Source organism: Actinomadura kijaniata NBRC 14229 (assembly GCF_001552175.1).
GTDB classification, from domain to species: Bacteria; Actinomycetota; Actinomycetes; order Streptosporangiales; family Streptosporangiaceae; genus Spirillospora; species Spirillospora kijaniata.
Genome location: NZ_BCQR01000069.1, coordinates 1 through 54,808, shown reverse-complemented (window position 1 = coordinate 54,808; position 54,808 = coordinate 1). Strand labels below are relative to the sequence as shown.

General features: G+C 72.8%; 54 protein-coding genes and 1 tRNA gene (1 of these 55 cut by a window edge). 24 read left to right on the top strand and 31 right to left on the bottom strand.

Annotation, left to right across the window (positions count from 1 at the left end):
• From AKI01S_RS22320 to upp, 5 genes are all read right to left on the bottom strand, one after another.
• Positions 1-1,129 carry part of the coding region annotated (locus AKI01S_RS22320) for a helix-turn-helix domain-containing protein (RefSeq protein ID WP_067821221.1) on the bottom strand (this coding region is incomplete at its 3' end). The annotated region extends 162 nt beyond the left edge of the window, so 1,129 of the 1,291 annotated nt are shown.
• Between the two features lie 203 nt (positions 1,130-1,332).
• A complete protein-coding gene (locus AKI01S_RS22315; protein WP_067821209.1) occupies positions 1,333-1,860 on the bottom strand; it encodes a PH domain-containing protein in 528 nt (175 codons plus the stop codon).
• Between the two features lie 6 nt (positions 1,861-1,866).
• Positions 1,867-2,025, bottom strand: a complete 159-nt coding sequence (locus tag AKI01S_RS50775; RefSeq protein ID WP_174567406.1) for a hypothetical protein — start codon at positions 2,023-2,025, stop codon at positions 1,867-1,869.
• A gap of 89 nt (positions 2,026-2,114) precedes the next feature.
• Complete coding sequence (locus AKI01S_RS22310; RefSeq protein ID WP_067821206.1) at positions 2,115-2,393, bottom strand: three-helix bundle dimerization domain-containing protein; 279 nt, start codon at positions 2,391-2,393, stop codon at positions 2,115-2,117.
• Positions 2,394-2,550: 157 nt separating this feature from the next.
• Positions 2,551-3,183: a uracil phosphoribosyltransferase gene (gene upp / locus AKI01S_RS22305; RefSeq protein WP_067821203.1), complete on the bottom strand. Its 633-nt coding sequence runs from the start codon at positions 3,181-3,183 to the stop codon at positions 2,551-2,553.
• Between the two features lie 96 nt (positions 3,184-3,279).
• Between upp and AKI01S_RS22300 the strand changes: the two genes are divergently transcribed.
• The 5 genes from AKI01S_RS22300 to AKI01S_RS22280 all read left to right on the top strand — a co-directional run bounded on the left by AKI01S_RS22300 (position 3,280) and on the right by AKI01S_RS22280 (position 5,287).
• Positions 3,280-3,567 (top strand): hypothetical protein, encoded by a 288-nt coding sequence (locus AKI01S_RS22300; RefSeq protein ID WP_084000051.1) that lies wholly within the window; start codon positions 3,280-3,282, stop codon positions 3,565-3,567.
• 153 nt (positions 3,568-3,720) lie between these two features.
• On the top strand, positions 3,721-4,206 hold the full coding sequence (locus AKI01S_RS22295) for a tRNA adenosine deaminase-associated protein (RefSeq protein WP_067821197.1): 486 nt from the start codon (positions 3,721-3,723) through the stop codon (positions 4,204-4,206).
• Between the two features lie 52 nt (positions 4,207-4,258).
• Positions 4,259-4,714 (top strand): tRNA adenosine deaminase-associated protein, encoded by a 456-nt coding sequence (locus AKI01S_RS22290; RefSeq protein ID WP_245681729.1) that lies wholly within the window; start codon positions 4,259-4,261, stop codon positions 4,712-4,714.
• A 37-nt stretch (positions 4,715-4,751) separates the two neighbouring features.
• Positions 4,752-5,189 carry a tRNA adenosine(34) deaminase TadA gene (gene tadA / locus AKI01S_RS22285; RefSeq protein ID WP_067821218.1) on the top strand — a complete coding sequence of 146 codons (438 nt, stop codon included), beginning with the start codon at positions 4,752-4,754 and terminating at the stop codon, positions 5,187-5,189.
• A 10-nt stretch (positions 5,190-5,199) separates the two neighbouring features.
• Positions 5,200-5,287: transfer RNA gene (locus tag AKI01S_RS22280), tRNA-Ser, on the top strand.
• Between the two features lie 755 nt (positions 5,288-6,042).
• On the opposite strand, the gene AKI01S_RS22270 is transcribed toward AKI01S_RS22280, so the two are convergent.
• The 4 genes from AKI01S_RS22270 to AKI01S_RS22255 all read right to left on the bottom strand — a co-directional run bounded on the left by AKI01S_RS22270 (position 6,043) and on the right by AKI01S_RS22255 (position 10,200).
• Positions 6,043-7,458, bottom strand: a complete 1,416-nt coding sequence (locus AKI01S_RS22270; protein WP_067821186.1) for a hypothetical protein — start codon at positions 7,456-7,458, stop codon at positions 6,043-6,045.
• A gap of 342 nt (positions 7,459-7,800) precedes the next feature.
• A complete protein-coding gene (locus AKI01S_RS22265) occupies positions 7,801-8,253 on the bottom strand; it encodes a beta/gamma crystallin domain-containing protein (RefSeq protein ID WP_067821183.1) in 453 nt (150 codons plus the stop codon).
• A gap of 196 nt (positions 8,254-8,449) precedes the next feature.
• Positions 8,450-8,821, bottom strand: coding sequence for a hypothetical protein (locus tag AKI01S_RS22260; protein ID WP_157420010.1), 372 nt, complete (start codon positions 8,819-8,821; stop codon positions 8,450-8,452).
• Positions 8,822-9,012: 191 nt separating this feature from the next.
• Positions 9,013-10,200 carry a cytochrome P450 gene (locus tag AKI01S_RS22255; RefSeq protein WP_067821177.1) on the bottom strand — a complete coding sequence of 396 codons (1,188 nt, stop codon included), beginning with the start codon at positions 10,198-10,200 and terminating at the stop codon, positions 9,013-9,015.
• Between the two features lie 148 nt (positions 10,201-10,348).
• Here AKI01S_RS22255 and AKI01S_RS22250 point away from each other — a divergent pair, with 148 nt between their 5' ends.
• Complete coding sequence (locus AKI01S_RS22250) at positions 10,349-11,164, top strand: SAM-dependent methyltransferase (protein WP_067821174.1); 816 nt, start codon at positions 10,349-10,351, stop codon at positions 11,162-11,164.
• Between the two features lie 15 nt (positions 11,165-11,179).
• Here AKI01S_RS22250 and AKI01S_RS22245 read toward each other — a convergent pair whose 3' ends face one another.
• Both AKI01S_RS22245 and AKI01S_RS22240 read right to left on the bottom strand, forming a co-directional pair.
• The gene (locus AKI01S_RS22245) at positions 11,180-12,049 is read right to left on the bottom strand and encodes an EamA family transporter (RefSeq protein ID WP_067821171.1); all 870 of its coding nucleotides are present in this window, start codon (positions 12,047-12,049) and stop codon (positions 11,180-11,182) included.
• Positions 12,043-12,714 carry a B3/B4 domain-containing protein gene (locus AKI01S_RS22240; RefSeq protein ID WP_067821168.1) on the bottom strand — a complete coding sequence of 224 codons (672 nt, stop codon included), beginning with the start codon at positions 12,712-12,714 and terminating at the stop codon, positions 12,043-12,045. Before AKI01S_RS22240 ends, AKI01S_RS22245 begins: the two co-directional genes overlap by 7 nt.
• A gap of 98 nt (positions 12,715-12,812) precedes the next feature.
• On the opposite strand from AKI01S_RS22240, the gene AKI01S_RS22235 reads away from it, so the two are divergent.
• Both AKI01S_RS22235 and AKI01S_RS22230 read left to right on the top strand, forming a co-directional pair.
• Positions 12,813-13,376, top strand: a complete 564-nt coding sequence (locus tag AKI01S_RS22235) for a helix-turn-helix domain-containing protein (protein WP_067821165.1) — start codon at positions 12,813-12,815, stop codon at positions 13,374-13,376.
• Positions 13,377-13,523: 147 nt separating this feature from the next.
• A complete protein-coding gene (locus AKI01S_RS22230; RefSeq protein WP_067821162.1) occupies positions 13,524-14,807 on the top strand; it encodes a WD40/YVTN/BNR-like repeat-containing protein in 1,284 nt (427 codons plus the stop codon).
• Positions 14,808-14,842: 35 nt separating this feature from the next.
• Here the strand turns inward: AKI01S_RS22230 and dnaN are convergent, their stop codons facing one another.
• Entirely contained in the window at positions 14,843-15,991 is a 1,149-nt protein-coding gene (dnaN, locus tag AKI01S_RS22225) for a DNA polymerase III subunit beta (RefSeq protein ID WP_067821159.1), read from the bottom strand.
• Positions 15,992-16,170: 179 nt separating this feature from the next.
• Between dnaN and AKI01S_RS22220 the strand changes: the two genes are divergently transcribed.
• Entirely contained in the window at positions 16,171-16,659 is a 489-nt protein-coding gene (locus AKI01S_RS22220; protein WP_067821157.1) for a DUF3995 domain-containing protein, read from the top strand.
• A gap of 138 nt (positions 16,660-16,797) precedes the next feature.
• Here the strand turns inward: AKI01S_RS22220 and AKI01S_RS22215 are convergent, their stop codons facing one another.
• The gene (locus AKI01S_RS22215) at positions 16,798-17,307 is read right to left on the bottom strand and encodes a methylated-DNA--[protein]-cysteine S-methyltransferase (protein ID WP_067821154.1); all 510 of its coding nucleotides are present in this window, start codon (positions 17,305-17,307) and stop codon (positions 16,798-16,800) included.
• Positions 17,308-17,317: 10 nt separating this feature from the next.
• Positions 17,318-18,790 carry an AlkA N-terminal domain-containing protein gene (locus AKI01S_RS22210; protein WP_067821151.1) on the bottom strand — a complete coding sequence of 491 codons (1,473 nt, stop codon included), beginning with the start codon at positions 18,788-18,790 and terminating at the stop codon, positions 17,318-17,320.
• Between the two features lie 157 nt (positions 18,791-18,947).
• Here AKI01S_RS22210 and AKI01S_RS22205 point away from each other — a divergent pair, with 157 nt between their 5' ends.
• Positions 18,948-19,310 (top strand): nuclear transport factor 2 family protein, encoded by a 363-nt coding sequence (locus AKI01S_RS22205; RefSeq protein ID WP_067821148.1) that lies wholly within the window; start codon positions 18,948-18,950, stop codon positions 19,308-19,310.
• Positions 19,311-19,332: 22 nt separating this feature from the next.
• Here AKI01S_RS22205 and AKI01S_RS22200 read toward each other — a convergent pair whose 3' ends face one another.
• Complete coding sequence (locus AKI01S_RS22200; RefSeq protein ID WP_067821145.1) at positions 19,333-20,112, bottom strand: SDR family NAD(P)-dependent oxidoreductase; 780 nt, start codon at positions 20,110-20,112, stop codon at positions 19,333-19,335.
• A gap of 84 nt (positions 20,113-20,196) precedes the next feature.
• On the opposite strand from AKI01S_RS22200, the gene AKI01S_RS22195 reads away from it, so the two are divergent.
• Both AKI01S_RS22195 and AKI01S_RS22190 read left to right on the top strand, forming a co-directional pair.
• Positions 20,197-21,033: a helix-turn-helix domain-containing protein gene (locus AKI01S_RS22195; RefSeq protein ID WP_067821142.1), complete on the top strand. Its 837-nt coding sequence runs from the start codon at positions 20,197-20,199 to the stop codon at positions 21,031-21,033.
• Between the two features lie 34 nt (positions 21,034-21,067).
• Complete coding sequence (locus tag AKI01S_RS22190; RefSeq protein WP_067821139.1) at positions 21,068-22,210, top strand: methyltransferase; 1,143 nt, start codon at positions 21,068-21,070, stop codon at positions 22,208-22,210.
• Here AKI01S_RS22190 and AKI01S_RS22185 read toward each other — a convergent pair.
• Positions 22,176-25,250: an AfsR/SARP family transcriptional regulator gene (locus tag AKI01S_RS22185; protein WP_067821136.1), complete on the bottom strand. Its 3,075-nt coding sequence runs from the start codon at positions 25,248-25,250 to the stop codon at positions 22,176-22,178. The two genes, AKI01S_RS22190 and AKI01S_RS22185, sit on opposite strands and share 35 nt — an antisense overlap.
• Before the next feature lie 70 nt (positions 25,251-25,320).
• On the opposite strand from AKI01S_RS22185, the gene AKI01S_RS22180 reads away from it, so the two are divergent.
• A complete protein-coding gene (locus AKI01S_RS22180; RefSeq protein WP_067821133.1) occupies positions 25,321-26,193 on the top strand; it encodes an NAD(P)-dependent oxidoreductase in 873 nt (290 codons plus the stop codon).
• Between the two features lie 7 nt (positions 26,194-26,200).
• Here the strand turns inward: AKI01S_RS22180 and AKI01S_RS22175 are convergent, their stop codons facing one another.
• Positions 26,201-27,097, bottom strand: coding sequence for a LysR family transcriptional regulator (locus tag AKI01S_RS22175; protein WP_067821130.1), 897 nt, complete (start codon positions 27,095-27,097; stop codon positions 26,201-26,203).
• Between the two features lie 139 nt (positions 27,098-27,236).
• Between AKI01S_RS22175 and AKI01S_RS22170 the strand changes: the two genes are divergently transcribed.
• Entirely contained in the window at positions 27,237-28,388 is a 1,152-nt protein-coding gene (locus tag AKI01S_RS22170; RefSeq protein ID WP_067821128.1) for an NAD(P)/FAD-dependent oxidoreductase, read from the top strand.
• A gap of 40 nt (positions 28,389-28,428) precedes the next feature.
• On the top strand, positions 28,429-29,316 hold the full coding sequence (locus AKI01S_RS22165) for an RNA polymerase sigma-70 factor (RefSeq protein ID WP_067821125.1): 888 nt from the start codon (positions 28,429-28,431) through the stop codon (positions 29,314-29,316).
• Between the two features lie 25 nt (positions 29,317-29,341).
• Here the strand turns inward: AKI01S_RS22165 and AKI01S_RS22160 are convergent, their stop codons facing one another.
• Entirely contained in the window at positions 29,342-30,337 is a 996-nt protein-coding gene (locus AKI01S_RS22160; protein ID WP_174567405.1) for an Lrp/AsnC family transcriptional regulator, read from the bottom strand.
• A gap of 111 nt (positions 30,338-30,448) precedes the next feature.
• Between AKI01S_RS22160 and AKI01S_RS22155 the strand changes: the two genes are divergently transcribed.
• Positions 30,449-31,921, top strand: coding sequence for an MFS transporter (locus AKI01S_RS22155; RefSeq protein WP_067821123.1), 1,473 nt, complete (start codon positions 30,449-30,451; stop codon positions 31,919-31,921).
• Positions 31,922-31,925: 4 nt separating this feature from the next.
• Complete coding sequence (locus tag AKI01S_RS22150; protein ID WP_067821120.1) at positions 31,926-32,531, top strand: AfsR/SARP family transcriptional regulator; 606 nt, start codon at positions 31,926-31,928, stop codon at positions 32,529-32,531.
• Here the strand turns inward: AKI01S_RS22150 and AKI01S_RS49365 are convergent.
• On the bottom strand, positions 32,479-36,381 hold the full coding sequence (locus tag AKI01S_RS49365; protein ID WP_084000042.1) for a replicative DNA helicase: 3,903 nt from the start codon (positions 36,379-36,381) through the stop codon (positions 32,479-32,481). The genes AKI01S_RS22150 and AKI01S_RS49365 overlap by 53 nt on opposite strands.
• A gap of 340 nt (positions 36,382-36,721) precedes the next feature.
• On the opposite strand from AKI01S_RS49365, the gene AKI01S_RS22140 reads away from it, so the two are divergent.
• Positions 36,722-38,041, top strand: a complete 1,320-nt coding sequence (locus AKI01S_RS22140) for an MATE family efflux transporter (protein WP_245681728.1) — start codon at positions 36,722-36,724, stop codon at positions 38,039-38,041.
• A gap of 129 nt (positions 38,042-38,170) precedes the next feature.
• The gene (locus AKI01S_RS22135; protein ID WP_067821115.1) at positions 38,171-38,359 is read left to right on the top strand and encodes a hypothetical protein; all 189 of its coding nucleotides are present in this window, start codon (positions 38,171-38,173) and stop codon (positions 38,357-38,359) included.
• A gap of 16 nt (positions 38,360-38,375) precedes the next feature.
• Here the strand turns inward: AKI01S_RS22135 and AKI01S_RS22130 are convergent, their stop codons facing one another.
• From AKI01S_RS22130 to AKI01S_RS51775, 6 genes are all read right to left on the bottom strand, one after another.
• Positions 38,376-39,059 (bottom strand): peptidoglycan recognition protein family protein, encoded by a 684-nt coding sequence (locus AKI01S_RS22130; protein WP_067821112.1) that lies wholly within the window; start codon positions 39,057-39,059, stop codon positions 38,376-38,378.
• A 221-nt stretch (positions 39,060-39,280) separates the two neighbouring features.
• Positions 39,281-39,727 (bottom strand): 50S ribosomal protein L9, encoded by a 447-nt coding sequence (gene rplI / locus AKI01S_RS22125; protein WP_067821109.1) that lies wholly within the window; start codon positions 39,725-39,727, stop codon positions 39,281-39,283.
• Between the two features lie 18 nt (positions 39,728-39,745).
• Positions 39,746-39,982 carry a 30S ribosomal protein S18 gene (gene rpsR / locus AKI01S_RS22120; protein ID WP_019631633.1) on the bottom strand — a complete coding sequence of 79 codons (237 nt, stop codon included), beginning with the start codon at positions 39,980-39,982 and terminating at the stop codon, positions 39,746-39,748.
• 68 nt (positions 39,983-40,050) lie between these two features.
• Positions 40,051-40,596 (bottom strand): single-stranded DNA-binding protein, encoded by a 546-nt coding sequence (locus AKI01S_RS22115; RefSeq protein ID WP_067821106.1) that lies wholly within the window; start codon positions 40,594-40,596, stop codon positions 40,051-40,053.
• Between the two features lie 37 nt (positions 40,597-40,633).
• Positions 40,634-40,924 carry a 30S ribosomal protein S6 gene (rpsF, locus tag AKI01S_RS22110; protein ID WP_067821103.1) on the bottom strand — a complete coding sequence of 97 codons (291 nt, stop codon included), beginning with the start codon at positions 40,922-40,924 and terminating at the stop codon, positions 40,634-40,636.
• A 162-nt stretch (positions 40,925-41,086) separates the two neighbouring features.
• Positions 41,087-41,251, bottom strand: a complete 165-nt coding sequence (locus tag AKI01S_RS51775; RefSeq protein ID WP_169813995.1) for a hypothetical protein — start codon at positions 41,249-41,251, stop codon at positions 41,087-41,089.
• Between the two features lie 249 nt (positions 41,252-41,500).
• Between AKI01S_RS51775 and AKI01S_RS22105 the strand changes: the two genes are divergently transcribed.
• The 3 genes from AKI01S_RS22105 (at position 41,501) to AKI01S_RS22095 (ending at position 43,223) form a co-directional block, all read left to right on the top strand.
• Positions 41,501-41,824, top strand: a complete 324-nt coding sequence (locus AKI01S_RS22105) for a hypothetical protein (RefSeq protein ID WP_067821100.1) — start codon at positions 41,501-41,503, stop codon at positions 41,822-41,824.
• A 41-nt stretch (positions 41,825-41,865) separates the two neighbouring features.
• Positions 41,866-42,636 (top strand): deoxyribonuclease IV, encoded by a 771-nt coding sequence (locus tag AKI01S_RS22100; protein WP_067821097.1) that lies wholly within the window; start codon positions 41,866-41,868, stop codon positions 42,634-42,636.
• A 218-nt stretch (positions 42,637-42,854) separates the two neighbouring features.
• Positions 42,855-43,223 carry a DUF4190 domain-containing protein gene (locus AKI01S_RS22095; RefSeq protein WP_067821094.1) on the top strand — a complete coding sequence of 123 codons (369 nt, stop codon included), beginning with the start codon at positions 42,855-42,857 and terminating at the stop codon, positions 43,221-43,223.
• Between the two features lie 14 nt (positions 43,224-43,237).
• Here the strand turns inward: AKI01S_RS22095 and AKI01S_RS22090 are convergent, their stop codons facing one another.
• Entirely contained in the window at positions 43,238-43,837 is a 600-nt protein-coding gene (locus AKI01S_RS22090; protein ID WP_067821091.1) for a barstar family protein, read from the bottom strand.
• Positions 43,827-44,330 carry a guanyl-specific ribonuclease gene (locus tag AKI01S_RS49360; protein ID WP_245681727.1) on the bottom strand — a complete coding sequence of 168 codons (504 nt, stop codon included), beginning with the start codon at positions 44,328-44,330 and terminating at the stop codon, positions 43,827-43,829. The genes AKI01S_RS22090 and AKI01S_RS49360 overlap by 11 nt, the downstream gene beginning before the upstream one ends.
• A 146-nt stretch (positions 44,331-44,476) precedes the next feature.
• Between AKI01S_RS49360 and AKI01S_RS22080 the strand changes: the two genes are divergently transcribed.
• Positions 44,477-45,427, top strand: a complete 951-nt coding sequence (locus AKI01S_RS22080; RefSeq protein WP_067821088.1) for a MerR family transcriptional regulator — start codon at positions 44,477-44,479, stop codon at positions 45,425-45,427.
• Positions 45,428-45,429: 2 nt separating this feature from the next.
• Here the strand turns inward: AKI01S_RS22080 and AKI01S_RS22075 are convergent, their stop codons facing one another.
• On the bottom strand, positions 45,430-46,275 hold the full coding sequence (locus AKI01S_RS22075) for a D-alanyl-D-alanine carboxypeptidase family protein (RefSeq protein ID WP_067821085.1): 846 nt from the start codon (positions 46,273-46,275) through the stop codon (positions 45,430-45,432).
• A gap of 83 nt (positions 46,276-46,358) precedes the next feature.
• On the bottom strand, positions 46,359-47,534 hold the full coding sequence (locus AKI01S_RS22070) for a putative hexosyltransferase (RefSeq protein WP_067821080.1): 1,176 nt from the start codon (positions 47,532-47,534) through the stop codon (positions 46,359-46,361).
• A 105-nt stretch (positions 47,535-47,639) separates the two neighbouring features.
• On the opposite strand from AKI01S_RS22070, the gene AKI01S_RS52650 reads away from it, so the two are divergent.
• The gene (locus AKI01S_RS52650; RefSeq protein WP_067821077.1) at positions 47,640-49,226 is read left to right on the top strand and encodes a serine/threonine protein kinase; all 1,587 of its coding nucleotides are present in this window, start codon (positions 47,640-47,642) and stop codon (positions 49,224-49,226) included.
• Positions 49,227-49,306: 80 nt separating this feature from the next.
• Here AKI01S_RS52650 and AKI01S_RS22060 read toward each other — a convergent pair whose 3' ends face one another.
• Positions 49,307-51,601: a transglycosylase domain-containing protein gene (locus AKI01S_RS22060; RefSeq protein ID WP_084000039.1), complete on the bottom strand. Its 2,295-nt coding sequence runs from the start codon at positions 51,599-51,601 to the stop codon at positions 49,307-49,309.
• A 788-nt stretch (positions 51,602-52,389) separates the two neighbouring features.
• On the bottom strand, positions 52,390-54,808 hold a 2,419-nt coding region (locus tag AKI01S_RS22055), incomplete at its 5' end, for a transglycosylase domain-containing protein (RefSeq protein ID WP_218009770.1).

Sequence of the window (54,808 nt, the reverse complement as noted above, 5' to 3'; positions counted from 1 at the left end):
CGGTCTTCTGGAGGCGTCCGGCGAGATCCTCGTCCGGCAGCGGCGCGACCCGGAGCCCGTCCTCCGACTCCGGGGCGGCCAGTGCCAGGCCGGTCTGCAGGAAGTCCTCCAGCGGCGCGATCGCCTCGTCGGCGCGGCCGAGCAGGACCAGCGCGCGGGACCGCTCGATGGTGGCCTCGGCGGCCTCGGCCTCGCCCAGGCCGTCGGTCCCGTCCAGCAGGTCGAGGGCCTCCTGCGCGGCGTCCGACGTCGCCGACAGCGCCGGGACGCCGCGCAGCAGCGCCTTGGCGGCGGCCAGGTGCAGGCGGGCGCGCACGTGTTCGGGCGTCCCGGCGGACCGGACGGTCAGGGCCTGGTCGGCGAAGTACAGCGAGTCGCCGATCGCGCCCTCCTCCAACGCCCGGAGGCTGGCGCGCTGGTAGGCAACGCTGAGCGGGACGTCCCCCTCGGCCTCCCGGGCGGCCAGCAGCTCGCGGGCCAGGGCGTGCGCGCGGGCCGGATCGGAGCGGTCCACGTAGGTGAGGAGGAGGACCCGTCCGGCCTCGCTGTACTCCTCACCGACGGTGAGGTCGAGGGCGCGCAGGCGGTCCAGGGCGCGTTCGCCGAGGGAGACGGCCTGGCCCAGGTCGCCGACCGCGTGGTAGCAGCGCGCCAGCGCGATCACGAAAGGCAGGCGGCTGGCCCGGCCCGGATCGCGCTCGGCCTGCTCGCGCAGGTCCTCGAAGAGGGCGATGGCCTCCTCCAGGCGGTCGGTCTCCGCCAGGGCGCGGGCCCGGCCCCAGCGGGCGCGGGCGGTCAGCTCGGCGTCGTCGCTCCGGGCGATCACCTCCGCGAAGCCGCGCTCGGCGGCCGCCGCGTCCCCGCCCAGCAGCGCCAGGTGGGCATGTCGCTCGCGCACCTCCAGATGGGCGCGCTGTTCCGGTTCGACACCCTCGGCGAGGTACTCGGGTGTGCAGCCGAGTCGCTCGGCCAGCATCCGCAGCACGGTCGGCGTGGGCGTGCGCTTCCCGGACTCGATCAACGAGATGTAACTGTCTGAAAGGTCGTGGCCGGCGAGTTGTGCCTGCGACAAGCGTCTGGTCAGGCGCAGGTTGCGGACACGTTCGCCGACGTTGCCTGGACCCGGCATGTGGACTCACTTAGCGGAAGTATTCAGGCGGCTGGGGTGCCGACATAATTGCACATCGACGGTTGACACACATCGAGAGCAACGAAGCGTTAACCGACAAGATCCTCTTTTTGTCGGCGAAAGCCCTGCTCGCCGGGGGATCCGGGCGGGTACCGAAAATAGTTCGGGCGGTACCCCCGAACGGGGGGTGGCCGCCACGGCCGCTAGTCGTCGCTGGGGTTCTTGTTCGGGAAGATCATCTCGCAGACCTCAAGGTACAGCTGCTCGGGGTAGGGCAGGTAGTCCACCGTGGACAACGCCTGGTCCTGACCGGCGGACTCCAGCACGAACTCGCCGTAGCCGAGCATCCGACCGGCGATCGAGCGCTTGAAGCTCATGTCGGTGACCTTCGCCAGCGGCATCATCGCGACGTTGCGGGTGAGCAGTCCCGTGGTCAGCAGCATGCGCTGGTTGGTGATGACGAAGTAGTCCACCGACCATTCGGCGACCCGCCACACGAACCAGGCGAGCACCGCCAGCCAGCCCCACCAGATCCAGCTGATCACCGCGCCCGCGTCGCCGGCCAGGGTGTTGGACAGCACCCCCGCGACGATGAGCCCGCCGAGCACCAGGCCGACCGGCACCATGAGCACGGCCGGGTGCCGCCGCACCGTGATCACCTGGGTCTCGTGCGGGAGGAGGTACTTGTTGACCGAGGCCGGCGCGGAGTCGCCGGGAGTGACCAGCCGCATGACGCCTCAGCCGAGGGAGGTGACGAAGGTGGTCAGGGAGTCGGCGGCGGACGCCAGCCCGTCGGCGGCGGTCTGCACCGACCGTGCCGCACCCTCTGGTTGGTTGAACACGTAGAAGGCCACAAAGGCCACAGCGGCCCACGTGAGGTACTTCTTGGCGGGCACGACAGCCTCCCGGAGCGCGTTGAGCCACAGACCCCAGGCCAGTTTCCCACAGGCCCAACGCCCGGCAAAGGAACGGCCGCCGCGCGTTCCTAGGGAGTGTTGCCCAACGTGGTGCGGGGCGCGCGGCGGCGTTTCTCGGCGGCCACCATCGCCAGCACCTGCAGATGGCGTCGGGCGATCTTCTCGACCAGATCGGCGGGCGCCCCGCCGGCGACCTCCTGCGCGCCGTGCCGCGCGGCGGCGACACAACGGGCGACCGTCTCCGGCGGGTGCACTCCCGAGAACTCCGCGGTGAGGCGTTCACCGACCGCCCGGTAACCCGCTTCTGCTTCGTCACGCGGCGCTGCGCCGTCCCCTGGGTGTGCCATCACGCATCCTCGGACTCGCTCGCGTCGCCCCGGTCCTGAACCGTCCCCTGTGCCGGGGTGACGGAGGGGAACGATCTGACGTTCCGTAGCGGTGTCCTACCCACGGTGACGTCGGGCCGAACCCCCCAAGATCGGTCGCGTGCGGCCGGGCCGCGGGTCAGACCACGCCGTACAGGCGGTCCCCGGCGTCGCCGAGGCCCGGCATGATGAAGCCCTGCTCGTTGAGGTGGGAGTCGATCGCGGCGGTGACCACGCGGACCGGCGCGCCCGTCAGCTCCTGCTCCAGGTGCTTGAGGCCCTCCGGCGCGGCCAGCAGCACCACGGCGGTGACGTCGGTCGCGCCGCGCTCCAGCAGCAGCTTGGTCGCGGCGGCGAGGGTGCCGCCGGTCGCCAGCATCGGGTCCAGCACGTAGCACTGGCGGCCCGACAGGTCGTCCGGCAGGCGGGTGGCGTAGGTCTGCGCCTGGAGCGAGTCCTCGTTGCGGATCATCCCGAGGAAGCCGACCTCGGCGGTCGGCAGCAGCCGGGTCATGCCGTCGAGCATGCCCAGCCCGGCCCGCAGGATCGGCACGACCAGCGGCTTGGGGCTGGTCAGCTGCACGCCCTCGGCGTCGGTCAGCGGGGTCCGCACGGTGACGTCGGTCACCCGGACGTCGCGGGTGGCCTCGTAGGCCAGGAGGGTGACCAGTTCGTCGGCCAGCCGGCGGAACGTGGGCGAGTCGGTGTTCACGTCCCGCAGGGTGGTCAGCTTGTGCGCGACGAGCGGGTGGTCGACGGCGAGGGTCTGCATGGCCTCACCGTACCTTCGCGGGCGCCTCGGGTCGTCCCCCGGGGAGGGGCGCGGGACGTTCCGATTGGGGGGCGTTGAGCTGGGCACCATCCCGTTATGAACGGAGATCATGGCAAGACGCGGCACCGGGCCGTACGGGTGCAGGAGAGCGCCCCTGACCCGCCCGCCTCCGGACGGCGGAACGACGGCCGGGACGACGGCCGGGACGACGACGCGGTGACCGAGCTCACGCCGGAGCAGATCCGCGAGCGGCTGCGCCGCCGCGCGGCCTTCCTGCGGGAACTCGCCGAAGCCCGCGAACTGCGGGAACGCGTCACCCCGCACCGTTCGCGCCGGGCCCGCATCCACGCCGCCCTGCGCCGCCGGACCTTCCGGAGCCTGTGAGGGGGATCCAGTAGATTCCGCGCGAGGAGTCCCGGGCCCGCGGCGGGCCGGGCCGCCGCCGTGAAGTGCGCGTGCATTTCGGCGGTGAGGTACGCGAACACGCGCCGTATCTGCGACCATGCCCAGGGCAGGAACGGCGCCGGTGGGGTGGAAATGACGGATATGGACGCGACGGATTTCGCCGTCGTGGTGTACCGGGAAGACGACCGCTGGGAGGCGGAGGTCCTTCCGGTCGCGCTGACCGAGGATCTGGCCGGGTTGATCCATGCGTTGCGTCAGCAGCCGAGCCTGGGCGGCACCATCGGCCTGGTGTCGGTCGGCGACGACTTCTTCGTGGCGATCCGGCTGCTGGGCGACGAGGAGATGGTCTTCCTGTCCGACGTCACCGCCTCGGTGGACTGGCCGCTGGCCCAGCAGGTGCTGGAGTACCTCGACATCCCGATCCCCGAGGACGAGGAGCTGGACCAGGTGCTGCCGGTCGGCGACATGTCGATCTTCTCGGACCTGGGGCTGGACGAGATGGAGCTCGGCGCGATCTCCGGGGACCTGGAGCTGTACCCGGACGAGATGCTGCTGAGCGTCGCCTCCCGGATCGGGTTCGCGCCCGCGTTCGAACGCGCGCTGGACGCCGTCGTCTGACCGGGGGCGGCCCCGATTGGGACCCTCCCGAGGGTGTGACCGGGCCTGTCTGGTGAGTAACAATGAGCGGGTGTCCTACTTCGCCGCCGTCTTCGCGCGGACTCCGCAGGGGTGGGTCGGCGCCGAGGCCGTGCTCGCCGAGGCCGAGCACGTCGACGATGTGGCCGATCTGATGCGCGAGGCGGCCGTCGAGTCCTACGGCGACCCCGTGGTGCTGCTGATCGAGCAGGACGACGACTGGTTCGCCGTGGTGCGGCTGGACGGCGAGGACGAGCCGAGGGCGTTCGTGTCCACGGTGCGCGACGACGGACTGGGCGGGTTGTTCCACCAGCTGGTGGGGGACGTGCCGGACGGGGACGCGGCCGGGGATCCCGGGCTCCTGGAGGACCTGGGCGTGCCCGCGCCGCAGATGACGGACCTGGCCGACAAGGCGCTGCCCGGCGACGCGCTGCTGCTGCTCGCCGAGATCGCGGGCTTCGGCGAGGAGTTCGACCGGCTGCGTGACTGACACGGTGACCGATCTCACACTGGTGTACCACGACGCGATGCGCGCGGCGCTGGCCGAGGCGCGGGCGGCGGGCGAGGCCGGGGACGTCCCGGTCGGCGCGGTGGTGCTGGACGAGGCCGGGACGGTCATCGGCTCCGGTCACAACGACCGGGAGCGCACCGGCGACCCCACCGGCCACGCCGAGATCGTCGCGATGCGCGCCGCCGCCGCCGTCCGGGGCGAGTGGCGGCTCTCGGGCTGCACGCTGGTGGTGACGCTGGAGCCGTGCACGATGTGCGCGGGCGCGGCCGTGCAGGCGCGGATCGACCGCATCGTGTACGGCGCGGTCGACCTGAAGGGCGGCGCGGTGGGGTCGCTGTGGGACGTCGTCCGGGACCGCCGCCTGAACCACCGGCCCGAGGTCGTCGCCGAGGTCATGGCCGACGAGTGCGCCGCCCCGCTAATCGAGTTCTTCAGCACTCGCAGAGTCCGGTAGGCTCTTTCGCGGTGGTGTCGCCTAGTGGACGAGGGCGCACGCCTCGAAAGCGTGTGAAGTGCAAGCTTCCGTGGGTTCGAATCCCACCACCACCGCCACCACGAAGGGGCGTTGAGCTGCGGCTCGGCGCCCCTTTCGCATTGATGATCATTGCGGCATCGTCGCGGCACGGGATGCGGATCGCCCTGACCTGAAGGTGGCCGGGCCGGCGGCCGGGCGCGGGCTCAAGAGCGTGACGATCCACGAGTTCCGCCACAGCCGCGCGACCGAGCTGCTCGCGCCTTGCGCGAGGCCGCCTGCGGTGCGTGCCCGAGCGCGGCGCGTGGCCGGTCCGGCGCGGGCACCGTCGGCCCCGTCCAGGAGGCCACACGTGAGACGGTCCTCGAATCACAGCTCAAGAGGCGTCATCACGCCTGTGGAGACGACAATGCGCACCGCGCGGTGCCACGTGTACCCGGCCGCCTCCCGGAGCCGGTCGTTTGCCCACGCCGACCACGCCCCGGCCGGCGATGCCGCTGGCGGCGGGCTGGAGGACCGGCGGTATCGCGCTGCTCCGCTCGCTGCCGACCGCGGCCCTGACAGGGACGGCGGTGGTCTACGGGGCGCGGTCGCCTTCGCGCTCGCCGGGACCCTCGTCACGCCCGCGTGGATCCGCTGCCACCGCCCCGTGACCTGAGGCTGGCGGCTGGGGCCTGTTTCGAAGTGGATCCCGGCCACGCACGCGAGCGCGTTACATGGCCTACGGGCCCGAGGGCTCGCAGGCCAGATCGCGAAGCGATGCCGCGCTCGCCAAGCCCTGGTGAGGCGCGAGCCCCCGGGGCGAGCGCCGTGGGCCAGGGCCCTGAAACACCTCCTAGTCCTGACCGGGAAGTTTCCGGCGTTCGTCCAGGTCCTTGAGGACACGGACGATCTCGGGGGCGAGCTGCCGGGCGCGGGCCTCGGTGAGGGGGCCCTGGTGGCCGTGGTGGTTGTCGATCCGGAGGTAAGGGTGATTGAGGCCGTTGTACGGGCCCTGGTAGGTCACCGCGTTGTCGCGCAGGTGGGTCGCCTCCAAGCTGATCCTGTGCTTGATGAGGAGGTCCGTGGCCTCCTTGCCGCCCGGGGTGTCGAGAAGGGCCTTGCGCAGCAAGATGTCCGACTTGAGGCGGTGTACGAACCACTCGGCGAGCTCGACGCGGTGCGACTCCTCTTGCAGGTCGCCCTTCTTGGCGGCTTCGCGCGCCGTCTCAAGGTCCTTCTCCGCTGCGCGCAGGTGCTCTTCGGCGGCGGGGATGTCGCCGCGCAGGGTGGCGTCGTCGCCCTGGTGGACGCGGCGGGTGATGTTGTCGGTGAAGGCGGCGAACGACGTGCGGTCGAACTCGGGGACCTTGGGTTTGTTCGGCAGCTTGCCGAGAGTGCCGAGACCCTTCGAGCCGAAGATCCTGCCGAGGACGGACGGCACGGCGAAGCCGACGGCGCGCATCTTGTGGCCGTTGTTCCAGTCGTCGCGGATCGGCTGGGTCGCGTCGTCCCACATCGCCTTGCCGCTGTCGGCGGGATTGGTGACGAGCTGCTCAAGGCCCTTCCAGTTGTCGCCGGAGCTGTCGCACACCGGCACCAGGCAGACGGCGAAGACGACGCCGTCCTTGACGTCCGTCACGGCGCTCACGACGCCCCGGCGGACGCCGTCGGTGAGGCCGCAGGCCCAGTCGAGCCAGTCGACGCAGTTGCCGTCGTCGGGTGCGGGCCTGGCTTCGGCCGGTTCCGCGAGCGGCCGGGCGGGCGCCGGGCGTTCGTCGCCGCAGTCCTCATCGACGGTGACCCGGCACACCGCCGCCCGCATGTGGTCGGAGACCTGCCCCGGCAGTCCTGTGCTCAGCAGCGCGGCCACGACCGCCGCGACGAGCAGGAGCAGCGCGGCGTACCCGACCGCGCCCTCGCCCCGATCGGGTGCCGGGCGGGCGGCGGGCCGCAGGCGTCCGACGGCCAGGACGATGATCGCCAGCGGGAGGGCCAGGCCGACCAGCCCCCAGGGGTCGCCGTCGGCCACCCGTGCGAGCTGCCAGAGGACGTATCCCGCCTGGAGCGCCACGACCAGCCACCAGGTGCGGGCCCGGGGCGCGGCGAGCGACCGGGCGGCCAGCAGGGCGGCGGCGGCCGGTACGGCGAGCACGAGGGCCGCGCCGAAACCGGCCGCGCCCCCGTCCAGACGCCACACCTCAACGGCCGCCATGAGGGTGAGGAAGGCCACCACGCCCAGAAGGACCCGGGCCGCCCGGGGACCGCGCATTCCGTATCTCCCAGCTTGGTGTGGAACGAACCAAACCTAGAGATCACCGCTGTCCCTCCCCAGGGCCTGAGGACCCAGGCGGGACCCCAAACCCACGCCCGGTGAAGTGGCGGAGGCTCGTGGCAGCGTGGCGGAATGGTTCCGGAGATCTCCCACAGACCCATCTCACCTGGCGCCATGTCGCTCCCGCGCCGACCGAGCGGTTCCGCGTCGTCCGCCCCGACCTGCCGGGATACGGCACCTCGGCGCCACGCACCGGTAGGTCGCCGCTCGTGTCGGGGCGGTGACGGATCTTTTCGAGGATGTCCCGCGGCGCCCCTCCGCCGTTCCGCCGGGGTCGGCTCAGACGTCGGCGGCGCAGAAGATCTTCATCGAGGTGACCTTGTTGTCCCCGACGTCCACCTTGCCCAGGTCGGGGACCTTGCGCAGGTTCCCCGGAACGCCGCCGATGCGCTTCCAGGTGGAGGACTTGCCCTTGTACTTGAAGTCGCGGAAGAGCTGCACCCTGCACACCTTGTCGATCTTGGCGGAGCTGTACTTGTTGTCCATCGAGATGTTGGTGCCCGGCCACTTGTGGAAGCGCAGGTTGATGTAGTCGCCCACCGGCATGCACACTCCGCGGCCGCCGAAGTTCTTCTTGTCGTAGAAGGAGACGTAGCAGGCCTTGGCCTGCACCTTCGCCTCGCCCGTGGCGGCGGGACGCGCCACCGGCGCGGCCTGCGCGGTCCCCGCGAGGGGCAGCGCGAGCGCGGCCCCCATGCCGAGTACGGCCGCCCTGCGGATCACCTTCGACATCCCCGTCTTCCTTTCGTCGGCACCTGTCTTCCCTGTCGAGGGTGCCGATTTCGGACAGGTGACGTCATGTGCCCTTGGTGCCAATTTGGTCCGTCCGGATTAGCGCCAAGGGGCCAGCGTCCACCGCGGGTGCCCTTCTGCGCAGGGCGGCTCCCCTCTCACCGGCCGCGGGTTTCTCGGACCGTCCGGGGTGGTGTCAGCCGCGCTGCTGGACGCACTTGGAGAGCTCGCGGATCTTGGTGGGCTTGGAGTCCCAGATCTTCTTGCGGCCCTTGGTCCTGCCGTTGACCTTGATGCACTTGGGCCAGTACTGACCGGTGCGCCAGACCTTGAGCCACCTGGCCTGCTTGCAGTGGTTGTTGAAGTAGATCGTGGTGCTGACGTTCCCGTCGCCCCACGACCAGTTGATGCACTTGCCGTGGCCGCGGTGGACCTTCTTGGCGCTCACCTGGGGCGCCTGGACGGACGCGGACGCCGGGGCGGGCGCCTGGGCCGACGCCGGGACGGTGAGCGTCGCCAGCGCGGTCGCCGACGCCGCCGCGATCACGCCGACCCTGATGTTCGACATCATCGAACTCCTCTTCAGTGTGCAGCGGGGCGCACACTCATGGTGAACAAGGCAGGCAGCGTATAAGCGCGTCCATTGCGACGTTTAGGCACCAGGGCACTAATTCCGACCCAGAAGGCTTTTTCTGGATGTTCGCGGCGTGGTGTACGGGCCCCGCCGGTGGCCGGGGCCCGTCCCCCGCGGGCGGCGGGTCAGCGGCGGCCCGTGATCCTGGTGGGGAGGGTCGCGAAGCCGTGGTTGTTGGAGGAGCGGATGCGCTGGGCTCCGGACTCGTCGATCTCGTAGTCGGCCACCACGGAGGTGAGCTCCTGGAGCGCGACGCGCGCCTCCAGCCGTCCCAGGTTCGCGCCCAGGCAGTGGTGGCGGCCGCTGCCGAAGGTGATCGCCGCGCCGGTGTCGCGGTCCAGGTCGAAGCGCTCGGGGTCGGGGAACACGCGCGGGTCGCGGTTGGCCGCCGCCGCCAGCAGCACGACGCGGGCCCCGGCGGGGACGACGGTGTCGTGCAGCGCGACGTCGCGGGTGGCGGTGCGGGCGATGGTCTGGGTCGGCGGGCTGTGCCGCAGCGTCTCGGCCACCCAGTCGTCGATGCGCCCGCCGAACGCCCTGGCCCGCTCCTCCGGGTGCCGCCACGCGGCGTACCAGGCGTTGCCCAGCAGCAGCATCGTGGTCTCGATGCCCGCGCCGACCAGCAGGATCAGCACCCCGACGATCTCCTCGGGGGTGAGCCGGTCGTCGCCCTCGGCGGCGTCCAGCAGGCCCGACAGCAGGTCGTCGCGGCGCTCGCGGGCCCGCTCGATCGTCAGCTCGGTGTAGTAGCCGACCAGCGCGCCGATGGCCTGCAGCGCCTCCGGCGGCAGGTCGGCGGGGTCGGCGTCGTCGTCGGGGCGGTACATGACGGCCTTGCCGAGCTCGCGGACCCGGGCGCGGTCGGCCTCGGGGACCCCGACCAGCTCGGAGATCACGTCCGTGGGGAAGGCGCCGGCGAAGTGCATCATGTCGAACGCGTCCCCCTCCAGCAGCGGCCGCAGGTGGGCGCGGGCGATCTCGCGCAGCCGCGGCTCCAGGCCCTGGACGCGGTGCTGGGTGAAGGCGCGCGACACCAGCCCGCGCATCCGGGTGTGCTTGGGCGGGTCCATGGCGACGAAGGAGAAGAAGCGCTCGGCGTCCGGGCCCCAGAAGGCCGGTTCGAGGCGGAGCCCGTTGACGTTGGAGAACCGGTCGGAGTCGCGCAGCGCGGCGACCACGTCGGCGTGCCGCGACAGCGCCCAGAAGTCGTCGTCGGGGTTGTGGTAGACCGGCGCCTCCTCCAGCAGCCGCGCGTAGACCGGGTAGGGGTCGCACTGGATGCCGGGGTCGAAGGGGCTGTAATGCAGGTCCATGGAGGCCTCTCCGGATCGTCGGTTGCCGCACCACGGCGATCATGTCGTGCTTCGCGGTGATACGCCATGGTCCGTTCTGGACGGTCGGGGAGGCGGCCGGACCGTCCGGGGTGCAGAATGGCGAAGATCTATTGGTTGCGAGGTTTCCGTGGACACTGAGCCGGTTCCGCGCGGGATCGACCCGTCGCAGGCGCATCCAGCACGCCGGTACAACTACTGGCTCGGCGGAAAGGACAACTTCGCGGCCGACCGGGCCTCGGCCGCGACGGTCGCCGAGGCCTTCCCGACCGTGCACCTGTCGGCGATCGAGAACCGCCGCTTCATGCAGCGGGCGGTGACGTACCTGGCCCGGGACGCCGGCATGCGGCAGTTCCTCGACATCGGCACCGGCCTGCCCTCGGCGGGCAACGTGCACGAGATCGTGCAGGAGATCGCGCCGGAGGCGCGGGTCGTCTACGTCGACAACGACCCGGTCGTGCTGGTGCACGCCCGCGCGCTGCTGACCGGCGTCCGGCCGGACTCGCTCGCCTACATCGACGCCGACCTGCGCGACCCCGACAAGATCATGAGCGATCCCGCCCTGCTGCGCACCCTGGACCTGGACCGGCCGGTCACCCTGCTGCTGGTGGCGATCCTGCACTTCATCACCGACGAGGAGGGGCCGTACGAGATCGTCGCGCGGCTGCGCGAGCGGCTCGCCCCCGGCAGCCACCTGGTGATCACCCACGCGGCCCGCGACCATCTCACCCCCGAGCGGTACGCCGCCAACGTCGAGGCCAACGAACGCAGCGGCGTACCGTTCCGGCTCCGCTCGCGCGCGGAGTTCGCGCGCTTCTTCGAGGGCCTGGAGCTGCTGGAGCCGGGGATCACCTCGGTCCTCGACTGGCGGCCGGACGGCGCGCGGCGCCGCCGCCCCAGCGTCGAGGACGTCTCCATGTGGTGCGGTGTCGCCCGGGTCCCGTGACGCCGGGCGACGGGCTCAGCCGACGGTCACGAGGGTCACCCCCGCGGCGGCGATGACCAGGCCGAGGCGCTGGACGGTGCGCAGCCGCTCGCTGTAGGCGATACGGGCCAGCAGGACCGTGATCGCCGGGTAGAGCGAGGTCAGGACGGCGGCGAGGCTGAGCATCCCGGCGTTGACGGCCAGGAAGTACAGGATGTTCGCGGTCGCGTCCAGGGCGCCCGACAGCAGGGCCAGGCCGATCGGGAGGCGGCCCCGCAGGCGGGGGCCGGCCGTGCCGGGGCGCAGCAGGGCCAGGGCGAGCAGGGCCGCGGCGACGGCGGCGAGGTTGCCCAGCCGGGCGCCGACCAGGGGCCACAGGCCCGCGCCGTCCCCGGCCTGCTTGAGCAGGATGAAGAAGATCCCGAACAGCACGCCGGAGACCCCGGCCATGAGGGGGCCGTTGGCGAGCGGGCCGCGCCCGGCGGGGACGTCGGCCTCCTCGCTCTTCTCCATGCTGACCAGGACGATCGCGACCAGGCAGAGGAGGACTCCGGCCAGGACGCCGGGTTCCAGGCGCTCGCCGCGCGCCACGCCGACCGCGATCGGCAGCAGGGACGCCGCCAGCGCCGACACCGGCGCGACGACGCTCATCGGGCCCTGCGCCAGCGCCCGGTAGAACGTGATCAGCCCGGCGCCGCCCGCCAGGCCCGCGCCGGCCCCCCAGGCCAGGGCGGGGGCGGCGGGCGTGCCGCCGACCGCCAGCGCGCTGGCCAGGATCAGCGCCATGCCCGCCGGAACGGCCCACACCAGCGCCTTCAGGGCCGACGCGTGCCGGGCCGCCGCGCCGCCGAGGAAGTCGGCGACGCCGTAGGTCATCGCGGCCGCGAGCGCCAGGGTGATCACCATTCGGGGCCGCCGATCAGGCGGGACCTGATCCGGACGTCCGGGGAGAGGGCGCGCAGGCGACCGGTCAGGTCGTCGCCGGCGGCGCGCAGGCGGTCGAGGGGGTAGGGCTCCAGGCGTTCCAGCAGGAACAGGTGGTTCTTGGTGGTCTCGGTGATGCGGGTGCGCACGCACTGCCGCCAGTTCCAGCGACGGCAGGTGACGCCCCTGTCGTCGCGCCAGACGACCTCACCGGGGTCGGGGTGCTCGACGGCGGGCTCGCCGCCGGCCGTGATGTCGAACGGCTCGTCGCCCGCCGCGCGCACCAGGCGGGCGGGCCCGGCGTAGGCGTCGAGGTCCTCGCCGCCGACCGGGAGGGCGTGCTCGACGCTGACGGCGTTGTAGGCGTCCACGACCCGGTTGATGGCGGGCAGGGAGTCGGCGCGGCGCAGCAGGGCGTCCACGGAGGGGCGGGTGCGCTTGGGCTTGGCGCCGAACGCCCGGTACGCCTCGTGCCAGGCCGCGATGTGCGGGTCGGCGGGGTCGGCGCGCTCGGCGGCGGCGGTGAGCCAGTCGGTGGAACGGGTGTCGCTGGGGCCGTTCGGCAGGCCCTCGGCGGTGATGACGAGCACCGCGAAATCCGGGCGCAGCTCACGCACGGCCCCGGTCACGGTGATCTGGTCGAGCATCTTGGGGTTCTCCTCCGGCGACGGTCATTTAAGTGAACTGTATATAGCATCTTAACGACCGATGGTGACTGGCTTACCCTTGCCGTCGGGAGGATGACGTGAACGATCAGGAAGCCGTCGGCGAGGCCGTCGCCCACACCGTGCGCGCGCTGCGCGCCGAGCACGGCTGGAGCCTGGACGAGCTGGCCGGGCGCGCCGGGGTGAGCAAGGGCGTCCTGGTCGGCCTGGAGCAGGGCCGGGGCAACCCCAACCTCGGCACCCTGATCCGCATCGCCGACGCCCTGCGCGTGCCGTTGACCCGGCTGGTGCAGGTCGAGGAGCAGCCCGCGGTGCGGGTCTTCCCGCCGGACCGGCAGGTGGTGCTGTGGCGGGGCGAGCGCGGCGGGACCGGAACGCTGCTGGCGGGCGGGGATCCGCGTCCGGCGCTGGAGATGTGGCGCTGGGACCTGCTGCCGGGCGAGGAGCGCGCGAGCGACGCCCACCAGCCCGGCACCCAGGAGATCATCTATGTGGAGTCCGGAGAGCTCACGCTGCGCGTGGACGGCCGCAGCGACCGGCTCGGACCGGGCACGGCGGCGGTGTTCGCCGGGGACCGGCCGCACTCCTACCGCAACGACACCGATCGCGAACTCCGGTTCGTCATGGCCGTTCTGGACCGTTGAGCTACGCATTCCGGGCTCGCCGGGCCACTATGGGGGGAGCCACTCTGAACGATGCGCTGATCGGACGTGCGAACGCTTGTCAGGACCCACCGTCACCGTCGATGATCCCCCGACAAGACTCGTCGCCGAGCTGAGGGGTCGGAAACGGTGAACGGAGCACCACGCAGCCAGGGCCGGACCGCGGTCACCGGCGCGGTGATGTCGCTGTCCCCGGACACGGCGTGGCACGCGGTCCCCGCCGCCGTCGTGGAGTCCCCGCACCTGCTGACCGGGGTCGCGGTCGCGGCGTCCGGTGAGATCTGGGTGGTGGGCAACGTCGGCCAGCAGCCCCTCGCCGCGCGGTGGGACGGCTCGGCGTGGACCCTGCCGCCCGGTCCCCCCGAGGATCCGGCGCTGGTGGGGGCGGGGTTGCAGGGCGTGGCGCTGTTCCCCGGCGACGCGCGGCCCGCGCCGGACGCGTCCCGGCCTGGCGCCGGGGCGACGCCTTCGGACCCCACCGGCGCCGGAACACCGTCCGCCGACACGACCTCCCCTGCCGGTCCTCCTCCCGGTCTGCGGGTTCTGCCCTCCCCCACGGACGGCCGGGACGACCGGTTCAACGGCGGCGCGGAGCGGACACGGCGGCCCGCGTTGCGGGTGGTGCCGGGGGCGGAGCCGGCCGGTCCGCGCGCGGTGGCGGTCGGCGGCGGCTACGACCGGGTCGCCGGGACCGAGGTGCCGATCATCCGGCACTGGGACGGGCGCGCGTGGACGGCGTGGGAGTCCTGGGGCGGGCCCGGCCTCGACAGCGGCTACGTGCTGACGGACGTCGCGGCGGTCGGGGCGGACGAGGCGTGGGCGGTCGGGCACGGCTTCCCGTGGGGGACGCCGGCCGGTCCGGTCGCGCTGCGCTGGGCGGACGGCGGCTGGCGCCCGGCGCCGCTGCCGAAGATCGCCAAGGGGAAGCTGCTGGCGGTCGCCGCGCACGGCCCGGACGAGGTGTGGGCGGTCGGGGCCGACGACCGCAGCGGGCTGATCCTGCGGTACGACGGGGCTGAGTGGCGGCGCGCGGCGAGCCCGGCGACGCGGTTCCCGCTGACCGACGTCGCGGTGTGCCCCTCGGGCGAGGCGTGGGCGGTGGGCCGCGACCACGTGCTGCGCTGGGACGGCCGCCGGTGGCGGCGCGTCAAGGCCCCGGTGGCCGCCGCCAACACGGTCACCGCGCTGTCCCCCGAGGAGGTCTGGGTCGCGGGCGGCCGGGGCGAGCTGGCCCGCTTCGACGGCCGCCGCTGGGAGACGATGTCGGCCCCGCAGCCGTTCGGCACGGCGGCGGTGTGGCTGGCGTCGGCGGCCTCCGGGCCCGGCGCCTGGCTGGTGGGCACCCGCCAGGTGACCCGCGCGGGCGCGCCCGACGACGCCCGGACCATCCCCGTCCAGATCCGCGAGAGCTGACCCGCCGCGGGCCGTCCGGGCTCAGCCGTTCGGGCTCAGCCGCTCAGGCGGACGGGCATGGCCAGGTAGCGGAAGCCGGTGTCGCCGTTCTCGTCGAGGGCCTCGTCCTCGTTCTCGGGGTCGGGGATGCCGGTCAGCAGGGCCGCCTTGGTGGGGCCCGTGCACTCCAGCCGGGCGTACCGGGAGTGGACGCCGTTCAGGCCGTCCAGCAGGTACTGCGGGCTGAACGCGATGTCGATCTCCGGGCCGGACAGCTCGGCGGGCATGGTCTCGTTGGCGCGGGCGGCGTCCCCGGCGGCGGCGCGGATCTGCACCTGGCCGCCGCCGAACGCCAGCCGCACCGGGGTGCTGCGCTCGGTGACCAGGGCCACGCGCTTGATCGCCTCGACGAACGGGGCGGTCTGGACCTTCGCGGTGGAGGTCCAGTCGCCGGTGAGGCGGGAGCGGTAGTTGATGAACTGGTCGTCCAGCAGGCGGGTCGTCATGCTCCGGCCGCCCATGGAGATGCCGATCAGCGAGTCGGTGATGCCGGTCAGCGACAGCGACACCTCGTCGCCGGGGCGGATCGCCTTGGCGACGTCGGCGAGGGTGCGGGCGGGGACGACGACCCCGGCGGTGAAGCCCTCCTGGTCGGGGCTCCAGGGCAGCTCGCGGGCGGCGATGCGGTAGCGGTCGGTGCAGGCCATCCGCAGGACGCCGCCGTCGAAGTCGACGCGCACGCCGGTCAGCATCGGGAGGGTGTCGTCGCGTCCGGCGGCGGGGGTGACCTGGCCGACGGCCTCGGCGAACACGTCACCGGAGACCGTTCCGGCGCGGTCGGGGACGTCGGGCAGGGTCGGGTAGTCCTCGACCGGCATCACCTGGAGGCCGAACTCGGCGCTGCCGCAGCGCACGACGACCTCGCTGCCCTTGAGGGCGACGTCGACGGGCTCGGCGGGCAGGTTCCGGACGATCTCCGACAGGAGGCGGCCGGGGACCAGCACGCGGCCGGGCTCGGCGACGTCGGCCTCGGTGCGGACCTTGGTGGACACCTCGTAGTCGAACCCGGCCAGGGTCAGGGTCCCCTCGGCGGTCACCTCGACGAGCATGCCCGCCAGGACGGGCAGGGCCGGACGCGACGGAAGGGTGCGCGCCGCCCAGGCGACGGCGTCGGCCAACGCGTGACGTTCGACGCGGAACTCCATGAACTGCCCCCATCTCCATGCTCGGCGGGCGACGGCCCCGCGCGGGCGGGGCGGCCACGAGGAGCACATTACGGGCCGGGTCTGACAGAACCTGACGTTCGGGTTCTCCCCCGTCCGGGGGAGGTGAAAAGCCCGTGAGGGGGAAGGCCGGCGGGGGTGCCGGGGGCGAACCTTGACTCATGAACGCGACTGGAACGGCCCGCCTCCACGACGGGACCGGGCGGGGAGTGCGGGGATGGGCGGCCTACGCGGCCGCCGCGTGGGGGCTGCTGTTCGCGGCCGTCCACGTCTACTGGGTGCTCGGCGGGCGGTGGGGGCTGCCCGCGGGGATGGACCTGTTCTCCAACACGGCCCTGCTGGTCATCGACATCATCGCCGTTCCGGTGTCGCTGGGGGCGACGGCACTGGCGCTGTCGCTGGTCAACGCGTGGGGGCGGTGGGTCCCGGCGCGGCTCCGGGCGCTGGGCGCGTGGGGCGCGGCGGCGCTGATGGCCGTGCACGCGCTGCCGACGGTGCCGGACTGGGCGGCGCTGGCGGCCGGGACGAGGACGACGGCCGACCTCACCGAGAACGAGCGGTTCGTGACGTTCCTGTACGAGCCGTGGTTCATGGCGGGCGGGGTGCTGTTCGGGCTGGCGGCGTTCGGGTTCCACCGGGCGCGGAGGTGACCGCCGCCGGGCGGGGGCCGGCGGCGGTCACCCGGGTCAGGCGAACACCCGGGTCAGGCGAACACCCGGGTCAGGCGAACACCCGGGTCAGGCGAACACCCGGGTCAGGCGAACACCCGGGTCAGGCGAACACCCGGGTCAGGCGAACTGGGGGCGGAGTTCGAACCGGTGGCGGAGTTCGAGGTCGAGCAGGAAACGCTTGCGCTCCAGGCCGCCGCCGTAACCGGTGAGGCCCCCGGTGGAGCCGATGACGCGGTGGCAGGGGATGATCACGCCGATGGGGTTGCGGCCGTTGGCGAGGCCGACGGCGCGGGAGGCGTTGGGGTTGCCCAGCTCCTCGGCGATCTGGCCGTAGGTGACGGTCTCGCCGTAGGGGATGGTCCGCAGGACGTCCCAGACGCGGCGCTGGAACGGGGTGCCGCGCGGGTCCAGCGGCAGGTCGAACTCGGTGAGCTCCCCCGTGAAGTAGGCGGCGAGCTGCTCGGCGACCGCCGGGAACGGCTCGGTCGCCGGGTCGGCGTACTCCCCGAACGTCGCGTCGGCCGGGCGGTGGCGCTGGTCTTCCATGTAGAGCGCCGACAGCCGTCCGTCTCTGGCGACGAGGGTCAGCGGACCGCAGGGACTGTCGATGACGGTGTGCAGGGGCATCGGGGGCCTTTCAGGCGGCGGGCAGGTGGTTGATGGCGTGGTCGCCGGTGGCCCAGAGGTACTGGACGGCGTAGGCGCGCCAGGGCCGCCAGGCGGCGGCGCGGCGGGTCAGCGCGGCGGGGGTGGCGGGCAGGTCGAGCGCCCGCGCGGCGACCTTGACGCCGAGGTCGGTGGGCAGGAACGCGTCGGGGTCGCCCAGGGCGCGCATGGCGATCGTCTCGATCGTCCACGGGCCGACGCCGGGGAGTTCGGCGAGCCCGGCGCGGGCCCGGTCCCAGTCGGCGCCGACGCCGAGGTCGACGGCCCCGGACGCCAGCGCGCCGATCAGGGTGGTGAGCGTCGTGCGGCGGGTCCGGGGCATGGCGAGCGCGTCCGGATCGAGGCCGGCCAGGGCCTCGGGCGTCGGGAACAGGTGCGTCAGGCCGCCCGCCGGGTCGTCGACCGGGTCGCCGTGGGCGGTGACGAGGCGGGCCGCGTGGGTGCGGGCGGCGGCCGTCGACACCTGCTGGCCCAGCACGGCCCGGACGGCGAACTCCTCGGCGTCGGCGGTCTTGGGCACGCGCCGTCCGGGGGCCTTGTCGACCAGCGGGGCCAGGGCCGGGTCGGCGCGCAGCAGGTCGTCCACGGCGACCGGGTCGGCGTCCAGGTCCAGCATCCACCGGCACCGGCTGATCGCGATCGTGAGGTCGCGGAGGTCGGTGAGGGTGAGCGTGCAGGCCACATGGTCGGGGCGCGGGCGCAGCGCGGCGATGCCGTGGCCGTTCGGCAGCCGCAGCGTGCGGCGGAACGCGCCGTCGCGCCACTCCTCCACGCCGGGCACGGCGGTCGCCGCGAGGTGGCCGAACAGGTTGTCGGGGCAGAGCGGCTCGCGGAACGGCAGCCGCAGCGACAGCGAGCCCGACGTCGCGGCCGGGTGCCCCCTGGCGACGCGGTCCCGGAGCTGGGTCGGGGTGAGCGCGAAGACCTCGCGGACGGTGTCGTTGAACGCGCGGATGCTCGCGAACCCGGCCGCGAACGCCACGTCGCCCATCGGCAGCGCCGTCGTCTCGATCAGCAGGCGCGCGGTCTGGGCGCGCTGCGCGCGGGCCAGGGCGAGGGGGCCCGCGCCGAGTTCGGCGCGGAGCTGGCGTTCGATCTGGCGGGTGCTGTAGCCGAGGCGCCTGGCCAGGCCGGGAACGCCCTCCCGGTCCACGACGCCGTCGGCGATGAGCCGCATGGCGCGGGCGACGACGTCGGCGCGGTGGTTCCACTCCGGCGAACCGGGGCTGGTGTCGGGGCGGCAGCGCTTGCACGCCCGGAACCCGGCCTGCTGGGCGGCGGCGGCGCTCGGGTAGAAGCGCATGTTCTCGGGTTTGGGCGGCACCACCGGACAGCTCGGGCGGCAGTAGATCCCGGTCGTCACGACCCCGGTGAAGAACCACCCGTCGAACCGGGCGTCCTTCGACCGGACGGCCCGGACGCACCGCTCCACGTCCTCATGCATGGCTCCAGCATCACTGATGCTCACCAGCACTCACTAGCGGAAAAGCGACATCACCGTCCGGCGTCGTCCGGGCGGGTGGCGTTCATGACCTCCCGCGTAATCGATCTTATGTCGGCGGCCCGGCAGCGTGGGGGGTGCCGAGAGAACGGAGAAGGACATGAAGGACGCGCGCAAGGCCGTCGAGCGGTACCTGGAGCTGTGGAACGAGACCGACGCCGCCGCCCGCCGGGCCGGGATCGACGAGGTGTGGGCCGAGGACGCCCGCTATGTCGACCCGCTCGCCGTCGCCGAGGGGCGGGACGCCGTGGACGCGACCATCGGGGCGGTGCAGGAGCGGTTCCCGGGGTGGGTGTTCCGGCTCGTGGGAGAGGTGGACGCGCACCACGGGCAGGCGCGGTTCACCTGGGAGCTCGGGCCCGAGGACGGGGAGGCCCCGGTGGTCGGGTTCGACGTCGCGGTGTTCGACGGCGACGGGCGGATCAGCAGGGTCCACGGGTTCCTGGACAGGGTGCCGGGCTGACGGCCGGAACCGGCGGTCACGGTCACAGCTGGCGGAGCGCGCCGCCGTCCACCGCCCACTCGGCCCCGGTGACCTGGGCCGCCAGCGGGGACAGCAGGTAGGCGATCACCCGGGCCACGTCCTCGGGGGCGCCGAGGCGGCCGGTGGGCAGGCGGCGCTCCTGCTTCACGAAGCGGTCCACCGCCTGCTCCACCGGCAGGTCGTACTGGGCGGCGAGCTGTTCGGCGAAGCCGCCCGGGGCGTCCCACAGGCGGGTGCGGGTCGGGCCGGGCGCGACGACGTTCGAGCGGATGCCGTGCGGCCCGAACTCGCCCGCCAGGGTCTTGGACACCGACAGCAGGGCGGTCTTGGCGGCGGCGTAGTCGACCAGGGGCGTGTCGGGGAAGCGGGCGGCCTCGCTGGAGACGTGGACCAGGCTGCCGCCGCCCTGGTCGCACAGGGCGGGGATGGCGGCGCGGGCCATGCGGACGGCGGAGTGGAGGTTCAGGTCGAAGGTGTGCCTCCACTGCTCGTCGGTGACGTCGAGGAAACCGATGCGGGAGTCCAGGCCGCCCGCGTTGTTGACCAGGCCGTCGAGGCGGCCGTGCCGGTCCAGGGCGGCGTCGACGGCGCGCTGCGCGGCGGCCGGGTCGACGACGTCGGCCTCGACGGCGTCGAACCCCTGCTCGACCAGGGTTCTCACAGTGCGGGCCACGCCGACCGGGATCGCTCCCTCGGCGGCGAGCAGGCGGACGGTCGCCTCGCCGATGCCCGCCGACGCGCCCGTGACGATGATGACCTTTCCGGTCAGTTCGAGATCCATGACCCCACGGTCGCGTGCCCGCGCGCACCCACCCAGCTCCCGGCCGTTCGTACCACTGGCAGGATCAGGCTCGTGGCATCCGAAATGGGCGAGTTTCTGAAATCGCGGCGGGCCCGTCTGCGCCCCGAGGACGTGGAGCTGCGCGCCTACGGCGGGCGGCGGCGCGTGCCGGGGCTGCGGCGGGAGGAGCTGGCGCAGGTCGCGGGGGTCAGCGTCGCCTACTACATCCGGCTCGAACAGGGCACCGCCGACAACGTCTCCGCCGAGGTCCTGGACGCGATCGCGCGGGCGCTGCGGCTGACCCCTGACGAGCGGGCCCACCTGCACCGGCTCGCGCGCCCGCCGCGCCGCGCGCCCCGCGCCGAGGTCGTGCGGCTGCGCCCGCCGCTCCAGCACCTCCTGGACTCGATCACGCACGCCCCGGCGTACATCGTGGGCCACTACACCAACGTCGTCGCCTGGAACCGGCTGACCGCCGCCGTGTTCGTGGACCTGGCGGACGTCCCGCCGGAGGAGCGCACCTGGTCGCACCAGATCCACCTGAACCCCGACTACCGCGCCCGCCTGGACGACAACTGGCTTCCGGTCGCCCGCCGCAACGTCGCCTACCTGCGGCTGCGGCTCGGCCAGGACCCGCACGACCCGAAGCTGCGGGGCCTGGTGGACGAGCTGCTGGAACGCGGCGAGGAGTTCGCGCGGATGTGGGAGGAGCATCCCGTCGAGGACCTGCGGCACGGCGAGGCGCGGGTGCGGCATCCCGAGGTGGGGCGGCTGGTGCTGCCGTTCGAGACGCTGCACCTTCCGGGGGACCCGGACCTGAGCCGCCTGATGCTGTACGCGGCCGAGCCGGGGTCGCCGTCGGAGGCCGCGCTGCGGAGGCTCGCCGAGACCGGCGCGCACCGGTCGAGCGCGGAGCTCTGACCGCCCGCCCTCCCTCCTGACCTACGATCTTGGGATGGGCGGACCCGACGAACGGCAGGTCATCTCCTGGGACGAGGACGGCGCGGAGCACCGGGCGCGGTGGCGTTCGGGCAACGGCGCGCCGCCGCCCGCCCGCGTCGTGGTCGCCGACGACCGCACCAAGGCCGCCACCGCCTACCGGCTGGCCTGCGAGGGCACCGCGCTGCTGTGGCGCGGTGACTACCAGAACGCCCGGCAGTTGCTGAACGCGATGGCCCGCCGGGTGGACGCCCCGCGCCGCCGTCCCAAGCCGGTGCGCGACCCGGCGCAGGAGTTCCACCTGTTCCGGCAGGCGCGGGCGCAGCGGGCGCGGATCCTGGGGATGGTGCTGGTGCCGGTGGAGCCGGGGCATGTCGTCGCGGCGCGGCGCGCGCCCGACGTGCGGGAGGCGTGCGAGGCGGCGCTCGGCCCCGCCGACGAGCCCTATGTCGTGTCCCTGCGCGAGCTGCTCGGCTTCGTCGGCGCGCACCAGTGGCGGCTGAGCGGCGTGCCGGTCGGCGCGCTCGGCGGGGCCCGGATCCACCCGCACTACGGGGTGTTCTCGCCGGTCAGGGGCGAGTACGTGAGCCTGGTCGACAAGGCTCCGCTGCCGGGGACGGGCACCGCGTTCGACCTGGGGACGGGCACCGGCGTGCTCGCGGCCGTCCTCGCCCACCGGGGCGTGGAACGGGTCGTCGCCACCGACCTGGACGAGCGCGCCCTCGCCTGCGCCCGCGACAACGCGGCCCGGCTCGGCCTGGCCGACCGCGTGCAGGTGGTCGAGGCCGACCTGTACCCGCCGGGCCGCGCCGACCTGGTCGTCTGCAACCCGCCGTGGATCCCGGCCCGGCCCGCGACGCCGCTGGAGCACGCCGTCTACGACCCCGGCAGCCGGATGCTGCGCGGCTTCCTGGACGGGCTGCCCGGCCATCTGGAGCCGGGCGGGGAGGGCTGGCTGATCCTGTCCGACCTGGCCGAGCATCTGGGGCTGCGGACCCGCGGCCAGCTCCTGGCGGCGTTCGAGGCGGCGGGGCTGGAGGTCCTGGACCGCCTCGACACCCGGCCCACGCACCCGCGTTCGGTCGATCCCGACGACCCGCTGCACGCGGCCCGGTCCGTCGAGGTCACGTCCCTGTGGAGGCTGGCTCCGCGGTCGTGAGCGCGCCGGGTCCCAGCGCCGCCCGCACCCGCCGCGCGATCCGGTCCACGTCGCCGCGTTCGGCCTCCGGCAGCGGCGCGCCGACGGCGGCGCGGGCCGCGTGGGCCTCGGCCAGCAGGCGCGCGGCCCGTTCGTGGTCGCCCGCCAGCGAGTGCGCCCCGGCCAGCCCCTCGCAGGCCAGGGCGTAGGCGCGGCGGTCGCCGGTGCGTTCGGCGTGGACGAGGCCCTCGGTGTGGAACGCCAGCGCCCGTTCGGCGTCGCCGCGCAGCTCGGCGATGAAGCCCAGCTCGGCGAGGATGAACGCCAGCCCGCCGTCGCCCTCCCACTGGCGGCACCAGTCGATCCAGGCCGTCAGGTGGCGTTCGGCGTCGTCGAGGCGGCCCTGGCGGCGGGCCACCAGCGCCAGTCCGACCTCGGCGAACTCCTCCCCGCGCTGGTGGGAGCGTTCGGCCGCGACCTGCTTGGCCCGCTGGTGGAGGTCGCGGGACCGGTCCAGGTCGCCGGTGAGGAGCGCGATGCGGCCCAGCCGGGCCAGCAGCCCGGACATCTCCGACCACAGGCCGAGCTCCTCGGCGATGCGCAGCCCGGCGGTCCGCAGCCGGGCCGCCTCGGCGTAGTCCCCGGCGACCTCGGCGCGTTCCCCGAGGACGAAGGTGACCTGGAGCTCTCCCCAGCGGTCGCCCAGCTCCCGGAACAGCTCCATGGCGCGCCGCCCGTCGCGTTCGATGGCCCCCAGGTCGGTGCGGTAGGTGCGCAGCTCGGCGCGGACGCTGAGCGCGGCTGCGATCCCCCACCGGTCGCCCAGCTCCTCGAAGTCGGCGAGCGCCCGCTCGATCAGCACCAGCCCCCGTTCGGAGTTCCCGAACCCGAGCTGGCCGCGTCCCAGGAACCAGCGCGCCCACGCCAGCGCCGCCGGGTCGCCCGCCGCCTCCAGCCGGGCCAGTGCCGCGTCGACCTGCTCGAACGGGTCGGGGTCCGCGCCGTCCAGGATCAGCAGCGCCATCGCGGCCCGCCACGCCAGCGCGGTGGCCCGCACCGCCTCGGGCGCGTCCCCGGCCGCCTCCAGCGCCCGCGTGAACGACCGGCGCGCCTCCCCCAGCCGCCCCCGCAGGAACCAGTACCAGCCCAGCGCGTTCACCAGCCGCAGGGCCGACTCCGCGTCCCCGGTGCGGACGGCGGTGTCGAGCGCGGCCCGCAGGTCGGCGCTCTCGGCGTCGAGCCGGGCCAGCCAGGCGCGCTGGTCGCCGCCGCGCAGCAGCGGGTCGGCGCGTTCGGCGAGCGCAACGAAGCAGGCCAGGTGGCGGGCGCGGACGCGGTCGGTCTCGCCCGCCTCGGCCAGGCGTTCCAGGCCGTAGGCGGCGACGGACTCCAGCAGCCGGTACCGGGTGCCGTCCTCGCCCGGCACGACCAGGGACCGTTCGACCAGCCGCCCCAGCAGGTCCAGCACCTCGTCGGGGCGGACGCCGTCGCCGGAGCAGACCTGCTCGGCGGTGTCCAGGGCGCAGCCGTCGGCGTGGACGGCCAGGCGGCGCAGCACGGTCCGCTCGGCCTCGGTGAGCGGCTCCCAGCTCCAGTCGATCATCGCGCGGAGGGTGCGCTGCCGGGGCGGCGCGGCCCGGTTCGCGCCGGTCAGCAGCCGGAACCGGTCGTCGAGGCGGTCGGCCAGGTCCCGGACGTTCAGCACGCGCAGCCGGGTCGCCGCCAGCTCCAGCGCCAGGGGGATGCCGTCGAGGCGGCGGCAGATCGCGGCGACCGCGTCGGCGTCGAGCGCGGCGTGCGGCGCGGCGGCGCGGGCCCGCGCGGCGAACAGCCGGGCCGCGTTGTCCGGCTCCAGCGGCGGCACCGGCCAGCGCAGCTCGCCCGCGACCGACAGCGGCTCCTGGCTGGTGGCGAGGATCCGCAGGTCGGGGGCGGCGCGCAGCAGGGCCGCGGCGAGCTCGGCGACCGGTTCGACCAGGTGCTCGCAGTTGTCGAGGACCAGCAGCGCCGGGGCGCCGCGCAGCGCCTCGACCACCCGGTCCAGCAGCGGGCGGCCGCCCGGGTCGGGCACGTCGCGCACCCCCAGCACCGCCGCGACCGCCTCGGCCAGGGTCTCGGCGCAGCCGTCCAGCGGGGCCAGCTCGACCAGCCAGGCCCCGCCGGGGAACGCCTCCGCCGACCGCGCCGCCGCCTCCAGCGCCAGCCGGGTCTTGCCGACGCCGCCGGTGCCGGTGAGCGTGACCAGGCGGCCGCCGTCCAGCAGGCGGCGGACCGCGCGGACCGCGTCGTCCCGGCCGATCAGCTCGGTGAGCGGGGCGGGCAGGTTGCTCCGGGGGCGGCGGGGGGCCAGGGCGGGGTCCTGGCGCAGGATCGCCTGGTGGAGGGCGGTCAGCTCGGGGCCGGGGTCGAGGCCGAGCTCGTCGCGCAGCAGCGTCCGGATCTCCTCGTAGGAGGCCAGGGCCTCGCTCTGGCGTCCCGCCCGGTACAGCGCGCGGATGTGCGCGGCGCGGAGCCGCTCGCGCAGGGGGTGCTCGGCGACCAGCGCGCCGACGTCGACGGGCTCGCCCAGGTCGAGGCGGCATTCGGCGAGCTCCTCAAGAGCGGTCAGCCGGGCCTCCTCCAGCCGCCGGGCCTCGGGGCGGGCGAACTCCTCGTCGGCGAAGTCGGCGAACGCCGGTCCCCGCCACAGGTCGAGGGCCTCGGCGAGCAGGTCCGCGCGGACGCGGGCGTCCCCGGCGCCGCGGGCCCGGCGGGTCAGCTCCTCGAAGCGGTCGGCGTCCACGTCCGCGTCCCGCAGCACGTAGCCGGGCGCCTGGTGGACGACCAGGTCGCGGTCCCCCAGCGCGCGCCGCAGCTGCGACACCTTCGCCCGCAGCGTCCCCGACGGGCTGCCGGGCGGATCCTCCCCCCACAGGTCCTCGACCAGGCGGTCCGCCGACACGGCACGGCCCCGATGGGCCAGCAGGTCCGCCAGCAGCGCGCGGACCTTCGTCTCGGGGATCCGCACCGGCTCCCCGTCCGACGTCCACACCGCGAGCGGACCCAGCACCCCGAAACGCATGCCGCCACGCTAACGCCCGCCGCAACCCGATCCGAACCGGACCGCAACCCCCGCCCCCGACCGTGGAGTCATGAACGCAACGAACAAGACCCCCGTCACCGTCATCGGCCTCGGCTCGATGGGCCACACCCTCGCCTCCGCGTTCCTGAAGGCCGGGCACCCGCTGACCGTGTGGAACCGCTCCCCGGAGAAGGCCGACGACCTGGTCGCGGCCGGGGCGACGCGCGCCGCGACGTCGGCGGAGGCCGCCGCCGCCAGCCCCCTGGTGATCGTCTGCCTGGTGGACCACGCCGTCACCCGCGAGACCCTGGCGTCCGCCGGGAAGGCGTTCGCCGACCGCGTCCTGGTCAACCTCACCAACAGCACCCCCGACCAGGCCCGCGAGATCGCCGCCTGGGCCGGCGAGAACGGCGTCACCTACGTGGACGGCGGCATCATGGCGACGCCGCCGCTGATCGGGGGACCGGCGTCGTTCCTGCTCTACAGCGGCGACCGGGAGGCGTTCGACGCGCACCGGGACGCGCTGGCGGTGCTGGGCGCGCCGCACTTCATGGGCGAGGACCCGGGCGCCGCCGCGCTGTACGACCTGGCGCTGCTGTCGGGCATGTACGGGATGGCGGCGGGCGTCGCCCACGCCCGCGCGATGGTCACCGCCCACGCCGGCCCGGCGAGGGCGCAGGAGTTCTCCCAGACCATGCTGCTGTCCTGGATCCAGGCGATGCTGTCGGTGTTCGCCGGGGTGGACGCCGCCAAGATGGCGGACGAGTCCCCGCTGGACATGCAGGCGCCCGCCCTGGTCAACATCCTGGAGGCCAGCGACGCCGAGGGCGTGCCCCCGGTGCTCGCCGCGCACCTGCTCAGCATGATGAAGGAGATCGTGGACGCCGGGTTCACCGACGTGCTGCCGCCCGTCATCGACGACCTGGTCGGAAGGCTCGGGTGACCCGCCGCTAGGACGCCGGGCCGGGCGGGAACAGGGCGCGGGCGCGTTCGATCAGCGCCCGCGCCGCCGGGCTCACCGGGCCCTCGGCCCGCCAGGCGAGCACGACCCGGCCGCGCAGGTCCGCGCCGTCGATCTCGACGGCGCGCAGCCGGCCGGCGTAGTGGTCGACCAGGGACCGCGGCACCAGCGTCACGCCCAGGCCCCGCGCGGCCAGCTCGGCGAGCATGCCGGGGTCGGCCACCTCGAACGTCACGCGCGGCGCGAACCCCGCCGCCGCGCACGCGTTCTCCAGGACCGCCCGGATCCCGGTGCCGTGCGGCAGGCTCATCACGGCCCGGTCCCGCAGCACCGTGATCGGCGCCGGGTCCGCGCCGACCAGCGGATCGTCCGGCGCCACCACCAGCGCCATCTCCTCGTCGATGGCCACCTGCACGGCGAGCCCCGGGGGCGGGTCGCCCGCGAGCCCGAGGAACGCCAGGTCGAGCCGCCCGTCGATCAGGTCGCGGACCATCCGGTCGGAGTTGGCCTCGGAAAGGTGGATCTCCACCGCCGGGTGTTCCACGTGAAACCCCGCCAGCAGGTCGGGCAGCAGGCTGTTGGGCAGCGAGGTCACCACGCCGACCGCGACCCGGCCGCGCAGCAGCCCGGTCAGCTCGTCCACCGCGAGCCGCGCGCCCTCGACGGCCGCCAGCGCCGCCCGCGCGTACGGCAGCACGGCCCGGCCCGCCTCCGTCGGCCGGACCGCGCGGCCGGTGCGGTCCAGGAGCTCCTGGCCGAGCTCGCGTTCGAGCTGGCGGATCTGCGCGCTCACCCCGGGCTGCGCGACGTGCAGCCGTTCGGCCGCACGGGTGAAGTTGGCCTCCTCCACCACCGCAACGAAGTACCTGAGCTGCCGCAATTCCATAACCGGCGACCCTAACAACCCCCCGGCGCCGCCGCGCGGGCCCGCCCGGACGCCGGTGACCCACATCACATTCCCGGGCTGTCACGTCCGGCAGGGGCCACCTGTCCCATGGACGTCACCACGCAGACGGGAGTGAGAGATGGACAACCACCACGTCGTCATCCTCGGGGCGGGCTACGCCGGCATGATGTGCGCGGTCCGCCTGGCCCGCCGGACCCGCCGGCTCGGCGTCCGCATCACCCTGGTCAACCCGTCGGAGCTGTTCGTCGAGCGGCTCCGCCTCCACCAGGTCGCCGGCGGGCAGACCCTCCCCGAGCACCGCGTCACCGACGTGCTGGACGGCACCGGCGTCACGTTCGTCCGGGGCCGCGCCACCGCCCTGGACCCCGACGCCCGCCGCGTCACCGTCGACGGCGGACGGGAGCTCGCCTACGACACCCTCGTGTACGCGCTGGGCAGCGCCACCGACACCGCGCGGGTCCCGGGCGTCGCCGAGCACGCGTTCGTCCTCGACCGGCCCGCCGACCTCACCGCCCGGCTGGACGCGATCCCCGCCGGCGGCACGCTGGTCGTCTGCGGCGGCGGGCTCACCGGGATCGAGGCCGCCACCGAGATCGCCGAGGGCCGCCCCGGCCTGCGCGTCACGCTGGTCACCACCCGGGCCCCGGGCGCGGGCATGAACGCGCGGGCCCGCGCCCACCTGACCCGCGCCCTGGACCGCCTCGGCGTCACCGTCCGCATCGGACAGGTCGCCAAGGTGCTGCCCGACGCCGTCGAACTCGACGGAGGCGAGCTGCTCCAGGCCGACGCCTGCCTGTGGACCGCCGGGGTCCGCGTCCCCCCGCTGGCCGCCGACGCGGGAGTCGAGGCCGACGGGAACGGCCGGGTCGTCGTGGACGCCACGCTGCGCTCGGTGTCGCACCCGGAGATCCACGCCGTCGGCGACGCCGCGGCCGTCCGGCAGGCGTGGGGAACGATCCACGGCACCTGCCAGAGCGGGATCCCGACCGGCGCGTACACCGGCGACGCCATCGCGCGGCGGCTGCGGGGCAGGACCGTGAAGCCGTTCCGGTTCGGATACTTCCACCAGCCCCTCAGCCTGGGACGCCGCGACGCGGTCATCCAGTTCACCCACGCCGACGACAGCGCGAGCCGCTGGTGCCTGACCGGGCGGGCCGCCATCCTCTACAAGGAGAGCGTCAGCTCCAGCCCGCTGAAGCTGTACGCACTGGGCAAGCACGTCCACATCAACCCGCAGCTGTCGAAGGGCGGCCGCGCCACCCGTGGCTGAGGGCTTGCCCCCGTCACCGAGCAGCGAAGACCATGAGCCGATGAACGCCGCCGAGACCGCAGCCCGGGACCCGTTCCTGGAGCACCGCCGCCTGCTGTTCGCCACCGCCTACCGGATGCTCGGCAGCGTCGCCGACGCCGAGGACGTCCTCCAGGACACCTGGCTGAACTGGAACGGCGCCGACCGCTCCGACGTCCGCAACCCCCGCGCCTACCTGGTGCGCACCGTCACCAACCTCGCGCTCAACCGCCTCACCTCATCCCGCGCCACCCGCGAGACCTATGTCGGTCCGTGGCTGCCCGAGCCCCTGCTCACCTCCCCCGACGTCGCCGAGGACACCGAGTTGGCCGACACCGTATCCACCGCGATGCTGGTGGTGCTGGAGACCCTCAACCCGATGGAACGCGCCGTGTTCCTGCTCCGCGAGGTCTTCGGCTACACCCACGCCGAGATCGCCGAGACGCTCGACCGGTCGGAGGCGTCGGTCCGGCAGATCGCGCACCGCGCCCGGTCCCACGTCCAGGCCCGGCGCCCCCGCTACGACGCCGACCGCGCGCAACGCGAGCGGGTCACCGCCCGGTTCCTGGAGGCCTGCTCCGGCGGCGACCTGAACGCCGTCATGGAACTGCTCGCCCCCGACGTCACCGTCTGGTCCGACGGCGGCGGCAAGGTCACCGCGGCCCGCCGCCCGCTGCACGGCCGCGACCACGCCGGCCGCTGGCTGCTCGGCGTCCTCGCCAAGCCCGGCTCGGCGGGCGTCGTCCTGCGCGGCGCCACGATCAACGGCGAGCCGGGCGTCCTGGTCACCATGGGCGACACCCCGATCGGCGCGCTGACGTTCACCCTGGCCGACGGCGTGATCCGCGACCTGCGCCTCCAGCTCAACCCCGACAAGCTCCAGGGCCTGTCCGGCGCCCCGCGCCTCTGACCCCGCCTCCGGCCCCTCGGCGGGGTCAGAGGCGGGAGACGGTCAGGAACGCCGGGTCGAGCAGGGCGCCGACGCGCTTGACGTTCCGTACGATCGGCGCGGTCTCGACATGGGTGACCGACCGCAGGGCGGCGACACTCCCGGTCAGGTAGCGGTACAGCTCGCGGGAGTCGCGGCAGACGACCTGGACGGCGAGGCCGGTGGGGCCGGTGGTGGCGGCGGCGAACACCACCTCGGGGTGGGCGGCCAGCGCCTCCCCGGTGGCGACCAGCTCCGACGGCGGGACCGTCAGCCACAGCCGGGCGGCGCTTTCGAGACCGACGAACGACAGGTCGAACTCGGCGTAGTAGTGCAGGACACCGGTCGCGCGCAGCTGGTCGAGGCGGCGCGCGACCGTGGACGGCGACCGGCCGGTCGCGGCGGCCAGCTCGGCGTGGGAGGCGCGGCCGTCGCGGGCCAGGACGTCCAGCAGCGCCCGGTCGCCGGGGTCCAGCCGGAGCAGGCCGTCGGGCTCGGGGACCGGCTCGGGCGTGAGGGCCGCGACCTCGTCCGGGGTGAGGGCGTTCAGCGCGCGGATGCGGCTCGGCGATCCGTAGAAGGTGTGCAGCACCTCGTGGGCGGCGACCGCGACGACCCGGCTGCCGCGCGGCCACCGGTCCAGCAGGAGTTCGCGGCTCTCGTCCCGGTCCCGGCCGCGGGCGACGCACAGCACCTCCGTCCCGCCGGAGACGATCTGCACCCAGGCGGTGTCGGGACGGCGCGCCAGCACGCCCGCGACGCCCTGCGCCGCGCCGGGCGCGCAGCGCAGCCGCAGCAGCCAGCGGCCGTGGGCGGCGTGGTTGGCCGGGGGGACGCCGACGATCCGCAGCCGGTCCTCCGACCGCAGGCGGCGGTAGCGGCGCGCGACCGTCTGGTCGGACACGCCCAGCACCTCGGCGATCCGGCTGAACGGGGCCCGGCCGTCCAGTTGCAGCGCGTGGACCAACCGCCGGTCGAGTTCGTCGGCGATGGAGGAATTCACCACTGGAACCTAGCCGATGTCGAAAACTTCGAATCCCGGCGCCCCTGAGTGGTCTCCCCCCGCCCGCCCGGTGATCGTGAGAGCTCCGGAAGCGAGATCACGGAGGTCACGATGGGGAGATGGGGACCGCTGGCGGCGATCTGCCTCGGGTCGTTCATGCTGCTGGTGGACGTCAACATCGTCACGGTCGCGATGCCGGACATGGCGGGCGGGCTGGACGCGTCCTACGGCGCGTTGCAGTGGGTCCTGGACGTCTACGCGCTGGTGCTGGCGGCGCTGCTGCTGGGCGCGGGCGCCCTGGCCGACCGGCTGGGACGCCGCCGGATCTACGTGGCGGGGCTGACGGTGTTCGCGGTGGCGTCGCTGGCGTGCGGCCTGGCCCCGGACGCGACGCTGCTCGTCGCCGCGCGGGCCGTGCAGGGCGCGGGCGCGGCGCTGATGTTCGCGACGACGGTCGCGCTGGTCAACTCCGCTTACACCGGGCGCGACCGGGGTGTGGCGTTCGGCGTGTGGGGCGCGGTGAACGGCGCGGCGGCCGGGATCGGGCCGGTGCTCGGCGGGCTGGTCGCGCAGACGGCCGGCTGGCGCTGGATCTTCCTGGTGAACCTGCCGGTCAGCGTCGCGGCCGTCGTCCTCACCCGGCGGGTCGTGGCGGAGTCGCGGGGCCCGGTGCGGCGCCTCGACGTCACCGGGACGCTCCTGTTCGCGTTCACCGCCGGGGCCGTCGTCCTCGCCCTGACCGAGGCCGGCCGCGACGGCTGGACCTCACCCGCGGCGACGGGCGCGTTCGCGCTCGGGGGCGCCGGGCTGGTGGCGTTCCTGCTGGTCGAGGCGCGGAAGGAGCATCCCGTCCTGGACCTGCGGCTGTTCCGCGACCCGGCCTTCACCGGGGTCATGGTCGCCTCGCTGGCGATGTCGGGGGCCGCGTTCGCCTACCTGATGTTCACGTCGCTGTGGCTGCGGTCCGTGCAGGGGCTGGGCGCGATCGAGGCGGGGCTGGCGATCCTGCCGATGAGCGGCCTGTCGTTCGCCGCCTCCTGGCTGACCGGCCGCCTCCCGCACGGCGTCCCGGCCCGGTGGACCGTCGGCGGCGGCATGCTGCTCGTCGCGGCCGGGACCCTCGCGCAGTCGACGCTGTCGGCCGACTCCTCGTGGGTCGCGCTGGTGCCCGGCTTCGCCCTCACCGGGATCGGCGTCGGCCTGGCGCTGCCGAACGTCACGGCCGCCGCGATGGCCGCCGTGCCGCCCGAGCGCGGCGGGATGGCGGCGGGGGCGGTCAGCGCGTTCCGCCAGCTCGGCTACGCGCTGGGGATCGCGGTGCTGAGCGGCGTCTTCCACCCGGCCCTGGACCGCGCCCTGACCGGCCGCGTCCCGGACGCCGCCGCCACGGCCCGGGCGCTGACCAGCGGGCACGCCCCCGCGCACCGGGCGGTCCCCGGCGCGTTCGCCACCGCCCTCAACACCACCACCCTGACGGCGTCGGCGATCGCCCTGGCGGCCGCGGCGGCGGCGCTCCTGCTGATCCGCCGCGTCCCGTCCGGGACGGAGCGGGCGCCGGAACCCGCGGCCGCTCTGGCAGAGTGACCGCGTGCGGATCGCCCTTCTCGGACCGGTTCAGGTCTTCGCCGACGACGCCTCCCCGCTCCCGGTCGGCGGCGCCCGGCTGCGGATGCTGCTGGCCAGGCTCGCCCTGGAGGGCGGCCGTCCGGTCCCCGCCGACGCACTCGTGGACGGCCTGTGGGACGAGGAGCCACCGGCGGACGCGGCCAACGCGCTCCAGGCCCTGGTGTCCCGGCTGCGCAGGGCCCTGCGCGGCGCGGGCACGGTCGAGGGCGCGGGCGGCGGCTACCGGCTGTCGGTGCGCGACACCGACGTCGACGCCCACCGGTTCGAGGAGCTCGCCGCCCAGGGCGGGCGCGAACTCGCGGCGGGCCGCGCCGAGCAGGCCTCCTCGGTGCTCGGCGCGGCCCTCGGCCTGTGGCGGGGCACGGCCCTCGCCGACGTGCGCGACGCGCCGTTCGCCGACCCCGAACGCGTCCCGCCCGGCAGCCTCCCCGGCGACCACCATGACCTCTACACGAGGAGAGCCCTCCCCGGCCGCCGACCGGGAAGGACCCTCGCGAGAGAAGCCGAAGACGCGCCTACTGCGCCATGTCCACGAAACGGCTGTAGTGGCCCTGGAACGCCACGGTGACCGTCGCGGTCGGACCGTTACGGTGCTTGGCCACGATCAGGTCCGCCTCACCGGCCCGCGGCGACTCCTTCTCGTACGCGTCCTCACGGTGCAACAGGATGACCATGTCCGCGTCCTGCTCGATCGAGTTGTGCAGGGCGATGCCGTTCGCGACGAAGTTGTGCAGTCCGAGCACCGTCGCGTCGTAGACCTCCTGCTCGCCGATGCTCTCCACCGAGACGATCTCGTCCCAGAAAACGTCATTGGTGGCGAGCATCTCCAGTTCGGCGCTGTCCAGCACCGTCGCCACCCGTCCGAGACGGGCCCGGCTCGGCGAGCGTTTCCACATCGCGCTACCAGAGAAGCTGGTGCCCATCGCTTCCGCGAACCCGCGCTGCGTCATTCCCTTGTCGACGAGGATCTGACGGACGTCGTTCCAGACCTCGCGAGGAACGGTGTCGAGATTGGTGTTCGCGCGCAGGTCACGCAGCTTCTCCACGGCGGCGGCCGCGATCACGCCACGTGCGCCGTGCACTTGAACGGCCTCGAAGAACGCTAGCTGGTTCTCCACGCCGGACAGGTGAAGCTGGTAGCCCGGCCGGTAACCCGTCTTGTTGATCTTCTTGATGCGCGACAGGATCCCGAACCTCAACAGCAGCCGCGACACGTCCTCGACAAGGCGGCGGCTGGTCGAGGCGTAGTAGACGCGGCACTGCCCCTGCTTGGCGTCCCAGTACACGCAGCCGTCGGTGGCCCACAGGTGGCGCAGGAAGAGCGCCACCTGCTCCTTGGGCAGGCCGAAGACGGGACCGGGCACGAACTTCTCGTGCGAACGCAGCCCGAAGAGACCGAGCTCGTCGAGCCACTCGGCGATCGGGTTTCGGCGACCGTGGGTCAGCCGGTAAGGAGCGGGCAGTCGGAGCGTGGTGACCCGCGCCGCCTCGTACTCGTCCCGGACGGCCGTGACGCCGAAGTGCTCGGCGGCCTCGGCCACCGCCGACAGGCACGCCTCGTCCTTGCTCGCATAACGGATCGGCTGACGCTTCACGAAGGAACCGTCACCGAGGAGGTGCGCCAGCAGGATGACGCGTTCCTCGGGCCAGGGCTTGATCTCCAACGGCGGTGGCACATGGCGGGACGACGCCACCCGTGTCCCTGGCTCCAGCTCCCCGAGCGGAGACCAGCCCGAATAGGTCAGGAACGGGTGGTTGGCGGTCGCCTCGACCTGCCTGCCCGACGCCAGGGTGACCCGGAAAACCTCCTTGCACCCGCTGGAGAACGCGTGCGTCATCGTCCTCGGCACGTACTTGAGCCGATCGTCGAGCGCCCATACCGGAACGTCACGGGCGCCGCTCTCGATCAGCTCGCCGATCGTGATCTCCTCGTTGGTGTCCGCTCGCATGATTCGCGTCCCGGCGGTCACACAGCCCGATTCGCGAAGGTCGGACACCATGGGCTTCTTGTCCGTCCGCTGTTCGGGGCCTCGGTTCAGCTGGGAGAGCGCGATGACCGGGACCTGGAGCTCCTTCGCCAGCAGCTTCAGCGACCGGGAGAACTCAGAGACCTCCACCTGGCGGCTCTCGGCGCGCTTGCCCGAGCTCATCAGCTGGAGATAGTCGATCACGACCAGGCGCAGGTCGTGCTGCTGTTTCAGGCGGCGGCACTTCGCGCGGATCTCCATCATCGACATGTTCGGCGAGTCGTCGATGAACAGCGGGGCCTCGGCGACCTCGCTCATCCGGCGGGCCAGCCGCGTCCAGTCCTCGTCCTGCATCGTGCCCGACCGCATCGCGTGCAGCGCCACCCGCGCCTCGGCCGACAGCAGACGCATGGTGATCTCGTTGCGCCCCATCTCCAGGCTGAAGAACGCCGAGGTCAGCCCATGCTTGATCGACGCCGCCCGCGCGAAGTCGAGCGCGAGCGTGGAGTTGTGCGTCGGGATGCACGAACGGCCCACCAGGTACATGTGGTCGGCGTTGTCCACCTGGATGCAGCGCACCGGCACGCTCTCGACCGGCCGCACGTCCACGATGTAGCGGACGCGGGCCTTCGGGTCCACGTTCCTGCGCTGCCGCTCCAGCTTGCGGGGAAGGCGGAACACCGGCTCGGCCGGCGTGAAGTTGATCCGGTAGAAGGTCGAGGTCTCCTCGCAACGCCCCTTCACCGGCTTGGTCGTCATCGTCGCCCGGTAGCCCAGGCTGAGGATCAGCTCGTGCGCGTCCTCGGCGAGCCGCTTGTTGGCGAACGCGAGCTGGACCTGCCCGATCTCGGAGACATAGCCGTCGGTGTCCAGCATCCCGGCCAGCAGCGCCCGCCGCTGCTTCTCGGAGGCGCGCAGGTACGCGGCGGGGATGTACTTGTTCCCGAGGAGTCCCGACTCCCGGAGGAGCTTTCTGAGACCGCGGAGCCCATAGCGTCCCGGTGTCGCGTGGGGCGAGACGGTGACCTGTCCGATGGACCTGATCTCGTCGAGGATCTCCTCGTCGAAGCAGGTCAGCACGCCCTCTCGGCTGTCTCCGTCGCCCAACCACACGCCCAGGAGATAGGGGTCGATCGGGAGGTCCGCTTCCGGGAGCTGGAACGGCCTGGTCACCTCGACGGCGTGGTTGGGACGGTTGTCACCGTCGCAGCGCAGGGTCGCGTAGATCTCTTCGGTCGTCTTGACGGGACGGTGCTGAACCGTGGTCGCGAAGTTCTTGGGGCGGATCACCCGACCCAGCAGGTTGCGGTAGAGGTCTGCGGCCGCGTAGCGCGGCTGGCGCTTGGACAGGGTCTTGTCGGCCTTGCCCTGGTGACCCAGCTGACGGGTAACCGCGTAGAGAGCGTCCCTGAACTCCGCGCCGACTTCGGCCATCGCCTCGCGGTGCGTGAGGAGGCGGTGCGGGTCGTCGTTGGCCTCGGCCGTCGCCCAGCGAACGCGGTTGATCGCCTCGTTCGGCCAGTAGTACGACGGCTTGCGCGCGCCGACCTGGCGGCGGCTCGCGCGGGTCGTGGTGCGCCACTGGTGCTGGGCGTCGGCGACGATCACCTCGCCATCGGAGAACTCGACCTCGTAGCAGGGACGGTTATGCATGACCTCGGTGGTGGCCACCACGCGGGTAGGTCTGCCGTCCGCGCCGATGACGAGGTCGCCGACCTTGATATCGCCCATAGTGGTCCAACCATGAGGAGTCGGAATAGGCGTATCAATTCGGATCGCCTTTCCCATCGCGGGCCGAGCAGCGACGACGATCATCTGGCCGGGGTGGAGGCCGTTGGTCAGGGCGTCGAGGTCGGCGAAGCCGGTGGGGACGCCGGTCATCTGGCCGCCGCGGGAGCCGATGGTCTCGATCTCGTCGAGGGCGCCGGGCATGATCTCGCTGAGCGGCAGGTAGTCCTCGCCCGAGCGCTTCTCGGCGATGGCGAAGATCTCGGCCTGGGCGCGGTCGAGGATGTCGTCGGCGTCGGAGCCGTCGGCGGCGTAGCCCATCTGGACGATGCGGGTGCCGGTCTCGACGAGTTTGCGGAGGACGGAGCGCTCGCGGACGATCTTGGCGTAGTAGCCGGCGTTGGCGGCGGTGGGGACCGAGGAGATCAGGGTGTGCAGGTAGGGGGCGCCGCCGATGCGGGTGATCTCGCCGCGCTTGGTGAGCTCGCCGGCGACGGTGACGGCGTCGGCGGGTTCGCCGCGGCCGTACAGGTCGAGGACGATGTCCCAGATGATCTGGTGGGCGGGGCGGTAGAAGTCGGCGGTGCGGAGGATCTCGATGGCCTCGGCGATGGCGTCCTGGGACAGGAGCATGCCGCCGAGCACGCCCTGTTCGGCCGCGATGTCGTGCGGCGGGGTGCGTTCGAACTCCTGCTCATGTGTTCCGAGATCGGTCACGCTCATCTGGCACACCCCCCATCGGCTGCGGCACCGGCGGCCCCGTCCGCCACGACGCCGTACGTTCATCCCACGTCTACCGGAAGGGTCTGACATTACTGGGGCCCAACGCAAAGAGCCCTGTGGATGAGCATGTGGAGGCGCTGTGCAGACACGCCGTTCCGGTTGTGCACGAGCTGTGGACAACCCTGGGGATTACCGCGGCGAGTGCCGGCACAGACTACCGTTGAAGTGCGAGAACTTCGTCCACGGGGTGTGTGGGAAAGAAAGTCGGGCGATTCGCGTCACGTTCCCAACGTAAGCGTCAAACTGTTCATATCGATTACAGCTTGGTAGCGTGCCGCCTGTGAGGTTCCGTGCGTCCCCCCATGACCGGGAGATCTGGCGGCTGGCGGTCCCGGCGTTCGGGGCGCTGGTCGCCGAGCCGCTGTTCCTGCTGTCGGACTCGGCGATCATCGGGCATCTCGGCACGGCCCAGCTGGGGGGGCTGGGGGTCGCGGGGCAGATCCTGAGCACGCTGGTCTACCTGTGCGTGTTCCTCGCGTACGGCACCACCGCGGGCGTCGCCCGGCAGGTGGGGGCCGGGGACATGCGGGCGGCGCTGCGGCAGGGTATCGACGGGATGTGGCTGGCGGTCGCGCTCGGCGTGGTGCTGATCGTGGCCGGGTGGGCGCTGGTGCCGTGGATGGTGGACCTGTTCGGGGCGTCGCCGGGCGTCGCGCCGTACGCGGAGACCTATCTGCGGGTCAGCCTGTTCGGGATCCCCGGGATGCTGGTGGTGCTGGCCGGGACGGGCGTGCTGCGCGGGTTGCAGGACACGCGGACGCCGCTGCTGGTGTCGGTCGGCGGGTTCGGGGTGAACCTGCTGCTGAACGTGGTGTTCGTGCTCGGTTTCGGCTGGGGCGTCGCCGGGTCCGCGTGGGGAACGGTGATCGCCCAGACCGGGAGCGCGGCCGTGTACGCGGCGGTCGTGCTGCGGGCGGCGCGGGAGCACGGGGCCGGGGTGCGGCCGGACGTGGCGGGGCTGCGGACGGCGGCGACGGCGGGTGTGGGGCTGCTGCTGCGGACGGCGGCGTTGCGGATCGTGCTGGTGGTGGGCACGTCGGTGGCGGCGCGGATGGGCGATCCGGAGATCGCGGCGTACCAGGTGGGGTTCCAGGTGTGGACGCTGCTGGCGTTCGCGCTGGACGCGATCGCGATCGCCGGGCAGGCGATCACGGGGCGGTTCCTGGGGGCGTCGGACCTGGCGGGGACGCGTGCGGTGACGCGGCGGATGGTGTGGTGGGGCGTGGTGTGCGGCGTGGTGTTCGGGATCGCGATCCTGGCGGTGCGGCCGTGGCTGCCCGCGCTGTTCACGGCCGATCCGCAGGTGCGGGACCTGTTGGCGGGGTCGCTGCTGCTGGTGGCGCTGTTCCAGCCGGTGGCGGGGGTGGTGTTCGTGCTGGACGGCATCCTGATCGGGGCCGGTGACGGGTTCTACCTGGCGTGGACGACGGCGCTGGCGACGCTGGCGTTCCTTCCGGCGGCGCTGGGCGCGTACCGGGCGGACGCGGGCCTGACGGGTCTGTGGCTGGCGATCGGCCTGTGGATGTGCGTGCGGATGCTGACGCTCGGGTGGCGGGCGCGCGGGCGCGCGTGGATGGTCACCGGCGCGGTCCGCCGCTGATCAGCGCCGGTCGGGGCGAGCGGGTCCCGGCCCCTGGAACCCGAGGGACAGAACGTTCTTGTCGGGACACATGAGACGCGCTGCTCCAACCGCACGCGCAACACCCTCCCCGATCACTACTATTCGAACATGTGTTCCACCGAGGGTGAGCCGTGGGCCCAGCTCGCGCAGGCGATCGACGACCTGGCGGCCGAGGGCCTGGCCGACCTCCCCCCGGAGAAGCTGGTGGAACGCATCGCCGAGATCTGGTCCCTGGTGGCGGCCCTGGACCCCGACATCGACCGCCGCCGCCAGGGCTACGCCACTCCCGGGGAGTGACCCCGGCGGGCGCCGTTCAGCGACCGTGGCGCTCGGGGAACGCCGTCCCGGAGGGCATGGCCTCGCCGGGGTCCGCGGGCAGGTCGTCCGTGTCGATCCGGGGGGCCGACTTCCGCGACGGGAACCTCAGCAGGCCCGCCACCTCCTCCCGCAACGCGGGGAGGCGGGAGTACAGGACGTCGCCGGGACAGTCCGTCTTGCCATAGTCGCGGTGGCCCACCAGGGCCTGGTACGGATCCAGGTCGTAGCGGTCGCACAGCCACGCGCAGGTGTGGACCAGGGACTCCCACAGGCGGCCGGGGACGTCGGCCGTCATGTAGGTGCCCTCGTTCTCGATGCCGATGGTGTGGTCGTTGTGGTGGAGGGCCTGGGCGCCGACGCAGTGGCGGCCGGACAGGATCGCCGTGAGGCTGCGGTTGCGGCCCTCCATGATGTGGCCGCCGCGGCTGATGGTGAGCTGCTGGCCGGCGTCGTTCCAGCCGCGGGTGCGCATGTGGAAGCGCTGGATGGCCCGTGACAGGTCGTAGGCCGCGTCCACGGAGTAGTCCGTGACGTTGGGGGTGGACGTGTGGTGGACCACGATGTGGTCCGGGGCGCGGTCCAGCACCTCGGCGCGGCGGCGGGCGGGCCGGGCGCCCCACTCCCTGCGGGTGTGCACCCGGGGGAGCAGCAGTGGCCCCTCCGGTCGTTCCGCCGCCATGGCCTCATTGTTCGCCAACGTCGCCTGTAGCCCCAACCCGAGCATTCCGCCGAGCACGGCACGGCGCGCCAGCCGGTACTCCCGTTCCCGCATCGGACCCCCCGTAGCGATCTTTGTTACGGAACGTAGCCGCACGAACAGAGATCACCAAGCGGAACGCGCCGGGAACGCGCGAAGGCCGGGCCCCCGGAAAAGGGGACCCGGCCTGGTACGCGTCGGAATCAGGCGGCCACGACGTTGACGTCGATGGCGGCGCTGACCTCGGCGTGCAGCCGGACGCTGACCCGGTGGACGCCCACGGTCTTGATCGGGTTACCGATCTCGATGCGGCGCTTGTCCAGGTCGGGGCCGTCGGCGGCCTTGACCGCGTCGGCGATGTCGGCGGCGGTCACGGCGCCGAACAGGCGGCCGTTGCTGCCGGTCCGGGTCCTCAGGGTGACCTTCAGACCCTTGAGCCGGTCGGCGATCTCCTTGGCCGACTCGACCGTGGCGATCTCGCGGGCGGCACGGGCCTTCTTGATCGACTCGACCTGGGACTCGGCGCCCCGGGTCCAGCGGATCGCGAAGCCGCGCGGAACGAGGTAGTTGCGGCCGTAGCCGTCCTTGACCTCGATGACGTCACCGGGCTCGCCGAGGCCGGAGACCTGCTGGGTGAGGATGAGCTTCATGGTTGGTCAGTCCTCCCCTCAGCGCGCGGTGCTGGTGTAGGGCAGCAGCGCCATCTCACGAGCGTTCTTGATCGCGGTGGCGACGTCGCGCTGGTGCTGGGTGCAGTTGCCGGTCACGCGGCGGGCACGGATCTTGCCGCGGTCGGAGATGAACTTCCGCAGCAGACCGGTGTCCTTGTAGTCGACGTAGGAGATCTTCTCCTGGCAGAACACGCAAACCTTCTTCTTCGGCTTGCGAGGAGGTGGCTTCGCCATCGTGGTGCTCCTTTGCGAGAGCCCCGCTCACGCGGGAATGGACGTGGTGAACAGTGAAAAGGTCGCGGTCAGAACGGCGGGTCGTCGTTGAAGCCGCCGCCGCTGTTGCCGCCGGTGGCCCAGGGGTCGTTGGCCGGAGCACCCGCGGGCGCGCCGCCGAAGCCGCCGCCCTGCTGCTGCTGGCCGCCGAAGCCGCCGCCGCCCTGGTCGCCGCCGAAGCCGCCGCCGCCGAAACCGCCGCCGCCCTGACGCTGGGTCTTGGCGACCTTGGCCGTGGCGCTGCGCAGCGAGGGGCCGACCTCGTCGACCTCGACCTCGAAGACGGTGCGCTTCTCGCCTTCCTTGGTCTCATAGGACCGCTGCTTGAGGCGTCCCTGCACGATCACCCGCATGCCGCGCTGGAGGGACTCGGCGACGTTCTCGGCCGCCTGCCGCCAGACGTTGCAGGTCAGGAACAGGGCCTCGCCGTCCTTCCACTCGTTCGACTGGCGGTCGAAGAACCGCGGGGTCGAGGCGATGCGGAAGGAGGCGACCGCCTGGCCGCTGGGGGTGAAGCGCAGGTTCGGGTCCTCGACGAGGTTCCCGACGATCGTGATTACGGTGTCGCCTGCCATGGGGCTCGCTCCGGCTGCTGTGAGGGCTGAGCCTGGCTCAGTGGACCTCGGGGCGGATGACCTTGGTGCGGAGGATCGACTCGCTCAGGTTGAGCTGACGGTCCAGCTCCTTGACCGTGGCGGGCTCAGCCGACAGGTCGATCACCGCGTAGATGCCTTCGGACTTCTTCTGGATGTCGTAGGACAGCCGACGACGGCCCCACACATCCACCTTCTCGACGCTGCCGCCGTCGTCCTTGACGACCTTCAGGTACGGCTCCAGGGCCGCGTTGGCGGTGCGCTCGTCGATGGCCGGGTCGAGGATGGCCATGACTTCGTAACGACGCATGCTTGTCCCTACCTCCTCTGGACTGATGCGGTCACGGTCTCTCCGTGACAGGAGGGCTTCTTGCGTCCTTCGCGGCGGGAAACGGGCCCATGTCGGCCGTGCTCATCGCCGCGAGACCGATACAGGCTACCAAGAGTCGGCAGCGTGACGGCCCGGAACGGACTAGCGGCGGGCACCCGCCGGGGCCCGGCCGGCGCAGCGGCGCCGTTCGAGCTCGGCCATGATGTCGGCCATGCGGGCGCGCATCCGGGCCGTCTGGGTGGTGAGCATGGACAGCTCCTCCACCAGCTCGGCGTCGCCGATGACCGCCAGCTCGCTCTCCCTCATCACGAACACCTCCAGCCTCTCCCCGCTTCCCCTCGGGGGCGGACCCGAGAAGTCCGGTTCTCGAATCCACGTTCGACGTTACCGGGTGGCGCCGACATTTTTCCGCGGTACCGCCTCCGATTGATCATCGCCTGACCCGGGAATCTCTCTACGAGGCCGGTCGGTCCGTCCCCGGTGTCACACGGGCACCTGCGGGAACGGGGCCCGGAGCGCACCGGATGCGACACTCGTCACAGGGAGGGATGACCAATGCCCGAACAGGTAGCCGGAGGCGAGAGCGCGCGGGTCGGCCGCCGCGCACAGGCCCAGGCCCGGGCGCGCGACGAGCGCCACGGCCGCGAGGACGCGATGGCGGTCACCGCGCTGGTGATCGGTCTGACGGCGCTGGTGCTGGGCTTCGTCCCGGCGACCCACTTCTTCGGCGCGGTCGCGGGCGTGGTCGGCCTGCCGCTGGCGCTGTACTCGCAGATGATGTCGGCGACCACCAACGAGCGCTGGATGAACGTCATCGGCATGGTCGCCTCGTTCGTCGGCGCCGCGTTCGCGCTGCGGCACGGCGGCTTCACGATCTGAACGCCCCGCCGTCTGTCGGTGCCCGGGGATACCCTCGGGTCATGCGCATCGGAGCCCACGTCGACCAGACCGACCCGCTGGCCAGCGCCCGCGCGAAGAACGCCGAGGTGGTGCAGTTCTTCCTCGGCGATCCGCAGGGCTGGAAGAAGCCGGTGGTCCCCGACGCGGTCCGGGAGGTCGCGGCGGGCGACGTGGACGTGTACGTGCACGCCCCGTACGTGATCAACGTCGCGACCTCCAACAACCGCATCCGCATCCCCAGCCGCAAGCTGCTGGTCCAGCAGCTGGAGGCGGCGGCGGGGATCGGCGCGAAGGGCCTGGTCGTGCACGGCGGTCACGTGCTGAAGGACGACGACCCCGAGACGGGCTTCGAGAACTGGCGCAAGGTCTTCGAGCGGCTCGACTTCCCGGTCCCGGTCCTCATCGAGAACACCGCGGGCGGCGGCAACGCCATGGCGCGCCGGTTCGACCGGATCGCGCGGCTGTGGGAGGTGCTGTCGGGCGTCGACGGCCTGGACGGCAAGCTCGGCTTCTGCCTGGACACCTGCCACGCGCACGCGGCGGGCGAGGAGCTGATCGACGCCGTGGACCGGATCAAGGCGATCACCGGGCGGATCGACCTGGTGCACTGCAACGACAGCCGCGACGCGTTCGGGTCGGGCGCCGACCGGCACGCCAACCTGGGCAGCGGCAAGATCGACCCGGAGCTGATCCTCACGGTGGTGCGGGCCGCCGCCGCGCCGGTCGTGGTGGAGACCCCCGGCGACGGGCAGGCCGCCGACATCGCCTGGCTCCGCGAGAACCTCACCTGATCCCGGGCCCGCGCCCGCATCCGACGGGGGCGCGGGGTGAAGATCGGACCCCGACGGCGGGAACCCGGGTCCGCCGTTCCGCATCTAACGCCATGGACGATCCAAGCCCGGCGACGACGACCGCGGAATCGCACCTCCTGGCATAATCCGGACCATCTACCCCCTGCGCACGCGCGCCTGACAGTTCGGCGGCGGGCGCGCGAGCGATCGGGAACCCCATGGCGCAGCCCCCTTACGACCCCTACGGACAGCAGCCCTACCAGCAGCCGGCCGTGCAGCACCACTACTACGGCGCTCCGCAGCAGGTCGTGATGCCGCCCACCAACGGCATGGCGGTCGCGTCCCTGATCTGCTCCATCGCGGGCCTCTTCACCTGCGGCTTCGCCTCGTTCCTGGGGGTCATCTTCGGGCATGTGGCGCAGGGGCAGATCCGCCGGACCGGCGAGGGCGGCAGCGGCATGGCCGTGGCCGGCCTGATCATCGGTTACATCCTCAGCTTCCTCACGATCCTGGTCTGGGGGCTGTACATCTTCGGCCTCCTGGCGGTGATCGGCATGAGCGACTCCCCCAGCAGCAGCACCTACTGACGCGCCGCCGACCGCTACCGGCCCGGATCGCCCCGGCGGTCCGGGCCGGAGTCGTCTCCGGAGTCGTCGGCGGGCTCGGTGTCGGCAGGCTCGGTGTCGGCGGCGGGCTCGGACGGCGCGGGCCGGGGAGCGAGCCGGGGGATCCCGGCGACCTCCACGCCCGGTGTCGGCAGCACCAGCACGACCATCGGCGTCCCGGTGTCCCGCCACCACTCCACGGCCTCGGCGAACACGTCGAGCGCGGTGCGGAACGCCTTCCGGTCGTCCTCGGCGAGCCCGGTCCAGCGTTCCCACAGCACCAGGTAGCCGTGGCGCGCGGGCGCCCAGGACAGGTCGGTGAGGCAGTCCTGCAACGCGTCCCAGTTCTCGCCGTACCACTCCGGCAGGTCGAACGCCTCGCCGCACAGCTTCAGGAACCCGTCCCCGTCGCGGACGCGCCCGGCGTCCACCGTGAACGTGCGCCATCCCGCCTTCGCGGCGCGGTCCCGCCAGTCCGGCTCCCCGACGGTCGCCCAGGCGGTCGGGACAGGGGCGCGCCACTGGTACACACCCGTCCTGAGCCGCCCCGCCAGCAGGTCGTCCAGCGCTCGCTCGGCATCCCGGTCAGTGGTCATCGTGCCTCCCTCCGGTCGGCTCCGGTCGGTTCCGGCCGCCCGATCGTTCCCCGACCACCCGGGAGAAACTGCGGTAGTGGTCGGCGGTGTAATAGCGTTCCCCGTCCCGCCCGGCCACGATACGGCGGGCCCCGCGGGTGCGTTCGCCGGGCGTGGGGACGGTGTACTCGCGGTAGTGGCCGCGTTCCCTGGCGGGCAACAGGCCCTCGCGGTTGAGAAAGTAGGTCCCGTCCTTACGGGAGGGGAACGGCCCGCCCGCCTCGATCAGCCGCAGCGTCTCCCGCGCCTCCGGAGGCAGTTCCGCGACCGTGATCTCGGACGGCGTCGCGGTCCGGCCGGTCCGCGGCGCGGAGCTCCCGGCGGACGGCGAGGCCGACACGACCGGCCCGGCGGTGCCGGACCGCTGCTCGGCGCAGGCGCCGAGTCCCAGCGTCAGCAGCGGCGCCAGAACGCACGCCGCCAGTGCCCCTGCCGTTCTCCGGCCCATCGCCATCGCGGCGCCCCCTCCCCGCGCGGATGCTCGCACGCGCCCCGCGCCCGCCCGATCGGAACGCGTTGACCTGGGGGTATCCCTCCCCTTCATGATCGTGAGTATTCGTGCTTGAGTCTCCACCGACTGGAGACCGCAGGGTGGGGGACATGGACGGCGACACCTTCTACACGATCGGGGAACTGGCCCGCCGCACCGGCCTGCCGGTGCGCACGATCCGGTTCTACTCCGACGCGGGGCTGGTGCCGCCGTCGACCCGCAGCGGGGGCGGCTACCGGCTGTACGACGTGACGGCCGTGGCCCGCCTCGACCTGGTGCGCACGCTGCGCGAGCTGGACGTCGACCTGCCGACCGTGCGACGGGTGCTGGACCACGAGGTGGACCTCGCGGACGTGGCCGCCGCGCACGTCCGGGCGATCGACGTGCAGATCGACGCGCTGCGGTTGCGCCGGGCGGTGCTGCGGGCGGTCGCCAGACGCCGGTCCGGTCCGAAGGAGATGGAACTCATGCACAGGCTCGCGAAGCTGTCCGACGAGGAGCGCCGCAGGCTGATCACCGATTTCGTGGACGCGACGTTCGAGGGGCTGGAGTCCGCGCCGGGCTTCGCCGACCGGATGCGCGCGGCCGTTCCCGAGCTGCCCGACGACCCCACGCCCGAGCAGGTGGAGGCGTGGGTGGAGCTGGCCGAGCTGGTCCAGGACCCCGGCTTCCGCGCCAGCGTGCGGCGGATGGCCGAGTACCAGCACTCCGAGATGGAGCGCGGCGACGACACCGGCGAGGCGCTGCGGTCGCACAACGGGGAGCTGATGGACCTGGTCCAGCGGCGGGCCGGTGCGGCGCGGGAGGCGGGCCTCGCGCCGGCGTCGCCGGAGGCCGCCGCGGTGGTGGACGAGGTCGTCACCGGGTTCGCGGCGGCCGCCGGGCGGGACGACGACCCCGCGTTCCGCGCCGAGCTGCTGGAACGCTGCGAGATCGGCAACGACCCGCGCACCGAGCGGTACTGGAGGCTGCTGGGCGTCATCAACGGCTGGCCGGAGTTCCCGGAACTGTCCCCGGCGTACTCCTGGTTCGTCGAGGCGCTGCGCGCGCGGGTGGGCTGACCTCAGCGGGTGTGGCGGAACCCCCAGTTCAGGATCTTGCGGGCGTCCCGGAAACGGGCCGCCCGCACGGTCGGGGAGCTGTTGAGGACCACGCCGACCAGCGTGCGGCCGTGGCGGCGGGCCGCGAACAGGAAGCTGGCCCCGGCGGCGAGGGTGTAGCCGCTCTTGACGCCGAGCAGGCCGGGGTAGTCGCCGAGCATGGCGTTGGTGGTGAGCCACACGTAACGGCCGTGGCCGTCCCCGGCGCGCAGCGCGTGCCGGGGTTTGCGCACGATCCGCCGGAGTTCGGGGAGGCCCAGCGCGTACCTGCCGAGCACGACCTGGTCGCGGGCCGTGGAGTGGCCCGGCGACGGCGGCAGCCCGGCGGCGTCGGAGTAGCGGGTGCGGGTCATGCCGAACGCGCGCGCGAGGCGGTTCATCTTGCGGACGAAGCGGTGGTGGCCCGGCCCGTACGCCTCGGCGAGCACCGCGGCGGCGTCGGATCCGGACGGCAGCAGCAGCGCGTGGAGCAGGTCGCGGACGCGGATCCGGTCGCCGGGGCGCAGCCGCGCGACGGTGCCGTGGCGGGCGTGCGCGTAGGCCAGGTGCTGGGGCTTCACGCGCAGCCGCCGGTTCAGGCCGCCCTCGTGGACGACGACGACGGCGGTCATGACCTTGGCGAGGCTGCCGATGGGGCGGCGTTCGCGGGCGCGACGCCCCCACAGGATCTCGCTGGTCCCGTCGTCGACCAGCAGGGCGGAACGGGCCTGGACACCGGGCGGCGCGGGCGTCGTCCGGGCGTGGGCGGCGCCGGGTGTGAGGAGGCCGGACAGCAGGGCGAGAGCGGCGAGCACAGGGGTGATCCGCATGACCGGTGAACTACCCCTCCCACCTGGTGTTCCATTCGGGAGAGACGAGATCTTGACGGGAGTTGCGCCGCGGGCTGCGCTGGTCAGCCCGCCCAGGCCCCCGAGGTGAACGTGAGCAGCTGGAGCACCGCGAACGGCAGCGCCGCCGCGACCAGTCCCGCGAAGGCCCTCGGCCAGCGCACCGCCATGCCGCCGAGGGCCAGCCACAGCGGCCACCACAGCAGCGTCGCCCGCCCGATCGACAGGTAGTACGACGAGGTCATCAGCGCCACCAGCTGCAACCCCACGTACGTCGCCTCCGGCCACCGCCGCCGCAACAGCAGGAACACCGTCAGCGCCACACCGACGGCGGCGGCGGCCAGCTCGATGCGGAACGCGAGCGTGAACTCGTTGTCCACCGCGAACGCCGCCTGCCAGGTCAGGTCCAGCGCGTCCCACGGCATCGTGAACTTCCGGTCCCAGCCCGCCTCCTGCGCGTGCTGCCACGCCATCCAGTCGCCGGTCCGCGTCCACTGGTAGAAGGTGTAGGCCGCCAGCGGCAGGAACGGCAGCACCAGCCACCCGGCCGGCCGAAGGCCCCCGCTCCGTCGTCCGTGCGCGCCGACCGCGTACTCCACCAGCATCGCCAGCACCAGGAACAGGCCGGTGATGCGGACGGCGGAGGCGGGCATCGCCAGCAGCCCCGCCCACATCCACTGCCCGCGCCGCGCGCACAACCAGGCGGGCAGCGCGAACGCCAGGAACAGCGACTCCGAGTAGCCCGCGAACAGGAACACCGCGCCGGGGCCCGCCAGCATCGCGACGACCGCCATCGTGCCGAGCCGCCCGGACGGCGCGCGCTCCCCGCCCTCCCCGGATGTGGCGTCGGTCACCTGCGCGCGTTCGGCGTCGTTCCCGAGCCGGGCCAGCGCCACCACCGCGACCGCGCCCGCGACCAGGGAGATCAACAACCCGGCGGCCCGCAGGTCGCCCACCAGGGCGCCGACCGCGCGCAGCGCCAGCGGATAACCGGGGAAGAACGCGGGCCATCCCGGATCGAACTTCTCCCACGGCGGACCGTCATACCCGTACGTGGCCAGCTTGGTGAACCGGACCGCGTCCCACTGCGCCCACCTGTCAAGATACGGGCGGGAATCGAAGAGCGCGGGCAGCGCGCGAGGGGCGACCGCGACGACGAACATGACGCCGAGCCACGCCCCGAGCCACAGCGCCAACGCCCCGCGGTCCCCCGGCCGGAACCGGTCGGTGATCGCCTTCACTTTGCTATTCGATTTCCGTTCGTCGGATGCTTGGTCGACCGAGATCAACTGACACCACGTCCAGGAAACGGCGACGACGCCGTGCCAACGAGAGGAGCCGCAGGGGTGGATCTTCCCACGGTCGGGGAACCGCTGGGACCGGGGGACCCCGAGCGCGTAGGCCCCCACGTTATCCGCCGGGTCCTCGGCAGGGGCGGCCAGGGCGTCGTCTACCTGGGCGAATCTCCCGATCACGGGCCTGTCGCGGTCAAGCTGCTCAGCGGCCCCGGCGGCGGGGTCCCGGGCGAGGCGGCCCGGCGGTTCCAGCGGGAGGCGGCGACGGCCAAGGCCGTCGCCCAGTTCTGCACCGCGCGGGTGCTGGACGTCGGCGCCACCGCGGACGGGCGGCCCTACATCGCCAGCGAGTACGTGCCGGGCCCGTCGCTGCTGGCGCTGGTGGGCGGGCAGGGGCCGCGTTCGGGCCCGTCGCTGGACCGGATCGCCGTCGCCACCGCCACCGCGCTGGTCGCGATCCACGAGGCGGGCATCGTGCACCGCGACTTCAAACCCGGCAACGTCATCATGGGCCCCGACGGGCCGCGCGTCATCGACTTCGGGATCGCGCGGGAGACGGCGACCGCGACGACGGCCGGGGAGGCCACCGACATCATCGGCACGCCCGCCTACATGGCGCCCGAGCAACTGCGCGGCGAGCCGCTGACCGGAGCGGTGGACGTGTTCGCGTGGGCGTCGACGATGGTGTTCGTCGCGACCGGGCGGCCGCCGTTCGGGACCGACGCGATGACGACGCACCGGATCCTGCACGCCGAACCGGACCTGACCGGTCTCCCCTCGCCACTGCGGGACCTGGTCGCGGCGTGCCTGGCCAAGGACCCGCGTGCCCGGCCCACCGCCGAGCAGCTGCTGTCGGCGCTGATCACCGGCAGGGCGCCCACGCTGGCCGCGCCGGGGCTGCCGCCGCGGCCGTCGGCCGCGCAGATGATGGGGATCGGGGCCGGGCTCGCCGCCTCGTCCACCAACCAGCCCCCCGCGCCACCGCTGCCGCCGGCGCCGTGGGCGCAGGCGGGGGCGGCGACGCAGCCGCCGAAACAGCCCAGGAGCGTCCCGCTGGCGGGGGTGCTGGCGGGCGCGGTCGTCGGCGTGGCGGTCGCGGTGACGGCGGGCTTCGTCCTCTGGCCGGACACCGGCGCCCCCGCCGCGAACACGACGATGCCGCAGTCCTCGACGTCCCCGGCGCCGCCCTCACCCCCGGCCGACTCCGCCCGCCCGTCCCCCGCCGGGTCGGCGAAGGCCAAGCCGACCCGGACCGCCAGCCCGAAACCGTCCAGAACCGCGACGCGCAAGCCCCCGCCGAAGGGCCCCTGGGCCGCGCCCGGCCTCCCGGGGATCTCCGCGAGGGGCGTGTACGACGTGTCCGGCGGGGAGTTCACCAGCTCGCTGAGCCTGCGGATGACGCGGAAGACCGCCGGGTACGCGCTGTTCGAGCACCAGCACTTCGACGGCGGCACGATGTGCGACTACGGCGTCGAGTACACGAGGTTCGGGCAGGACCACACCGCGCGGTTCGACTCCCGGTGCACGAAGACGTTCCGGGTCCGGACCTGCCTGGCGCGGAACGTCACCCGGGACGCCGCCGGCGCCCTGAAGATCGACTACATCCGCTGCGAGCCCTGGCACGACGTGCGCGGGTGAACGCTCCCGGACGCCGAAGGCCGCCCTTCCCACTGGGGAAGGGCGGCCTTCGGCGTCCTGCCTGCTAGCCGTCGCGTTCGCTACGCGCCCTCACCGGAGGGGCGGCTCTGCGGGCGGTAGCCCTGGGTCTCGGGACCGTCCGGTTCCTTCGTGCAGCTCGCGTGGCCCGGGTGCCACCTGCACCACCGCTTGAGCTCGTTCGGATCGGTCGGCGGCTTGTCGGGGTCACAGCCGACCGGGACGCCGGGACTGGTGCACGGCGGCTTCTCACCCGAGGGCGGCGGACTCGTCGGCTCGGTGGGCTCCTCCGGCGGCTCGGTGGGCTGGCAGTTCGGGGGCTGCTGGCCGTTGCCGTCGCCGTTGCCGCTGCCCGGTTCGGTCGGCTGGCACGAAGGTGTCTCGGACGGGGTCGTCGGCTTCTTCGTCGGCTTCGGCGGGGGCGGCGCGTCCCACTGGTGGTTGGTCAGGCCCGTGAAGGTCGGCGGCGCGAACTGCTTCGGCTCCAACTGCTTGTAGGCGATGACCTTCTGCATGAAGCTGTTCCAGATCTTCGCCGGGACGGTACCACCGTAGACGCTGCGCGTCTGGGGGAAGCCGGGGATGCCCGAGATGGGCTTGACGCCCTTCGTGTTGTACATCGACACGGCCGCGGAGACCTGCGGGATGTAGCCCACGAACCAGGCGGCGGAGTTCTTCTCGGCGGTACCGGTCTTACCCGCGACCTGACGGCCGTCGGGGAGCCGCGCCGCCGTACCGGTACCGCTGGTGACCACCGAGCGCATCGCGTAGTTGGCCTGCGCCGCCTGCTCGGCGTTGAGCACCTGCTCCTTCTTCCAGGGCAGCGGGACGTTGGTGACCTTCTTGCTCACCGGGTCCTTGCGCGTCACCTTGGTGATCAGGTGCGGATCGACGGCGGTGCCGCCGTTGGCGAACGCCGCGTAACCGGATGCCTGGTAGATGGGCGGGATGTTGGAGATGCCCAGCGACAGACCTGCCATGTTGGCGTGCGGCTTGATGTAGGAGTTCGGAACGCCGAAGGCCTCGGCGGTCTTGACCACGTTGTCGAGGCCGACCTCCAGGCCGAGCTTGACGTAGGAGGTGTTGACCGACTTCTCGGTGGCCTTGACCAGATCGATCACGTTGAACGGCGGATCGCCCGCGTCGTTGCGGACCGGGTAGCCGCCACTGGTGCAGTTGCCCGGGACGGCCCCGGAGGCGGTGAAGCACATCGGCGACTTGCCGCTGATCATCGACTTGACGCCGTGGCCCTGTTTGAGCGCGGCGGCCAGCACGTACGGCTTGAACGACGAACCCACCTGCGCGCCGGGGCTGAACACACTGGGCAGCTGGTTGCGCTTGGGGTTGCCACCGTAGAACCCCAGGATCTCTCCGTTGGAGGAGTCGACCGCGATCAGACCGGTGCCGATGTGCTTGGGCCAGGAGCCGACGCCCTGCTCCTTCATCGCGTCGACCGCGAATTTCATGATCTTGGGGTCAAGGCTGGTCCGGATCTCGATGCCGCCGCTGCCGGCGAGGACGGCCCGGGCCAGCTCAGGGTCGATCTTGTTGAGCTCGAACATCACCCGGTCGCGGATGTAGATGGACTGTGGGTCCTCCTTGACGTCGCTCCACTCCTGCTTGGTATTGGGGAACCTCATCGCCGCCCGCTTGGCCTGGTCGAGCTTGCCCATCTTGACCATGCCGTCGAGAACGTAGTTCCAGCGGTTCTTCAGCGCCTGGACGGCCTCGGAGTCGCCCTGGGTCTTGAAGTAACCGGGCTGCTGGATCAACGCGGCCAGCATCGCGCCCTCTTCGACGCTGAGCTTGTCGACGGTCTTGTGGAAGTAGGAGCGCGCGGCCATCTGGATCCCGAGCGACTGGCGGCCGAACGGGATCGTGTTCAGGTACATCTCCAGGATCTGCTCTTTTTGCTTGCTCTGGCCGAGCTTGGACGCGATGAAGATCTCCTTGAACTTCCGGCTCATCGTCCGGTCCTGGCTGAGGCCCTTGTAGTAGTTGCGGGCCAGCTGCTGGGTGATGGTCGAGCCGCCCTCGACGCTCTCACCGGTCGCCGCCTTGAGGAGTGCGCGGGCCATGCCCTTGGGCGAGACGCCGAGGTTGCTCGTGTAGAACTCGCGGTCCTCGGCCGCCACCACCGCGTCCTGCACATGCGGGGGGACCTTGTTGATCGCCACGAACTCGCGCTTGGCGCCCATCCGCATGAGCGGCGTGCCGTTCTTGTAGGTGATGACCGACCCCTGGGAGAGCACGCCCTCCTGGGCGGCCTTGTCATCGGGGACCGGCGTCATGCTGTAGCCGACGAAGACCAGGACGCAGGCAGCCAGCACCATCACCGCGGCGACGCCCGCCGTCACCTTCCACGACGGGACGAAGCGGCGCCAGCCCTCCTTGCGGGGCTTGCGGCCGTCCCCGTCGCCTCCGCCGCCCTTGCCGCCCCGGCTCCGCCGGGGCCGCTTCTCGGTCTCGTCCCAGAAGCCGTCGCCTCCGCCGCCACCGGGGCCGCCGCCACCAGGGCGACGCGGCCCGCCAGGGCCGCCCGGGCCTCCGGGGCGACCGGGGCCGCCCGGCCGGGGAGCGGGCGGGGCCTGGTGTTCACCGCGCTGCGGGACCGGGGGCGGGGGCGCGGCCGGACGGCGGCGGGCGCCCGGCTGGGGCCTGCCGCCCGTCGTACGCGGTGCCTGCCGTCCACCGCCCCGCGCGGGTCTGGGCGGGCCGCCCCTCGCCTCACCTGGTGCGCCCCGGCCAGTGCGGGGCGCGCCAGGACCGCCGGGGCGGCGCGGGCCCCGGGGGCTGGGACCGTCTCCGTATTCCGGACCATATTGGCTTGGGTAACTCACGCGTCCTCATCACCTGGGGTACGGCTGTGCGTCGTCCGAGGGTACTGCTGACTCCGAGGCGTGGGGGGCCACCGAGTTCCGGTACTAGGGAGACGCAGAACTGATGGTGACGGATCACCGGGCATGTTCGCGACTTAAACCGGTACACCCGTTAAGTGGATATATGCCGTTCCTACTCTCTCACATGACCCTTCGTTCACTCATGTCGCCTAGTGTCCCGCTTGTGATCTGCCGGAACATCCATCCGCCCGCGAACGCGGACGCCCCGCGCGGCCGGGGCCGGGCGGGGCGTCGCGGATTTCGGGTCAGGTCCGTGGTCGTCCCGGGGAGACGACGAGGGGCACCCGGCCGGCCGAGTTCGGGAAGATCAGTCCGTTGTCGTCCTGATCCTGGCCGCCGCCACGAGGTCGGCACCACGGGTGCTCGCGGTGCGACGCGCACCACCAGAACGGCGGCTTGCGGGACGGCGGCTTGTTCGGGTCACAGGAACCGTCCGCGACCGGCGACTGGCACGGGGGCTTGTTCTGGTCGTCGGGCTGGCCACCCTCGCCCTTGCACCGCGGGTGATCCTTCAACCAGGGCAGGTTGCACCACTCCGGACGGTCCTTGTCCTCCTCCTTCTTCTCTTCCTTCTTCTCCTTCTTCTTGGGCGGCTTGGCCCACAGCTCGGTCCGGCCGCCGAACACCGGAGGCGGGAACTGCTTGATCTCCATGCCGTCGGTGGCCTCGGCCATGTAGGCGCGCCAGATCTTGGCCGGGCCGCTGCCGCCCTCGATCTCGCCGTGGCCGTCCAGGATCAGGGGGCGCTTGAGCTTGGTGACCGGGTCGACCTTGTCGCTGTACATCGTCACCGCGGTGGACACCTGCGGGATGTAGCCGACGAACCAGGTCGCGACGTTCCGGTCGGTGGTGCCGGTCTTCCCGGCGACGGGGCGGCCGTCGGGCAGCGCCGCCGACGTCCCGGTGCCGCGCCGGACGACCTGCTGCATCGCGTAGGTGGCGTCGGCCGCGACCCCGGCGTCGAACACCTTGCGGGTCTCGTGCCGGTACTTCTTCCAGTGCGTCTTGTTGTCCTTCGCCATCACCCGGCGGATGACGTGCGGCTTGTGGTAGGTGCCGCCGTTGGCGAACGCCTGGTACCCCGCCGCCTGCTCGATCGGGCGGATGTTGTTGATGCCCAGCGACAGACCGGCCTGGGCCGCGAACGGCTTCAGCATGTCCGGGGAGACGCCCGCGTCGGTCGCGGTCTTGACGACGTTCTGGAGCTTGACCTTGAGGCCGAGCTGCACGTACGCGGTGTTGGTCGAGTCGGCGGTCGCGTCGATGAGGTTGACGGCGGGGCCGGCGCTGTGGCCGTTCGGCACCTTGATCGCGCCCGGGGTGCCCACCGGCACCACGTCGCCGTTGAAGTTCAGCGGGATGCGGGACCGGCCCTCGACCATGCTCCGCAGGCTGTAGCCCTGCTTGAGCGCGGTGGCCAGCACGTACGGCTTCATCGCCGAGCCCGCCTGGGCGCTGCCGCTCCAGACGTTGTCGAACGCGTACTTGAGGTAGTCGGGACCGCCGTAGAACGCCTCGACCTCGCCGTTGGCGTTGTTCACCGACACCAGCCCGACGCGGATCTTCCGCTTGGCGAGCTTGACGGCGTTGATCTGCGGCACGCCGCGCTCGGCGGCGGCCTTCGCCAGTTCCATCTTCTTCTTGTCGAAGGTGGTGTAGACGCGCAGGCCCTTGGTGGTGAGATCGGTCTCCTTGACACCCATGCGCCGCAGCTCCTCCTTGGCGCGCATGAGCATGTAGCCCTTCTGGCCCGCGTAGACCGGGCTGTGCGCGTTCACCGTGAGGATCTTCGGCAGCCGCTGGCCCATCTGGTCGGCCCGCGCCTTGTCGAGCTTCTTCATCTCGACCAGGCCGTTCAGGACGTACCGGTACCGGCCCGTCACCCAGTCGCGGTTCTGCTTCTTGGCGATGTCACGGTTGGGGTCCTGGATGGCGCCCGCCAGGACGGCGGCCTCCTCGACCGTGAGCTTGCCGACGTTCTTGTCGAAGAACTCGCGCGCGGCGGCCTGGATGCCGTAGGTGTCGCGGCCGAAGGAGACCGTGTTCAGGTAGAGCCGGAGGATCTCCTGCTTGCTCTTCTCCTCCTCCAGCTTCATCGAGATGAACATCTCTTTGGCCTTGCGGCCGTAGGACCGGTCGAGCGGGTTGGAGTAGTAGTTCTTGGCGAGCTGCTGGGTGATGGTGGAGCCGCCGCCCCGTCCGCCGGTGAGGTTCAGCCAGACCGCCCGTGACGTGCCCTTGATCGAGATGCCGCCCTTGTCGGACCAGAACGAGCGGTTCTCGGCCGCCAGCACCGCGTCCTGCACGTGCGGGGGGATCTGGTCGAGCTTGTCGATGATCTCGCGGCGCTTGCCGATCCGGCCGATCTCGGTCTTGCCGTCGGCGTAGTAGAAGATCGACGCCTCGTCGTCGACGCCCTTGACCGTGGGCTGCTCGGGGACCGGCGTGTTGGCGTAGGCGACGCCGATCATCGTGGCGACGCTCGCGCCCCCGAGCAGCGTCGTGCCCAGCACGACCTTCCAGGACGGCAGGAAGCGCCGCCAGCCCGTGTCGCGGGACCGGAGGTGCCGCATGAAGCCGCCGCCCTGCGCCCCGGCGGTCTTCGCGCGCCGGGAGCGCCGCGGTCCCTCGGGGCCGCCCGGTCCACCGGGTCCCCCAGGCCCG

Bases quoted from the DNA above. Each gene is read 5' to 3' on its own strand.
- AKI01S_RS22315 (WP_067821209.1), bottom strand. From the start codon at position 1,860: ATGCGGCTGGTCACTCCCGGCGACTCCGCGCCGGCCTCGGTCAACAAG.
- AKI01S_RS22310 (WP_067821206.1), bottom strand. From the start codon at position 2,393: ATGGCACACCCAGGGGACGGCGCAGCGCCGCGTGACGAAGCAGAAGCG.
- upp (WP_067821203.1), bottom strand. From the start codon at position 3,183: ATGCAGACCCTCGCCGTCGACCACCCGCTCGTCGCGCACAAGCTGACC.
- AKI01S_RS22300 (WP_084000051.1), top strand. From the start codon at position 3,280: ATGAACGGAGATCATGGCAAGACGCGGCACCGGGCCGTACGGGTGCAG.
- AKI01S_RS22295 (WP_067821197.1), top strand. From the start codon at position 3,721: ATGACGGATATGGACGCGACGGATTTCGCCGTCGTGGTGTACCGGGAA.
- tadA (WP_067821218.1), top strand. From the start codon at position 4,752: ATGCGCGCGGCGCTGGCCGAGGCGCGGGCGGCGGGCGAGGCCGGGGAC.
- AKI01S_RS22270 (WP_067821186.1), bottom strand. From the start codon at position 7,458: ATGCGCGGTCCCCGGGCGGCCCGGGTCCTTCTGGGCGTGGTGGCCTTC.
- AKI01S_RS22265 (WP_067821183.1), bottom strand. From the start codon at position 8,253: ATGTCGAAGGTGATCCGCAGGGCGGCCGTACTCGGCATGGGGGCCGCG.
- AKI01S_RS22260 (WP_157420010.1), bottom strand. From the start codon at position 8,821: ATGTCGAACATCAGGGTCGGCGTGATCGCGGCGGCGTCGGCGACCGCG.
- AKI01S_RS22255 (WP_067821177.1), bottom strand. From the start codon at position 10,200: ATGGACCTGCATTACAGCCCCTTCGACCCCGGCATCCAGTGCGACCCC.
- AKI01S_RS22245 (WP_067821171.1), bottom strand. From the start codon at position 12,049: ATGGTGATCACCCTGGCGCTCGCGGCCGCGATGACCTACGGCGTCGCC.
- AKI01S_RS22240 (WP_067821168.1), bottom strand. From the start codon at position 12,714: ATGCTCGACCAGATCACCGTGACCGGGGCCGTGCGTGAGCTGCGCCCG.
- dnaN (WP_067821159.1), bottom strand. From the start codon at position 15,991: ATGGAGTTCCGCGTCGAACGTCACGCGTTGGCCGACGCCGTCGCCTGG.
- AKI01S_RS22220 (WP_067821157.1), top strand. From the start codon at position 16,171: ATGAACGCGACTGGAACGGCCCGCCTCCACGACGGGACCGGGCGGGGA.
- AKI01S_RS22215 (WP_067821154.1), bottom strand. From the start codon at position 17,307: ATGCCCCTGCACACCGTCATCGACAGTCCCTGCGGTCCGCTGACCCTC.
- AKI01S_RS22210 (WP_067821151.1), bottom strand. From the start codon at position 18,790: ATGCATGAGGACGTGGAGCGGTGCGTCCGGGCCGTCCGGTCGAAGGAC.
- AKI01S_RS22205 (WP_067821148.1), top strand. From the start codon at position 18,948: ATGAAGGACGCGCGCAAGGCCGTCGAGCGGTACCTGGAGCTGTGGAAC.
- AKI01S_RS22200 (WP_067821145.1), bottom strand. From the start codon at position 20,112: ATGGATCTCGAACTGACCGGAAAGGTCATCATCGTCACGGGCGCGTCG.
- AKI01S_RS22195 (WP_067821142.1), top strand. From the start codon at position 20,197: ATGGGCGAGTTTCTGAAATCGCGGCGGGCCCGTCTGCGCCCCGAGGAC.
- AKI01S_RS22190 (WP_067821139.1), top strand. From the start codon at position 21,068: ATGGGCGGACCCGACGAACGGCAGGTCATCTCCTGGGACGAGGACGGC.
- AKI01S_RS22185 (WP_067821136.1), bottom strand. From the start codon at position 25,250: ATGCGTTTCGGGGTGCTGGGTCCGCTCGCGGTGTGGACGTCGGACGGG.
- AKI01S_RS22180 (WP_067821133.1), top strand. From the start codon at position 25,321: ATGAACGCAACGAACAAGACCCCCGTCACCGTCATCGGCCTCGGCTCG.
- AKI01S_RS22175 (WP_067821130.1), bottom strand. From the start codon at position 27,097: ATGGAATTGCGGCAGCTCAGGTACTTCGTTGCGGTGGTGGAGGAGGCC.
- AKI01S_RS22170 (WP_067821128.1), top strand. From the start codon at position 27,237: ATGGACAACCACCACGTCGTCATCCTCGGGGCGGGCTACGCCGGCATG.
- AKI01S_RS22165 (WP_067821125.1), top strand. From the start codon at position 28,429: ATGAACGCCGCCGAGACCGCAGCCCGGGACCCGTTCCTGGAGCACCGC.
- AKI01S_RS22155 (WP_067821123.1), top strand. From the start codon at position 30,449: ATGGGGAGATGGGGACCGCTGGCGGCGATCTGCCTCGGGTCGTTCATG.
- AKI01S_RS49365 (WP_084000042.1), bottom strand. From the start codon at position 36,381: ATGAGCGTGACCGATCTCGGAACACATGAGCAGGAGTTCGAACGCACC.
- AKI01S_RS22135 (WP_067821115.1), top strand. From the start codon at position 38,171: ATGTGTTCCACCGAGGGTGAGCCGTGGGCCCAGCTCGCGCAGGCGATC.
- AKI01S_RS22130 (WP_067821112.1), bottom strand. From the start codon at position 39,059: ATGGCGGCGGAACGACCGGAGGGGCCACTGCTGCTCCCCCGGGTGCAC.
- rplI (WP_067821109.1), bottom strand. From the start codon at position 39,727: ATGAAGCTCATCCTCACCCAGCAGGTCTCCGGCCTCGGCGAGCCCGGT.
- rpsR (WP_019631633.1), bottom strand. From the start codon at position 39,982: ATGGCGAAGCCACCTCCTCGCAAGCCGAAGAAGAAGGTTTGCGTGTTC.
- AKI01S_RS22115 (WP_067821106.1), bottom strand. From the start codon at position 40,596: ATGGCAGGCGACACCGTAATCACGATCGTCGGGAACCTCGTCGAGGAC.
- rpsF (WP_067821103.1), bottom strand. From the start codon at position 40,924: ATGCGTCGTTACGAAGTCATGGCCATCCTCGACCCGGCCATCGACGAG.
- AKI01S_RS51775 (WP_169813995.1), bottom strand. From the start codon at position 41,251: ATGAGGGAGAGCGAGCTGGCGGTCATCGGCGACGCCGAGCTGGTGGAG.
- AKI01S_RS22105 (WP_067821100.1), top strand. From the start codon at position 41,501: ATGCCCGAACAGGTAGCCGGAGGCGAGAGCGCGCGGGTCGGCCGCCGC.
- AKI01S_RS22100 (WP_067821097.1), top strand. From the start codon at position 41,866: ATGCGCATCGGAGCCCACGTCGACCAGACCGACCCGCTGGCCAGCGCC.
- AKI01S_RS22095 (WP_067821094.1), top strand. From the start codon at position 42,855: ATGGCGCAGCCCCCTTACGACCCCTACGGACAGCAGCCCTACCAGCAG.
- AKI01S_RS22090 (WP_067821091.1), bottom strand. From the start codon at position 43,837: ATGACCACTGACCGGGATGCCGAGCGAGCGCTGGACGACCTGCTGGCG.
- AKI01S_RS49360 (WP_245681727.1), bottom strand. From the start codon at position 44,330: ATGGCGATGGGCCGGAGAACGGCAGGGGCACTGGCGGCGTGCGTTCTG.
- AKI01S_RS22080 (WP_067821088.1), top strand. From the start codon at position 44,477: ATGGACGGCGACACCTTCTACACGATCGGGGAACTGGCCCGCCGCACC.
- AKI01S_RS22075 (WP_067821085.1), bottom strand. From the start codon at position 46,275: ATGCGGATCACCCCTGTGCTCGCCGCTCTCGCCCTGCTGTCCGGCCTC.